The sequence below is a fragment of the Actinomyces glycerinitolerans genome (genome assembly GCF_900098745.1).
In the GTDB taxonomy this organism is placed as follows: domain Bacteria; phylum Actinomycetota; class Actinomycetes; order Actinomycetales; family Actinomycetaceae; genus Actinomyces; species Actinomyces glycerinitolerans.
In genome coordinates this window covers 172,266-229,403 of record NZ_FQTT01000014.1, presented here as the reverse complement: position 1 = coordinate 229,403, position 57,138 = coordinate 172,266, and the positions used below count along the sequence as shown (strand labels likewise).

Genomic DNA, 57,138 nt, shown 5'->3' with positions numbered 1-57,138 from the left:
ATCCTGTCCGCCGCATGTTTTCGGCTGGGCATGCTCGGCGCACAGATCACCCGGGATTTCTCCGAAAGGATCGCGCCGTCCGGGTTGTCCCACAAACAAGTGGGCCTGCTGGCCGTCATAGACGCCGGGCTGGCGACCTCGCAGCGTCAGATCGCGACCCAGCTGCACGTGGCACCGAGCCTGGTGGTCACGCTGGTGGACCAACTCGTGGACCTCGGAGCCGTGAGCAAGACCCGCAGCCGCAGCGATCGCCGGACTCACAAGATCGAAATCACCCCCGAGGGGCGGCGGCTGCTCGCCAGTGCTGCTGTGGCGGCCGAAGCGCTGGACTCCGGCATCCGCAGCTCCCTCTCCCCCGCCGGACGGACCGCCTTGAGAACGCTGTTGATGGAGCTCGATACACACCAGAACCGGGATCAGTAGCACGCCCCCAGATGATTGATTCCCAGGGCACCGCCGGGCTTCGCCTTGAAGTGCCCACCCACTTGGAACGCCTTGTACGCGCTCTCAGACGGCCCAAGTAGAAGAACGCGGTCCAACTGGACAAACGCGGTCAGCACGACGACCGGCTTGACTCACAAGTACGCAGGTCGGCCCGCAGCAGCCATGAGTTGCTGCGGGCCGACCTGCGTGTGTGCATGGCGGAACGAGCGATCAGCGCTCGACCTCACCCCGGATGAAGGCTTCGGTAGAGTCCATGGCCTCCTCGTCGGGACGCTGCTCCGGCGGAGACTTCATGAAGAAGGATGCCGGAGACAGCAGCGGACCGCCGATGCCGCGATCCAGGCCGATCTTGGCGGCCCGGATGGCGTCGATGACCACGCCGGCGGAGTTCGGGGAGTCCCAGACCTCGAGCTTGTACTCAAGGCTGACGGGGGCGCCGCCGAAGTTGCGCCCCTCCAGGCGCACGAAGGCGAACTTGCGGTCGTCCAGCCAGCCGACGTAATCGGAGGGGCCGACGTGAATGTCCTTCTCGGCGAATTGCGTGGAGACGTTGGAGGTGACCGCCTGGGTCTTGGAGATCTTCTTCGACATCAGCCGCTCGCGCTCCAACATGTTCTTGAAGTCCATGTTGCCGCCGACGTTGAGCTGGTAGGTGCGGTCGATGGTGATGCCGCGCTCCTCGAACAGACGCGCCAGCACCCGGTGGGTGATGGTGGCGCCGATCTGAGACTTGATGTCGTCGCCGATGATCGGCAGGCCGGCGTCGGTGAACTTCTGTGCCCAGGCCGGATCGGAGGCGATGAATACCGGCAGGCAGTTGACGAAGGCGCAGCCGGCGTCAATGGCGCACTGGGCGTAGTAGCGGTCGGCCTCCTCCGAGCCGACGGGCAGGTAAGAGACCACAACGTCGACCTGGGCGTCCTTGAGCGCCTGGACCACGTCGACCGGAGGCTCACTGGACTCCTGAACGGTCTCGCGGTAGTACTTGCCGAAGCCGTCGAGGGTGACGCCGCGCTGCACCCTTACGCCGGTGGGGGCGACGTCGGCGATCTTGATGGTGTTGTTCTCGGAGGCGTTGATGGCGTCGGCCAGGTCAAGTCCGACCTTGGCGGCGTCGATGTCGAAGGCGGCCACGAACTCGATGTCCGAGACGTGGTAGTCGCCGAGTTGGACGTGCATCAGGCCGCCGACCTTGTCGGTCGGCTCGGCGTCGGCGTAGTGGGCAACGCCCTGCACCAGCGACGACGCGCAGTTGCCCACGCCGACGATGGCGACACGAATCTTGCTCATCTGTTCTCCTAATCGGCCAACCCATGACCGTTCGAGGATCTGACGGCTGAGATAGTAATGATCCGCCTCGATTGGGGCATGTCACGCCCGTGAATAGCGGCAGTCGGTGGTGTGCGCCTACGCACCGGCGTCTAGCACCTCGGCGCCCCCAACTCATCGTTGGTGTTGGTATTGCACTCAAGCCGGACGCGGGCTACTCTTACTGAACACGCTCAACGAACCCGTTCAATGAACAGATTCACGGCAATCCGGAGGAGAGTTCGTGCCCACGCGCATTGAAGCCCGTGCCGCCACCAGAGCCAAGGTCCTAGCAAGTTCCCGAAGACTGTTCGAGGAGAGAGGCTTCCGTGCGACGACCATCAAAGACATCGCGGCAGACGCTGCTGTCAGCGTGGGCACCGTCATGCACGTCGGAGACAAGAGTGGCTTGCTGGTTGCATGCTTCGACGAACACATAGAAGCCCTGCACACCACCTCCCCGCGAACCAGTCACGCGCCAGTACAGTCCGAAGGTGTTAACGGCGGCTCGGAGGCGATCCTCGATATCCTCTTTCCCTTCATCGAGCTGTTCGCCAGTAGCCCAGACCTCGCGCGGTCCTACGGAGCGGTGCTCATCTCCGGCGCTCACAGTTCGAGAGTCTTCAGCGAACTGCGGGAGAAGTTGATCAACGAACTCCAAGACGTCTTTGCCGCGGCTACCGGCTGCTCGATGACGGCCGCCAAACAGCGTGCCACAACTGCGTATCTTGCCTACCTGGGCGCGCTTCTCGAATGGGCATCCCTGCCAGGAACCGGGATAGACGCACTCTGTAGCCGAGTGCGCGACGCGATCCGCCCGCTCCTGACAGCCTCCAACGAGGAGCACAACCAATGACGCTGCTCCCTCACTTTCCGTGGCTGGTGGTCCTCCTCGCAGTTGTACTGCTGGGTGACGCCACCTTGTCGCTGCGACCTCCTTCCTTCATCCGTAACTGCCTCACCGGAGTCGGATTTCCGCGGCAGTGGTGGTGGACTCTTATAGTCATCAAGGTCTTGGCGGCCGCAGGCCTCCTGGTCGGGCTGAGAGTGCCCGGAGTCGCGCTCGCCGCCTGCACGGGCGTGATCTGCTACTTCCTATGCGCCGTCGTCGCCCACATCAGGGCAGGGTTCATGGGCCGCGAACTGTGGATCAACTGCCTGGGCATGCTCGCCCTGGCTGCTGTAACCGCCATCGCGTCATTCGTCGGCTAGCCCCTCCCGGTCATCACCGCATCAGTCGCGGAGTCGCGTCTGCGCGCCCCATACTCATCTGCCCGTCGCCCTGACCGTCGCGCTGGCGGGCTACTGGAGGCGGCGCGCATAGTCCAGAGGCATACCGCTACCGGTACCACACCGCTTTCCTGTCACCAGATGCACCACTTTCCCGGTCGGCTCCACATAAGCATCAGGCTCCTCCTCCGACATCCAGGGGTACACGCGCCTGTCCTAACTACTCGACCATCAAAAGTGGTGCATCCAGTGACACCAACGGCTCTCGAATAGGCCGTCTCAGCGGGTGCGCGCCTCCACGCGCCTGGCCAGCACACCCAGCGCCCAGTTGATGAGTACGTAGATCACCGCGATGATCACGTAGGCGGGCAGATAAACGTCCAGGTGCGCGGTGACGCGTGCCGAAGAGGTGAGCAGGCGCCCGGCGTACATCAGCTCCGTGTACGCGACCACATAACCCAGTGATGAGTCCTTCAGAATCGTCACCAGCTGGGTGATCAACGTCGGCAGCATTAGCCGCAGTGCCTGCGGTGCCAGCACCAGCCGCATGGTCTGGCCTGCGTTGAGTCCCAGCGCCTGGGAGGCCTCACTCTGACCGTGTTCCAGTGCGAGCACCCCGGAGCGGAAGACCTCCGCCGTCGTCGCCGAGGAGCACATGACGATGGGCACGGTCAGCATCCAGAAGGGAGACAGGGTAAGCCCCCAGCGCGGCACCGCCAGCAGGAAGAAGTAGATCAACAGCAGCATGGGTATGGCGCGCATGGTGTCGATCCAGCCACCGACGACGGTACGTACCGCCGTCGAACGGCTCATGCGTGCCCAGCCCAACAAGATGCCCAGCGGGAAGGACAGGGCCGCACCCACGGCGGTGACCAGCAGGGTGTCGGCCAGGGCGCGCCCGAGGTAGCCGACCACTGACTGCCCCAGGAAGTAGCGCCACTTCGGATAGGCGAGCTGGCCCGCCTGGCCGAGCTGCACCAGCGCACCAGCAATAAGCGCCAAGACAATCAGGGTCACCAGCACCGATCCGATGAGGATGCGGCGTCGTCCCCTGGGGCCCGGGGCGTCGAAGAGCAGATCGGCGTCAGCGGCGCCGGATGTGCGGGCGGGGGTGGGCGTGGTCAGGGCACTCATGCGTGGGCCTCCCGTCCGGTAATACGGCGCTCGAGCAGGCCGCCGAGTTTGGTGGCCAGGAAGGCAATGGCCAGGTAGGTCAGTCCGGAGGTGAGGAAGGTGATCACCGCCTGCGCGTAGCGCAGGTTCAGCTGCTGGGTGACGTTGGTCAACTCGGGCACGCCGATCGCGGCGGCCAGGGAGGAGCCGATCAGGCAGGAGATGAAGATGTTGACCAGTGGCTGAATGGTGCGGGCCAGAGCCTGGGGCAGCACCACCGCGCCGATGATCAGCCCGAAGGGCATGCCCAGGGCCCGGGCCGCCTCGATCTGACCTTTGGACACGGAGTTGATGCCGGAGCGCACCGTCTCGCACACGAAGCCGGAGGCGGAGAACACGATGGCGGTGACGGCGGCGGCGAACAGGGACAGGGGCACGCCGGCCCGCGGCGCGGCGAAGGCGGCCAGGATCATCAGGCACAGGGTGGGGATGTTGCAGGCCACCGTCACCCAGGCGGCGCCGAGCGCGCGCAGCGGCGGGATCGGGCTGACCCGGAAGATCGCGATCACCGTGCCGACGACGAGCGCGCACGCGTAGCCGATGAAGGCGATTGTCAGGGTCGTGACCAACCCCTGGCCGAGCATGCCGAGGTTATCGGTGATGACGTTCATGGGCGCCTCCTCCGGAGCGTTGGGGCGGCCGCCTCGGAAGGCGGGCCGCCCCAGCCACAGTGCTTTGCGAGCGGATTGATGTTGGCCCGAGCCGTCCGACCGAGGTCAGTCGGTGGCCGCCGCGGTTGCGGCGTCCGTCTCGGAGCCGGGGACGGAGCCGATGGCGGGCGGCTCGGGTGCCTCGCCACCAATGATGGTGCCGATCGTGGCCTCCCAGATGGCGTTCCAGGTGCCGTCGTCGTAGATGGTCTGCAGGAAGGTGTTGACGAACTCCTGGGCGTCGGAGTCCTTGGGCAGGCCGATGCCGTAGGGGTCCTCGGTGAAGGGGTCGCCGACGATCTTGACGGCGTCGTTGGACTGCACCTCGCTGAGCTCAAGGGACTGGTCGACGACGTAGGCGTCCACCTGGCCGGCCTCGAGCGCGGCGACGCAGCTGGCGTGGTCGGTGAACTGCACCTGCTCGGCGTCGGGCGCGGCCTCGTCCAGGGCGGGCCCGGAGGAGGAGTTGGATTGGACTGCGACCTTCACACCGGCCAGGTCGTCGACGCCGTTGATGTCAGAGTCGTCGGCACGCACGAGGACGGACTGACCGGAGGAGTAGTAGGGGCCGGCGAAGGAGATCTTCTCGGCGCGCTCGGAGGTAATCGTGTAGGTGGCGAAGACGGCGTCGACCTGGCCGTTCTCGATCATGGTCTCGCGTGTGTCGGAGGTCACCTGGGTCACCTCCAGCAGGGAGCGTGCGTCATCCCCGCCGATGATGTAGCGCGCCAGGAGCTGCGCGAGGCCGGCGTCGAAGCCGGTGATCTCGCCGGTAGCGGGGTCCTCCAGGGAGAACACCTCGGAGGTCTTGGTGCCGCCGGTGACGAACTTACCGGCCTCGCGAACGGCCGACGCCCAGGTGGAGGCGGCAACGACGTCGTCGGAGGCGACGGGACCGGAGTTGATGACGGTGTCGTAGTCCACGCCGGACGAGGCGGAGGCGTCGACCGCCTGGCCGTCGGCGCCGGTATCGGCGCAGGCCGCCAGCGCGGCGGCGATCGAGGCGGCGCCGGCGGTGGTCAGCAGGGTACGGCGAGACAGGCCGGTAAGAACAGACATGGGGGGTTCCTTTCGACTGTGGCTGAAGGAGCAGCTATAGCGGTTGTTAATGCCCAGCTCAGTGGCTGAGTACCTTGGACAGGAAGTCACGGGCGCGCTCGGTGCGCGGGGCGGCGAAGAACTCGGCGGGTGCACCCAGTTCAACGATCTGACCGCCGTCCATGAAGGCGACGCGGTCGGCGACGGAGCGGGCGAAGCCCATCTCGTGGGTGACCACGAGCATGGTCATGCCCTCGGCGGCCAGGTCCTTGATGACGTCGAGGACCTCGTTGATCATCTCCGGGTCCAGGGCGGAGGTGGGCTCGTCGAAGAGCATGATCTTGGGGTCCATCGCCAGGGCGCGGGCGATCGCCACCCGCTGCTGCTGTCCCCCGGACAGCTGCGGCGGGCGCTTGCCGGCCTGGTCGGCAAGCCCCACACGCTCGAGCAGCTGGAGGGCGCGGTCCTCGGCGTCGGCCTTGGGCACCTTGCGCACGCGGGTGGGCGCGAGGGTGATGTTGTCCAGCACCGTGCGGTGCGGGAACAGGTTGAAGGACTGGAAGACCATGCCCACCTCGGCGCGCAGGCGGGCCAGTTCACGCCCCTCCTCGGGCAGGAGTTCGCCGTCGATCTCAATGGTGCCGGACTGGATCGTCTCGAGCCGGTTGATGGTGCGGCACAGAGTGGATTTGCCGGAGCCGGAGGCGCCGATGACGGCGACCACCTCACCGCGGTGAATGTCCAGCGAGACGTCGTCGAGCGCCTTGAAGTCGCCGTAGTACTTGCTGACGTGACTGATGCGCACGAGCGGGCGCTCAGGGATGGAAGGGTTGGCGGGAGCAGGCATAGGAGCCTCTTCTCGTATTAAAGGGTTAAAGGGCGAATGGGACTGGAGCTGCCTCAGCGACAGCTACAGCAACACATTCGCATGACCACTGTTTCCCTCCGGTTCGGATTCGCGGCGACCGACCGCAATCCGGGTGGACCGCACGGTGCTCGCCGGACGCACAGTAGCACTCGAGACCTGGGAACAGGTGCGCGGGTATTCAGCATTCGGACGTGCTGGGAGCAGCATCACAGCACCGTCTCGATGGTTGAGACGCGGCTCGACGCGCTTAACCGAGATGCTGCGCCCGGGCACTGGCGTACAGGCAGATGGCGGCGGCGGAGGCGACGTTCAGGGACTCGGCCCGACCGTAGATGGGGATCGAGACCACCGTATCCGCCGCGTCCAGGGCCGCGGGGGCAAGCCCGTGGGCCTCGTTGCCCAGCAGCCAGGCCGACGGCGCCGCCAACTCCGCCTCGGCGTCAAATAGACTCACGGTGCCGTGCCCGTCGGCGGCCAGCAGCCTCAGCCCCGCCGCCCGCAATGCCCGCACAGCGTCCGACAGTTCGACGCCGGCCAGCACCGGTAGGTGGAACAGGGAGCCGGCCGTGGCGCGCACGACCTTTGGGTTCGTCGGATCCACGCCGCCCTTGACGAGCACGACAGCGTCGGCGCCCGCGGCGTCGGCGGCGCGGATGATGGTGCCCGCATTGCCGGGATCCTGCGCCTCAGTGAGCACCGCCACCAGGCGCGCCCCGGACAGGGCCGCCGCCAGGGTGGAATCGGAGGAGAGCCCCGCCTCGCTCCCGACGGTGTCGGCCTCCGTGCCGGCAGAAGCCGCCCCGGTTCCTCCCCCGCCGGTCCCCGTCTCCGGTGGCGCCGCCACCGCCCCAGTATCGACGACGGCGAGTACGCCCTGGGCGTCCGCGCTCATGGCGCGCATGACCTCGGGGGTCACCAGGTGGGTGTACAGCCCGGCGGAAGCGGCGGCGTCGGCAATATCGGCGTGAGCCCGAGCCGCCTCCTCGGTGAAGTAGACGTCCAGCACGTGCCCGGCGGCGTAGTTGACGGCCTCGCGCACGCCCTGCGGACCCTCCACCACGAAGCGCCGGTACTTGCTGCGGGCGGCGCGGCGGACCAGTCCGGCCACGCGGGTAATGCGGGTGGCCGTGGGATTGTTCAGGATCGCGCTCGTGCTCATGAGCGGCAGGTTACCGGGAAAAACGAGGCGGCCCCTCCCCCGTGCCCCGCCGGTTGGTGGAGCCATGGGTGAGGAGCCGTCTCAAGTGTTGCGGCCGCGCGCGGCGGCCGGATGCGCCGACGGTGTCGGGCGCCGATGGCTCAGGCCTTGGGGGCGTTGACGTCCGCGGGCAGCGCCTTGCGGGCGGTCTCGACCAGCGCCTTGAAGGCGGCGGGCTCGTTGACGGCCAGTTCGGCGAGCATGCGGCGGTCGACCTCCACGCCGGCCAGGCCGAGGCCCTGGATGAACCGGTTGTAGGTCATGCCCTCGGCGCGAGCGGCGGCATTGATGCGCTGAATCCACAGGCGACGGAAGTCGCCCTTGCGCGCGCGGCGGTCGCGGAAGGCGTATACGCCGGAGTGGGTGACCTGCTCCTTGGCCTTGCGGTACAGGCGGGAGCGCTGACCGCGGTAGCCGGAGGCCCGGTCGAGGACGGTACGACGCTTCTTCTGGGCGTTAACAGCCCGCTTCACACGTGCCATGTGATGACTCCTTTAAGTGTTATGGGCCGGTCAGCGACCGAGCAGCCTCTTGACCTGGCGGGCGTCGGCCGGGGATACGGCCTGGTCCTTGGACAGCCTGCGCTTGCGGCGGGAGGACTTGACCTCCAGCAGGTGGCGCTTACCGGCCTGCTCGCGCATGAGCTTGCCGCTGCCGGTGACCCGGAAGCGCTTCTTGGCACCGGAGTGCGTCTTGTTCTTCGGCATGTTTATTTCCTCATTCTCGGTCCCCGGCGCCGCTTGGGTCGGGGGCTGCTGACCTCGTCGGGTGACGGGGCTGGGTCGTGACTTACCCGCCGGCGGCGGGCTGGTGCTGGGGCGCTGTTACTCGCCCCCGCTCGCCGCCTCGGCGGCCTTCGCCTCCGCCTTGGCCTCGCGGGCCGCCTTGGCGGCCTGCTTCTCGGCCCGGCGGCTGGCGCGTGCCGCCTCGCGGCGACGGCGCTGGTCGGACTTGACCTCCGCCTTCTTGCGGGTGGGAGCCAGGACCATGACCATGTTGCGGCCGTCCTGACGGGGGTGGGACTCGATGGTGCCCAGCTCGGAGACCTCCTCGGCTACGCGCTGGAGCAGCCGAATGCCCAGCTCCGGGCGGGACTGCTCGCGTCCGCGGAAGCGGACGATGCACTTGACCTTGTCCCCGCCCTTGAGGAAGCGCTCGACGTGCCCCATCTTGGTGGCGTAGTCGTGCTCGTCGATCTTGGGGCGGAACTGGATCTCCTTGAGCTGGGTGTTGGCCTGGTTGCGCCGGGCGTCGCGTGCCTTCATGGCCGACTCGTACTTGAACTTGCCGTAGTCCATGAGCCGGCACACCGGGGGGCGTGCGTCGGGAGCGACCTCTACGAGGTCGAGACCTGCCTCTTCGGCCAGGCGGAGAGCGTCCTCCACCCGGACAATGCCGACCTGCTCACCGCTGGGGCCGACAAGTCGCACCTCGGGGACGCGGATCCGTTCGTTGATACGGGGCTCGCTGATGACTGTTCCTCACTCTTGGAAGTGGTGACCGCCGCAACGAAGAAGGCCTTCGCCGCATACGCGCGCGAAGGCCGTTCATGTGCTCGTCGGAGCACGGCCGCAGAGCCCAAGAGGGCGGCGACCGCGAGGATCGCTCCTCGCATGACCCGGCTCCCTTCGGGAACCCAGGTGGGATTTCTCCGCTTGCGTGCCGGAGACGGAGCCTCCGGCCGGTCGGTGCCCGATATTAGCAGGCCCGGCCCGCTGTGGGCGCGCCGGGCGGCGGAGTGCGAACGTGAGTCTGCCCATACGCCCCGCACGCCGGGGCCCCGTCAAGCGGGGACGGGGCACAACTCCACGGTGTCGATGAGTTCACCCCAGGCCGGGTTGACCATCACGTACTGGCACTGCTCCAGGGTGGCGGCCACGGCGGGCGTGCCGGCGGAGGCGTCCACGCGGATGAACACGCGCAGTTCGGCGTCCTCGCCGGGAGCGAAGGCAACCCCGGTCACCCCATCGATGGCGCCCAACTGAGCGGCCACCTCGGCCTGCACCGGCTGGTTGCGCCACGACGGGATCCAGTCCTCTCCCCCGGCCAGGGCGACTACGGCGGGCCGGGGCAGGCGCAGGTCGCGCGTGCCCGGGTCCAGTACCCACAACTGGTCGGTTAGCAGGCAGGCGACCTCTGCGGCGCGACGCGGGGTCACGGGCACGGGACGCACATCTTCACGCCAGGCCGCGGCGGCCGCCGCGGACGTGAACACCGGTAGGGCGCGGTGCCCGTCGGGCAGCTGGACGGCCAGGTCCGCGGCGTCCTCGGCGGGGTCGGCGGTGTGGGGCTCGTGCACGGGGACGGCCGGCGCGTTTCGCCCCAGGTGGATGCGCGTGGGCCCGCCGACGGCGTGGGCGGCGACCGGCACGATCAGCCGACTGGCGGCCAGCGCGGCAAGCAGCCGGTCCAGGTACTCGTGGCGGGGCAGTCCCTGTGCTTCCAGGGCGGCGGTCACGGCGGGGTCGGCGGCGCCGTCGTCGGTGGCGAAGGGGGTCGGGGCGGCCAGCAGCTGCTCCAGCCGGTTGCGGGCGGCCAGGGCGGCCGCCAGTTGCAGGTCCGGATTCAGTTCCGAGCCGTTGCCTTCGGTGGGCACGTCGGGGATGTCGGGGGAATCGGGCATCAGTGCGCCTCCTGGTCCCCTTCGCCGCGGCAGACGGCCAGTGCGTCTTGGAGGGTGAAGTTGCCGTTGTAAAGCGCCTTGCCGACGATGGCACCCTCCAGGCCGTAGCTCTCCAGGCGGGCCAGCGCGCGCAGGTCGTCCAGGTGGGCGATGCCACCGGAGGCGACCACGGGGGCCGCGGTGCGCTCACAGACCTGGCGCAGCAGGTCGATGTTAGGCCCCATGAGGGTGCCGTCCTTGGTGACGTCGGTGACCACGTAGCGGGCGCAGCCGGCGGCGTCCAGACGGGCCAGGGTCTCCCACAGGTCCCCACCCTCCTGGGTCCAGCCGCGGGCGGCCAGGGTGGTGCCGCGCACGTCCAGGCCCACCGCGATCTTGTCCCCGTGCTCGGCGATGACCCGTTCGGTCCACTCGGGGTCCTCCAGGGCGGCCGTACCCAGGTTCACTCGTGCGGCCCCGGCGGCCAGGGCCCGGTCCAGCGACGCGTCGTCGCGGATGCCGCCGGACAGCTCGACCTTGACATCCACCTCGCCGACGATCCGGGCGAGCAGGGGGGCATTGGTGCCGCGTCCGAAGGCCGCGTCCAGGTCCACCAGGTGAATCCACTGCGCGCCGGCCGCCACCCAGTCACGGGCGGCGTCGACGGGGTTGCCGTAGTCGGTCTCGCTGCCGGCCTCGCCGCGCAGCAGCCGGACGGCCTTGCCGTAGGCGACGTCGACGGCCGGAAGAAGGGTGAGCATGGGTGGTCTCCTTGGGGGGCGGGGTTGGCGAGTGAGCGTTCAGAGGGTGGTCAGCCAGTTGCGCAGCAACTGCGCCCCGGCGTCCCCGGACTTCTCGGGGTGGAACTGCGTGGCACTGAGCGCCCCGTTCTCGACGGCGGCTACGAAGTCCTCGCCGTGGGTGGCCCAGGTGGCACGGGGCGGGGAGGTGTGACCGGGTCCGAGCAGCGTGGCCGGGTCCGTCTTGGCGGCGTAGGAGTGCACGAAGTAGAAGCGTTCAGACCCGGAGGCGTCGAACAACCCGTCGAACAGGACCGTGCCGGCGGGTGGGCGCACCTGGCTCCATCCCATGTGGGGGACGATGTCCGCCTGCAGGCGGGAAACGGTGCCGGGCCACTGCGCCAGTCCAGGGACTGCTTCGGAGCCCGCGGCGTGCTCGGTGGAGGCCTCGAACATGACCTGCATGCCCACGCAGATGCCCAGCACGGGTCGTCCGCCGGCCAGCCGCCGGTCAATCAGCCGGGGGGTATCGACGGCGCGCAACTGCTCCATGACGGCGGCGAAGGCGCCGACGCCGGGCACGACGAGCCCGTCGGCGTTGGCCACCGCGTCCGGATCCGCGGTCAGCTCGGTGGTGGCGCCCACGCGCTCCAGGGCGCGCACGGCCGAGCGCACGTTTCCGCTTCCGTAGGACAGGACGACGACGTGTGGTTGCCTCACGGGGCCCACACTACCTACACCCGTGGGGGCCGCGGCCTCCATGTCAGTTCCCGGACGGGTCACCCCGGCCCTGGTCGCCTCCGCGCGGACGCATCCCGCGGCCCAGCCAGCGCATCATGCGGCCGGGCTTGACCTCGCTGGTTTTGAGGGCGCCCGGTGCCTCCTCCGCGCGGAGGGCGCCGAGCAGAATGTCCTCAAGGGTCTGGTCGGCGGAGGCCAGCAGCAGCCCAGCACTGGTCTCCTCCCCCGCCTGGCCGTGCTGGTATCGGCGGGCCGTGATGGTGCCCGACAGTCCCGCCTCGGTACCGACGTCGGTGGCCAGGTCGGCGGTCATGAGCACCACGCCGACACGGCTCAGGCGTGACAGCGCGGCGGCAAGCTCGGCGGCTTCGGCGGGCTCGGTCTCGGCGCCGCCCAGCAGCTCGGTGATGTCCCACTCCGCGTGCGCAGAGACGAATTCCTTGACGGCGATGGCGCCTGAGGAGGAGGGCACCACCGTGCAGTCCAGGCCGCCGGCGGCGCACAGTGCGGCCAGGGCCTCCGCGCTGGCCAGGGGCGTGAGTACGACGGCGATCTTGACCGCGTTGGGGCGGTCCGCGTCGGCGGGACCGTAGGTGTTGTGCGGCACGTCGTGGGGCGAAACCGGGCCGGTGTCCTCCGGAGCGTCCGAGAGGTCGGCGGGCAGGTTCAGACCCTCCATCATGGCGGCGAACTCGGCGTCGATATCGGGTTCGTCGTCGCGGCGGCCGGCGGAGTCGTCGGAGTGGTCGTCACGCATCACAAAGCGCCTTTGGTCGAGGGGATGCCGTCCACGCGGGGGTCGGGTTCGACGGCGGTCCGCAGGGCGCGGGCCAGGGCCTTGAACTCGGCCTCGGCGATGTGGTGGGGGTCGCGCCCGGAGATGACGCGCACGTGCAGGCAGATGCCGGCGTGGTAGGCGATCGCCTCCAGGCAGTGGCGGACCATGGAGCCCGTGAAGTGCCCCCCGATCAGGTGGTGCACGAAGGCCTCGGACTCGCCGTCGTGCACCAGGTAGGGGCGGCCGGAGATGTCGACGACGGCCTGGGCCAGGGCCTCGTCCAGGGGCACGAGGGCGTCGCCGAAGCGGCGGATGCCGCGCTTGTCCCCCAGGGCGGTCTTCAGGGCCTCGCCGATACAGATGGCGGTGTCCTCCACGGTGTGGTGCACGTCGATGTCGGTGTCGCCGGAGGCGTGCACCGTCAAGTCGATCAGGGAGTGCTTGCCCAGGGCGGTGAGCATGTGGTCGTAGAAGGGAACGGTGGTGGAGATGTCGGTCCTGCCGGTGCCGTCCAGATTCAGCTCGACCACGACGGAGGACTCGCTGGTGCTGCGTTCAATGCGGGCGGTGCGGTTCATGCGGGATTCTCCTCCAGGTTCTGGCCGTTGCGGTCCGGTTGGTGCGGGCCGTCGCTGGTGACGGCAGTGAGGGCGGTACGGAAGTCGGCCATCTCTGCCGGCGTGCCGACGCAGACCCGAAGGTACCCCTCCGGGCCGACGACCCGGATCAGGACGCCGCGGTCGAGCAGCCCCTGCCACACCGCCCGCCGGTCGGTGAAGGGCCCGAACAGGACGAAGTTGGAATCGGAGTCGTAGGCGGTCCAGCCCTGTGCGCGCAGCCAGCTCACCAGGCGGTCGCGTTCGTCGCGCAGGGAGGCGACCTGACTCATGAGCTCGTCCCGGTGATCCAGAGCAGCGAGGGCGGCGGCCTGAGTGAGCGCGGACAGGTGGTAGGGCAGGCGCACGATGCGCAGCGCGTCCACCAGCTGCTGGCAGGCGGCCAGATATCCCAACCGCAGCCCGGCCATGCCGAAGGCCTTGCTCATGGTGCGAGTGACGGCCAGGTGCGGGTAGCGGGGGGCGCCATCGCCGTCGGTGCGCTCCAGCAGCTCCAGTGCGCTGGGCACACCGGGGCGGCGGAACTCCGCGTAGGCCTCGTCGATCACCACCACGCAGTCGGTGGCGCCGTCGTCGCCTGCCGCCGCGTCGACGGGGCCTTGGCCGCGGGCGGCCTCGAGGATGGCAACCACGTCGTCGAGCGGCAGGGCGGTGCCGGTGGGGTTGTTGGGGCTGGCTAGGATGACCACGGCCGGGTGCTCGCGCGCGATGGCCGCGGCGACGGCGTCGACGTCGACGGTGAAGTCCTCCCGCCGTGGCCCGGTGACGTAGCGGGTGAAGGTGTCGCGGGCGTACTCGGGGTACATGGAGTAGGTGGGGGTGAAGGACAGGCAGGTGCGTCCGGGCCCGCCGAAGGCCTGCAGCACATGTGTCATGACCTCATTGGAGCCGTTGGCGGCCCAGATCTGCTGCCAGTCCAGGCGCACGCCGGACTCGGCGGCCAGGTAGTCGGCCAGGGCGGCGCGCAAATCGGGGAAGTCGCGGTCCGGGTAGCGGTTGAGGCCGGCCGCCGCCCGCCCGGCGGCCGCGGCGATGTCTGCCACCACTGCCGGGCTGGGCGCGTAGGGGTTCTCGTTGACGTTGAGGCGCACCGGCACGTCCAGCTCGGGGGCGCCGTAGGGTTCGCAGCCGTGTAGATCTGGCCGCAGCGGGAGAACGGTCACGGGCCGAGTCTACGCGGAGTCCGCCCGGTCCCGGCACGCGTCTTATTCCGCGGTGGTCAGCAGGATCTCCTTGGCGTCCAAGCGTTCGAGCGCATACTCCAGGCTGCTGGAGGAGAACAGACCCTCATCGCGGGCATCGAGCAGGGCATGGCGCTGCACACGGATGGTCTCGATGGCGAGTTCGCGCGCCTCGGCGGGGGTGAGCGCGTCGGCATGTCGGCTGGTGGCGGCGTCGCCCAGTAACCGGAGCAACCGCTCGCGCTCGGCATCATCGGCGGTGCGAGAGGCCATGCGCGGGCGAACCAGCCGGATGACACCGCCGAGTGTGAGTCCCTGGATGACCAGTGACCCACTGGCGACCAGTAAGGCCACCAGCAGCAGGAACGGCCGGTTGGGTGTGGTTAGGGGAAGGGTCTGGGCGGCGGCCAGGGTTACGGCGCCGCGCATGCCCGCCCACACGATCACCGCCCCCTCACGTGGCCCGAGAGGATCGGCGGTGAAGTAGTCCAGGTCGGCTCCCCGGCGCCGCTGACGCCGTTGGCCGCGCTCCAGCCGGTCGCGCCAACCGGTGACCGCCTGGTGCCACTGCTCCGCGGACAGGCCGTGTTTGGCCAACAGCTCGTCGTCGATGTCACGTGCCTGCTCCAAGCGCGTCTCAAAGCGCTCCAGCCGCTGGCGCTCCTCCTCCAGATGCTGGCGGTGGCGGCGACGCACGCGACGCAGCCAGACCAGCAGCGGCGCCACGAAGGCCACCCGCACCAGGACGGCCAGGGCGCCGGTTCCGGCTGCCAGAAGCACGGCGGCGCGCAGGCCGAAGCCGCCGTCGACCACGTCCTGGACGATCCCGTATGCCTGCAGCCCCATGAACAGGAAGATGCCGCCTTCCAGAATCAGCTCAATGGTGCGCCAGTTCTGCTGGGCGGTCTGCCGGTGGGCGGGTGGCAGCAGTCGCGGCCTGCGGAAGGAGATGACCAGGCCGGCGACGACGGCGGCGACCAGCCCGGAACCGCCCAGATAGTCTGTGGGCAGGGACGCCAGGAAGGGGATGGTGAAGGACACGACCGTGTCCGCCGTCGGGTTGGTGATGCGGGAGCGGACCCGGATGCTGCCCTCCCCCACCGCCCAGCCGATGGCCAGGGCGAGGGCCAGCGAGGTGAGGAAGCCGGAGACGAGCGCGGCCGGCTGCAGGGCGTCGGCGCTGTGAGCAATGCCCGCGGCCGTGGCGGAGGACAGCAGGATCAGGGCGGTGGCGTCGTTGAACAGCCCCTCCCCCTCCAGGATGGTGATGATCCGCTGGGAGACGCCCGAGCCGCGGGCGACGGTGATGGCGACGGCGTCGGTGGGGCTCAGCACCGCCCCCAGGGCGATCGCCCAGGGCAGGGCGATCGTGGGCATTACGGCGTGCACCACCAAGCCGATGATGGTGGCGCTGACGGCGACCAGTCCGACCGCGAGCGCCGCGACGGCGCGCAGTTCGCGCCGGAAGTCCATCACGGGCATGGACACCGCGGTGGAGAACAGCAGCGGCGGCAGCACCACTTCGAGGACGATGTCGGGATCCAGCTCGATCGCCGAGACGAACGGCAGGAAACCGACACCCGCCCCCAGGGCTAGCAGCAGTAGCGGGGAGGCTACGCCGACCCTGGGGGCGAGTTGGTTGCCGGCGGCGATGACGAGCAGGCCCGCGACCGCGATGACGAGTATCTCCACGGCCGCACCCTAGAGCGCAGCGGCTGGGAGGGCGCTCACAGACGCGCGGAGGCCAGCCGGGCGCCCTCGGTCAGGGAGGCGAGCTTGGACCAGGCGATGTGAGCATGCACGCGTCCGCCCAGGCCGCAGTCGGTGGAGGCGACCACGCGCTCGGGTCCGACCAGCCGAGCGAAGCGCTCGATGCGGTCGGCCACCAATTCGGGGTGCTCCAGCACGTTGGTGGCGTGGGAGACGACGCCCGGGATCAGGTACTTGCCGTCGGGCAGGGAGGTGTCCTGCCAGATCTTCCACTCGTGCTCGTGGCGGACGTTCGCAGCCTCGAAGCTCAATCCGTTGGCGTTCACGGACAGCGCCAGGTCCACGATCTTGTCGAAGCCGAGGTCGGTGGAGTGCGGCCCGTGCCAGGAGCCCCAGCACACGTGGTAGCGCACCTGGGCGGGGTCGATGCCCTCCAGGGCGTGGTTGAGGGCCTCGATGCGCACGGCGGAGAAGCGGCGGTAGTCCTCCAGGGGCGGTTCGGTGATGAACTGGTCCCAGGACTCGGCCAGGTCGGGGGCGTCGATCTGGACCGTGAGTCCGGCGTCGGTGATCGCCCGGTACTCCTCGCGCAGGGCGTCCGCCCAGGCCCAGACGGCGGCCTCGTCGTCCTCGTAGTAGTAGTTGCCCACGCGAGCCGCCGACGCCGGGCTGATGGAGGCAACGAAGCCCTCGCTCAGCGGCTTGCCGGCCCTCTCAAGCCCGTGCTTGAGTGCGGCGATGTCGCGGGCGACGATGTCCTGACCGGTGTAGCGGATCTCGCCGGTGACCACCGGGAACACCCAGGGCCTGCGTGTGGCCAGGTGGATGCCGGAGGTGGGGTCGGCGTAGGCGTCGGCGTAGGCGACCCAGTCGCGGCGGTCGGTCATGGCGTCGAGTTCGAGTTTGCCGGCCGGCGTGGGCTTGCGCTCGGGCAGCTGGTCGAGTAGCTCCAGGCCGCTGAAGCGGGTGAAGGAGTATGACCACCAGGCGCCGTAGTCGACCTTCTCGGTCATGGCGTGCCCGTATTCGCCGTCGTTGACGATCGTCAGGCCGATCTCGGCCTGCCGGGCGACGACGGCGTCGGTCTGCTCGGCGACGACCGCCGCGAGTCCGGCGTCGTCGAGCGTGCCGGCCGCGTGCGCGGCATTCGCCTCCAGCAGTGCCTCGGTGCGGGGCAGGGAGCCGACATGGGTGGTGCGGATTTGCTTGGCCATTTCAGGTCCTTCCATCGGTCCTGGCGGGAGCACCGCACCGCCGGACGCATGCCGACGGCGTGGTTGCTGCGGCGTCGACGAGCCAGGTCTCTCAGCCGCTCTGGATGGTGTGTGCACACCCTATCAAGACTTCTCGCCCTGTCGGCTCCGTCGGCGTGTCAGTGCCGTCCACGGCCCTGCCGGTGCGAGCGCGCGCCGGTCTGCCCGCCGTGTGCTTCCCGCCCGTGTGTGCGCATGGAGCGCCGGAACCGGCGCTCTTCCGATTCGGTGAGTTCCTCGGCCGACGGGCGCGCTGGAGCGCCGTGATGCCCGCCATGGCCCCGGTGCCCGCCGCGCCGGCCGCGGCCCGGCTCTTCGAACGGGGCCGGCCCGAAGCCCGGGCCGAAGCCCTGCTCGCGCATGCGCATCATCTTCTCGAAGCGCTCTTCCCCCAGACGCTTGCGGGCGCCGCGCATCCAGTCCTCGGCGTCTTCATCGGCGTCGACCCCGAGCTTGGTCTCCAGCGCGGCGATGAGCTTGTCGAGTGTCGCGGTGAAGGCGACGGCCTCCTCATCATCCAGACTGGCGAGAATGTCCTCCTCGTCGCGGGAGCCGATCTCCGCGTCGCGGCCGGCGTCCGTGAGTCGAACCAGCATGATGCGGCGGTCCTCCTCGCTGGGTACGCGCTCGACGAGGCCGTCGACTTCCAGCTTCTTGAGCAGTTCATTGAGCGACTGCTGGCGCACGCCGAGCAGGAAGGCCAGGTCCTTGGTGGGGATCGGGCTGGACAGGCGCAGGGCCGCGAGGACCCGCCCCTGACCGCGGCTGGTGTCGGCGAAGCGGCCGTGCGCGGCGCGGCGGCTCGCGTGGTCACGCCGGCTCAGCCACTGGAAGCGGCGGAGCCGCTCATGCAGATTGGTGCGGATGTCATCCATGACAATTCCTCCTGTAGTATGGATACCCGATCTGACGGGTACCTGTTGGATTCTGACGAGGATCACGTTACAGGTACCTGTCGAACCCTGCAAGGGATATCCTACAGGAGCCTGTAGGATGTGCGTCACATGCCTCTCTCCGACACTGTCCCGCCTGCAGCAGACAACCTCCCGGCGGTGGCGAGCACGGCCCCGCCGGCGGGCGACGGGTTAGCGTGGGGACCATGATCCGGCCAGTCTCGACCAGAACGCCCGCCGCATCCCCGTCCGCACCCGTCTCCGGAACCACGCCGCTCCGCGAGCGCGCCGAGGCGGTGCTGCGCGACCTGGTCGGCCGGACAGACGCGCACCTGCGCACGGACCAGTGGCGCGCCATTGAGGCACTGGTGGTGCAGCGGCGGCGGGCGCTGGTGGTGCAACGGACCGGCTGGGGTAAGTCCGCCGTCTACTTCGTGGCCACCGTGCTGTTGCGTGAGGGCTGGGCCGACTGGCGCCCGGGCGCTCCCATCCCCTCCGCCGGCGCCCGCACGGGCGCCGGCGCCACGGTGATCGTGTCCCCGCTGCTGGCACTGATGCGCGACCAGGTGGCGGCCGCCCGACGCGCCGGCATCCGGGCCGTGACCATGAACTCGGTCAATGCCCCGCAGTGGCCCGAGATCGAGGCGCAGGTGCGGCGCGGGGAGGTGGACGTACTGCTGGTGTCCCCCGAGCGTCTCAACAACCCGACCTTCCGGGATGGAGTGCTGCCACAGCTGGCGGCCGACGCCGGGCTGGTCGTGATCGACGAGGCGCACTGCATCTCCGACTGGGGACACGACTTCCGCCCTGACTACCGACGTATTCGTACCCTGCTGGCGCAGCTGCCGCCGGGGACGCCGGTACTGGCCACCACCGCGACGGCGAATGCCCGAGTCAGCGCCGACGTCGCCGAGCAGCTCGGCGCACCGGCGGGGGTGGGGAATGCGACCGCCGGTGCGGCAGCCGAGAACGAGGTGCTGGTGCTGCGCGGGACACTCGCCCGCGACTCCCTGCACCTGGGGGTGAGACGCCTGCCGGATGCCGCCAGCCGCCTGGCCTGGTTGACCGACTACCTGCGGGACACACCCGGCTCAGGAATCGTGTACTGCCTGACGGTGTCGGCGGCCGGCGAGGTCGCCACGCAGTTGCAGGAGGCGGGATTGAAGGTCGCCGCCTACACGGGGCGCACGGATTCCGCGGAGCGGGAGCGCTTGGAGGAGGAGCTCAAGGACAACCGGATCAAGGCGCTGGTGGCCACCAGCGCGCTCGGCATGGGCTTCGACAAGCCGGACCTGGCCTTCGTGGTGCATATGGGGGCGCCGAGTTCACCGGTGGCCTACTACCAACAGGTGGGCCGGGCGGGGCGCGGGGTCGAGCGTGCCGAGGTGATCCTGCTGCCGGGGCCCGAGGACCGCGCGATCTGGAATTGGTTCGGCGCACAGGGCTTCCCGCCCGAGGATGCGGTGCGCGAGGTGCTGGCCGCGCTGGAGGAGGCGGGCGGGCCGCTGAGCACCAATGCCCTTGAGGCCGTGGTGCCGCTGCGGCGCGCGCGTCTGGAGTCGATGCTCAAGGTGCTCGACGTCGACGGCGCGGTACGGCGGGTGCGCGGCGGCTGGGAGACCACCGGTGTCGCCTGGCGCTACGACTCGGCGCGCTACGCGCGGGTGGAGGCGGCGCGGGACGCGGAGCAGGAGCTCATGGAGCGCTACGAGGCGCTGGCGGAGCCGGCATGTCGCATGGCCTTCCTGCGCGGTGTGCTCGACGATCCCGAACTCACCGAGGATTGGCGCTGCGGCGCCTGCGACCTGTGCGGCGGGCTGGATCTTCCGCGCGCCCCGGGCGAGCAGGAGGTGGCCGCCGCCCGCCGGGCGCTGGCCCGGGTGGGCGTTGTGCTCGAGCCGCGCAGGCGCTGGCCGAGCGGCATGGATCGGCTGGGCCTGCCCGCGCTCAAGGGCACCATCCCCGACGACGACCGGCCGACGCCGGGGCTCGCCGTCGGCCGCCTGGACGGGCTGGGGGTGTCCGCGTCCCTACGCGAGTTGTTCGAATCGCCCAGCGACGGCGAGGTGCCGCCTGCCCTGCGCACTCCCGCGCTGGAGGTCGCCGATCGGCTCGCCGCCGAGCTGGGACCCCGATCCGCGCAGGGCGACACGGACGCGCCCAGGGGTGAGTTGGCCGTGGTGATTGTCGATTCACGCACGCGCCCACACCTCGTGCGGCACCTGGGGCATGCCGTGGCCCGGCACCTGGGGGCCGTGCCGCTGGGGATCATCGGGGTGCGCGGAGAGCCGGGGCGGCACGACGTCGGGTCCGCCTTCCGGCTGGCCGAGGTCGCCGGGTCCCTGACGCTGGAGAACTGGTCCCCGCGCGCGCTGGCGCGCCTGAAGGGGACCCCCGTCGTGCTGGTGGACGACTGGACCGACTCCGGCTGGACGCTCACCGTCGCTGCCCGGCTGCTGCGCCGGGCGGGCGCCGCCTCGGTCCACCCGCTGGTTCTGGGACAGCGCTGAGTCGGGCCGTCGCCTCGGTGGCCCTATTGGGGGCTAGTGCCCGACCCGGCATCGGCATCCGGAGTCAGTCGGAGGCCTCGATGCGCGCCGCCTCAACCAGGTCCTGCGCCACCGCGCCGGAGCCGTCCTCGCCGTCTTCCTGCCCCGACAGGCCCGGCGCGTCCTGCGTGTCGGGGGCAATCACCCCCTCGTCCTGAAGGTAGTACCACCACAGCGGCGCAGCCCAAGCGCGAGGTTGTCCAAGCGCGGCGGCCGTGAGATGCCGGGCAACCGCTGCCCGGCCGGCCTCGACGTCGTCGGGCGAGCCGAACCACCACGGCCCGTCGTTCAGATCCTCCGCGCCGTATCCGAGCTCGGTCAGCGCCGTGCGCTTGTCGCCCACCACCCGTCCCAGAGCGTCCAGGACGCGCCGGGCGCCGGAACCCAGAGGGTGCCACTGCGGGTAGACGGACAGCCCCACGACGTCGGTCAGCTCCGTCAGTTCCTCCCCCAGGTTGGCCGCGGCCCAGGACATGACCGACTCCGTGGCCGTGCCCTGCCCCAGCTGGTAGTACAGGGTGAGCAGCCGGGGGGCGGAGGCCGTCGCCGGGTCGGCAGCCAGGGCGCGGGCCGCCTGCAGGGTCCGTTCAACGGCATCGGAGCCGGCCCACTCCCCTGCGAGCTCGTTGCCGATCTCCCAGGCGTCGGCGTCGGGGAACGCGGCGATGAGCGCAGCGATCCGCCGCGTCCAGGCGGCCTCGTCAAAGTCGACGAGTGCCTGGGAGTCGCAGATCTGCACCATGACCTGGGCGCCTGCCTCGTGCAGCTCGGTGACGCACCGCCGCCACCCGTCCATCTCATCGACCGCGTCGGTGTCCTCGACGACGATCCGCACCAGCACCGTCCGGCCCGCACCTTCCAGGCGGGACACGGCCTGTGCAGACCGTCCCGATGCAGGAGCAGCCGTAAAAGTCACGCCCAACATCGCGTCTTCGGGCCCCAGCCCGGAGGCGGCCTCGTCCTGAGCGAGTTGTGCCGCGGTTGCCGCCTCCAGGGCGGAGTTGGCACTGATGGCGCGCTCGGCGGGGGCCGCCGCGGCATCGCACTCCTGCAAGGCCCGGGCGGTCCGGGTGCGGAGCACGTCCACCTCCCGCGCCTCACTGCCGGTGGCCCGCATCCGCGTCTGGACATCCTCCTGCGCCTCGTGCAGGCCGCGGGCGGCGAGCTCGGCCAGGGCATAGTGCCCGGGGCCGGGCAGGTCCACCAACAGCGCCGAGTAGCCGTGACTAGTCGGCCAGGACAGATTCAGGCAAGCGGTGCGCCCTGCGGGCAGTTGGACAGCAGCGCTGGCCTCGGCGTGCCTTTGCAGGGGCGCCAGTTCGATGAGTTCAAGCGTTTCGGCGTCGAGCAGGGCGTCGTCGCGAGCGTCCTCGCCGCCCCCGTTGGTCTGCACCTCCAGCACACCGTCGAAGTCCAGCAGCTCGCCGTCGGCCCCGGCGATATCAAGCAACACCAGGCCGCCCGTGCCCCAGGTGGAGCCGGTCGGTGCGGTGGGGTCTCGGGGCGCCGCCAGTTGTCGCACGCGCGCCAGGACCGCCGCAACAATGGTGGCTGCGGCGGCTATGAACAGGCCGATGACGCGGCGCCGGCTCAGCGGTGGCCGCCGCGCCGGCTCCCGGGAACCGTCGGTGTCGCGGTTCCCGGGGCCGTCGCGGACGCCATCATCTCCGGCAGTCATCTGCGGTCCGTGTCATCTCAGTTCGGTGGCGGGTACGAAGGTATAGCCCTCCGCGCGGACGCCCTCGACGATCTCCTGCAAGAGCGAGACGTCGTAGTAGGGGTGGAAGAAGAAGCTGGCTGTGGCGTGGGTGTTCACCAGGTTCGCGTGCGCCGCGGCCACGATGTCCGCGGGCAGGCGCGGCGGGTGCTGGTTGTAGGACTCCAGTTCCACATTGCCCAGGTTCTCCGGCAGCACATGGCTGCCGTAGGGGTCATTGACGGCGTAGGGGAAGAACTGCCCGAAGTAGTCGAAGCTTCCGCCGGTTCCGCCGGTCAGTAGGCCGGCGTGCAGGAGCTCGCGCTCGTAGCGCACCTGATAGACCTGATTAATGCCGTTGTAGGCGGCGGCCGTGGCCGCGTAGTGGGGCGTTTCGAATACCGTCGGCTCGGGCAGACCGACCTGGGTGAAGACGGCTCTGCCCTCCAGCACCCGCTGGGTGGCCCAGGCGGTGCCGGTGCCGGGCAGGTCGCCGCCGATCTGTACCCAGGAGTCGTTGGCGCAGGCAACCGCCGGCGCGGTGTTGTCGTTTGAGTCGGTGCACCAGGAGCGGATGAACTCGAAGTCGTCCGTGCTCACCGCGTTGTACGGGTTGCTCAAGTCGGAGAACTGGTGGCAGGTGCCGTGCTGGATCAAAGTGCCGCCATTGGCGACGGCGTAGGCAAGCACTTCGACCAATTCCGGATTGTCCGCCAGGGTGATGGTTTCGGGGACCGAGTCGTTGTAGACCCCGCCCGGGTCGGTGTACACGGGCACGACGGCGATCTGGAACGGGACCCCCGCCCCGACCAGGTAGTCGACGATGGTGCGCAGCTCAGTGCCCGTCGTGGCGGGGCTGACATCCTCGATGCGTACAGCCGCCTGCCGGATGGTGGCCGCCCCGGGTTGGAGGATGTCGAGCACGATGTCTGCGGCGGCCAGGTAGCGGTCTCGCTCCGAGAGGTAGGACAGGGGGATCTCGCCGATGTAGGTGAGGTTTCCGGACTTCAGTGCCCACGGGAAGGAGCTGCCGGTCGACTGCGCAATGGACGCGCAGTCGGTCGCCGTGCCCGCCGCGTCGGAGCAGTTGGCGGCCCCCAGGACTGTGACCTGCTCCGGGTTGGTGATCCGGGGGGCGAGGATGCCGCCGGTGTTGAGGGCGTTGCGGGCTAGATTCTGCCCGTTGTAGGCGATGCTGGTGACAGTGTCGGTGGAGTCTATGTACGAACTGGCCGCGTCCCAGCCATACCGGGTGGTGAAGGTGGCGCGATCCTGGGTGTCGGCTGCCAGCTGCCAGATGTTGAAGCCGGACCACAGCACGGGCACGTCACCGGTGAGGACGTCCTCGATGAAGGCCCGGGGCAACGGCTCGTCATAAGTGGATCCGGAATAGATGACCGCCGTGAAAGAGCCGGCCAGGCCGGCGACATAGTCGGTCACCGGCATGGCCGTCACCGTGCCCGAGTGAGAGGCCAGCATGCCCATGCCTAAAGCGTAGTACTCGCCCAGGTGCGCGTACTCACCGGTCGAGTCGAACAGCACCAGAGTGCGGGCCGGGCCGGCCTGTTCGGTTGAGAATGTGCGTGCCGACGCCGGCAGGGCGACGTTGGCCGGCAGGTCGCGTATCTCGGCGTCCGCGTCGGCGGCCTTGACCGGCCGGGCTAGCTCCGCCTCGTCGACGACGCCTGCGGCCACCAGCGGCAGAGTCTGGTCGGCGGCCGCCACGGGCTCCGGCGGCGCCTCGACCGCCGCCTCCTGGGTGATGTCGACCGGGATTATGGCAGGTTCGGTCTCGGCCGCTACGGCGGTCACGGCGGGGCCAGTGGTGGCTGGTACCAGCAGGGCTGCCACCAGCATCAGGCCGAGGACGGTGCTGCGGCGCCGATTCAGGAATCTGGGAAGCACTCAGTTCTCCTTGGTGATGGGAATGTTTCTTTCAGGGGTGAAGTCCGACACACGCTCGCCCACACCGGCCAACGCTGCCATGGCGGCGATGACGCGGGCGCACGCCCGCCCATCGCCGTACGGGTTGGCGGCATTCGCCATGCGCGCGTGAGCATCGGCGTCGTCCAGCAGGGTGCCGACCGCTTCGACAATCGTCTCCTCGTCGGTGCCGACGAGTCGGGCCACCCCGAAGCTGACGGCCTCCGGGCGCTCGGTGTTCTCCCGCATGACTAGGACCGGCTTGGACAGGGCCGGCGCCTCCTCCTGCACACCACCGGAATCGGTGAGCACCAGGTGGGCACGGTTCATGAGAGTGCAGAACTGCCCATATTCAAGCGGCTCGGTGACGACCACATTGTCCAATCCCTCGATATGCGGCAGGATTGCCGCCCGCACCTTGGGGTTGCGGTGGGCGGGCAGCACGATGAGGTCGTCGGGGTGCGCGCGTGCCACGCGGGCGACCGCGCGACCTATTGCCTGCATCGGCGACCCCCATGACTCACGGCGGTGCGCGGTCACCAGCACCACTCGTCGACTGGTATCGGCCGTGGCATCAGCCAGGGCGGGATCAGTGAACGGCACCGGCCTGGCCACGGCGTCCAGTAATGCATCAATGACGGTGTTGCCGGTGACTACGACGTCTGCGGGATCGGTGTTCTCCCGCAGCAGGTTTTCGCGGGCAAGCGCGGTAGGGCACAGGTGCAGGGAGGCAACCCGTGTCAGCAGCCGCCGGTTGGCCTCCTCGGGGTATGGGGAGGCGATGGATCCGGTGCGCAGCCCGGCCTCCACATGCGCCACCGGCACCTGGTGGTAGAACCCCGCCAAGCCGGCGGCGAATGCGGAGGTGGTGTCTCCCTGGACCGCCAACAGATCGGGGCTGAGCTGCTCAATGGCGCGCTCCACCCCCTCCAGTGTCCCCACGGTTACCTGCGTCAGGCTCTGGCCGGGGCGGTGGATGTCGAGATCCACGTTCGGGATGATGCCGAAGAAGTCATTGACCTGATCGAGCATTTCGCGATGCTGGCCGGTGACGACGACTACCGGCTCGAAACGCTCGTCGTGCTGCAGGGCGCGCACCAGTGGGGCCATCTTGATGGCCTCGGGCCGGGTTCCGTACACCAGCATCACGCGTGGGCGGGCACCCGCCGCAGTGGTGGCCAAGGTGTTTTGCATGTGTCTCCTCAGGGGTTTCAAGGGTATGGATGAGACTGGCCTTGCGGATGGTAATAGCTGCTCAGGGCTTGGTTGGCGTGATCGTCACGTCGACGTCGGCGTCTTCGGTGTAGGCGGCCGCAGTACCGGACCGGTAGGGGTAGTCGGTGTCGGTCACGGAAACCAGATGCTCGCCGTCCACCGTGATGGCAGCGGTCATTTTGCCGCTTGCGGTGGTGTCAATGGTGATGTCCACGTGGTGCTCCCGACCGACGGCGAAGCGTGGAGTGTTGCCGGAGGCCAGGAACTGCTGTTTGCCGGGGTAGGCGGGATTCTGTTTGGACACCTCCCACCCGTTGGGTTTGAGCACGAGCGCATAGAAATGGTCATTGTCCTGATAGCTCCATATCAGCCAGGCGACCTCCCACGGATTTGGGGTGCTGCCCCGCCGGAGCTGCCTGCGGGTGAACATATTCGCCTCGAAGGTCGTGACCCGTCCCGGGGCCACGCTGACTTCGCGTGAGACGGCCAGTCCCGCGTGGGTCTCGTCCGCCGCGGAGGCGGAAGCAGGCCTAAGGCTCACCGTCTTGCCGCTGCACGACGCCGAGCCGTACCCGTCGAACACCAGGTCCCAGGCCGTGCAGTTCATTTCCTCACCCCTGACGAGCCCGGCAGCGGTAAGGGTCGCTGCCATAACAATCGCTAACACCGCTGCGGACAGCTTGCGCGGGCGGCGTCGCCGAGACCTTCCAGCGGTGTCGGTCATGGTTGGGCCTCCTGAGTGACTACTTCGGGTGCGGAAGCGTGCTCCGCCTCACGGGATGTCTTGGCCCAGCCGGACCTGCCCAAGAACTCACGCGCCAGCGCTCGCCAGCCGAAGACTCCTGCGAGCAGGCCGTAGAGCACGAAGACGTGGCACCATGCCACGCAGCGCACAGGCCCTGCGTCCTCTTCGCGCGCATACAGCCAGTACACCAGGGCATACAGGTATGACGGCCCGAAGGCCAGCAGATATGTACCGGGCACCCACGACCACTGCTGAGGCACACCACGAATCACATTGATAATGCACAGCGTCAGCATCAGCAGGAATGAGACAACCATCAGGGAGCCGACGAGCAGCAGGTAGGGACTCAGTACCTGCCACAGGGTATCCGCACGGGCGCGGCCCCGTAGGTGCCGGGCGATGAAGCCCAGCAGGTAACGGGCCTGCAGATTGCCCTGGAACCAGCGGGTGCGCTGGCGAATCAGCCGCCGCAGGGAGGTGACGCCCTCCTGATGCACTGCGGCGTCGCCCCTGAACTCGTTGATCCATCCGGTGCCGTTGAGCCGGATTCCCAGATCGAAGTCTTCCGTCAGGGACCGCGTCCAGGGACTCCTTCCCAGCGCGTTCAGCGCGGCCAGCCGCACGAACTGGGCGTTTCCCCCCATGCCGACGCTCCGCATGCGGCGGCGCCCCTGCTGAAAGATCGACGTGAAGGTGACAAACTCGATGTCCTGCATCCGGGCCAACAACGAACCGCCGCGGTTGGAGATGCGCACGCCGAGCTGGACGGCACCCACGGTCTGGTCGCGGAAGGCGCCGCGCACCACGTCCCAGGCGGTGGGGTCGAGGTGCCCGTCGGCGTCGACTACGCCGACTATGACGTGCTCGGGATCGATGTCCCGGTATCGCTCACGAACGATCTCCACAGCGTGGTTAAGTGCCTCGCCCTTTCCTTGCCGGGCGTTGGGCGGATCGCGTCGCAGCAACGCGACGCGCGGGTCGGCGATGGTGCTCACGATCTCGCTCGTCGCATCATCCGACCCGTCGTCAACCACCAGGACGTGCAGCGCCGGATTGGGGTCCTCCAGCAGACGCGCCACCGATGGCCCGATCACTGCGGCCTCGTTGAGGCAGGGCATCAGCACCACGATCTGCAGTGGTGTTCCAACCGGATGCGGTAACGGCGGTGACATGCGCTCCCGTTGCCCGGCGCGCCTGCGCCTCCCGGCCAGGGTATAGGCACCACACGCCAGCACCAGCATGTAGGTCAGCGCCGCCACCACCATGCAGACGGCGGCCCAGAATCCGACCGCGTCCAGAGCGGCCGCGAGGCCTTCGTTGGCGATGACCCGACTGAACTGATCCCGACTCATGCCGCAGCCGCTCCCGGCTCGCGGGGTTGGCCGATGCCTTCGGGGGTCTGCGTTGTCGGCGCCCCGGTCGCGTCGGCAACGCGGGCTCGGCGGTACGCGAGGGATCCGTAAAGATTGAGAGCAAGAAACAACAGGGCGATCACCAGGAAACCGAAGCCCGACAAATCGAGCGACACACGGGCGAGGACTTGCAATCCTCCAGGAAACCCGCCGGAATCCGAGCAGCCCACACCGGGCGCAAACAGTAGAAAGGGCATGCTAACTCATTCAGGGACAGGGACCAGGGAGCAGCACACAAGCGATGTCAGGTTGACCTCGTGTACTTACCTGAACAAGATAACACAGTTCAGCCGGGAATACCGTCGCGAACGCTCACCAATACCACAGATGTGCGGCATCTCCTATTTGCTAGTCACCCCGTTGAATGAGGCAACCTGGATTCATGCAAGCGAAACCTGAATTGGTGTCCGCCAATTTAGAACCCTCAATTCAACATCACTAATTCAGCACCGCCGGGCGCGGGCCGCCTCACTGTGTGCGGGCAGGTTCTCGGACTCGGCCAGCGCGGTCAGCGGCGCGGTCATCGCGGCCAGTGCATCGGCGTCGTAGTTGATGAGTTGAACCGGCTTGAGGTAGGCCATGACGTTCAGTCCGGCGGCGAAGCGGGCGGTGCCACCGGTGGGCAGGACGTGGTTGGAGCCGGCCAGGTAGTCGCCCAACGGGACCGGCGAGTAGGGGCCGACGAAGATGGCGCCCGCGTTGTGAATACGGCGGGCGACGGCGGCGGCGTCGACCGTCTGGATCTCCAGGTGCTCGGCCGCGTAGGCGTCCGCGACGGCAATTGCCTGCTCCAAATCCCGCACCACGACGATCGCCGACTGCCTGCCGGTCAAGGCGGTGTGGGCGCGCTCCCGGTGACGGGTGGCGTCCAGGCGACGGGCCAGCGCGGTGTCCACGGCGTCGGCCAGGGCGGGAGAATCGGTGATCAGCACCGAGCCGGCGTTAGGGTCGTGCTCGGCCTGCGAGAGCAGGTCGGCGGCGACGTATTCCGGGTTGGCGCCGGAGTCGGCGACGATGGCGATCTCGGTGGGGCCGGCCTCGGCGTCGATGCCGACGGCGCCGCGCACCGCCCGCTTGGCGGCGGCCACATACACGTTTCCGGGCCCGGCCACGACGTCGACCGGCTCGCACAGGATGCGCCCGTCGCCGCCGCCGGCCAGGGAGTCGGCGCGATCGACGTCGTCGGCCGCCTCGGCGCCGTAGGCGAACATGGCGATGGCCTGGGCACCGCCTACCGCATAGACCTCGGTGATGCCCAGCAGCGCACAGGCCGCGAGCACGGTGGGGTGGGGCAGGCCGTCGAAATCCGCCTGGGGCGGGGAGGCCAGGGCGATCTGCTCCACACCCGCCACCTGCGCGGCGACCGCGTTCATCACCACGGAGCTGGGGTAGACGGCCAGGCCGCCGGGTGCGTACAGGCCCACCCGGCGTACGGGGATCCAGCGCTGGATGACGTGCCCTCCCGGGATGATCTCGGTGTCGCGCTCGACTGGCAGCTGGGCGACGTGCCCGGCACGGTTGTGGGCGATGGCCAGTTCCAGGGCATCGCGCACCTGCGGGTCCAGCCCGTCCAGGGCCGCCTGCAGGGCCGACGCGGGCACCCGCAGGTGGGCCGGACGCACGTGGTCGAAGCGCTCCGCGGCGTCTCGCAGCGCGGCGGCGCCACGCTCACGCACGTCGGCGATGGTGGGAGCCACGGCCACCAGCGCGGCGGCGACATCCTGGTCGGCACGCGGCAGGGCCGCCGCCAGTTCCCCGGCGGTCAGGTTCGAGTCACGCAGGTCGATGCGGTTCAGCAGCATGGTGAGAGCCTACCGGTTCCGGTAGCGGCGGGTGCGCACGTCATCAATGACGCCGGACCAGTTCAGGCCGAACCCGAAGGCGTAGGCGTGCCCGGCGGCGTCGGTGTAGGCCGCGTAGTCGAAGGGCAGGTCCTCGCAGTGCGCCTCGACGGCCTCCATGGATGCCGGCAGCGTGATCGGCAGCAGCCCCCTGGGCTCGAAATCGCCGGCCAGCAGCTCCCACACGGCCCGCTGCTGCACGCCGAAGTCCACCACGATGGCGTCTGCGTAGGGCTCAAGCTCGGCCAGCACGGCCGGGTTGTGCATGCGCACCACCACGACGACGGGCCGGTCCCCCATCGACTCGCGGGCGGTGATGACCGCATCCAAGTCGGTGGCGTTGGCGGCCCGGTTGGTCTTGCCGCGGTAGGCGCGGTCCCCGGTTTCACGGAAGTCGCCGGCGGCCAGGGAGCGGGGGCGGGCCGTGGCGGCGGTGTAGGGGCGGTACTGGAGCGTGAGCGGCAGGTAGCCGTTGCCGCCGGCGTCACGGTCCGCCGTCGAGTACGGGTTGGAAAGGGGCGACTCGATGAAGACGACGGCGGCGTCGGCCTCCTGCGGGGTGTCGGCCCGCATGTAGGGCGAGGCGGCGGCGTCGAAGGGGTCGATGTCCCGGGCGGGCTCGCCGCCGCGCATGAAGCCGGGCTGGGCTTCCACATGACGCGTGGGCACCCACACGCGGCGCACGTCGGTGCCCAGCGGCAGCACGGGCGCGGCATCGTCTGCGGCGTCGTCGGAAACGGCTACGGCGCGACGGTTCTTGAGCAGCACCAGGCTGTCACGCTGGGCGGCGCGGGCGGCGGCGGTGAAGGGCTCGCAGCCGACGACGGCGGTGGATCCGGCCGGGTCGAGGTAGGGGTTCTCAAACAGTCCGGCGCGGAAGAAGACCCGCAGCAGGCGCGAGGCAGAGGCCTCGAAGCGGGCGCGGGCCGTGGCCTCGCCGTCGCGGGCGACGATACGGCGGTAGGCCTCGATGATCGGGGCGGCCTCACTGTTGCCGCCGAACTGGTCCACGCCGTTGTCGATGGCCAGCTGGTGGCGGCCCGCCACATCCAGGTCCTCCACGCCGTAGCAGCGCTGACCGAAGTGGTCGATCTCCGGGTCGGGATCGGCGGTGATGCCCCAGTCGGTGCACACCACGCCGTCGAAGCCGTGGCCCTCGCGCAGCAGGTCGTGGACGATGGCGCGGTTGTAGGCGTTGGCCCGCGGCGGCGTCGGAGCGCCTTCGCCGTTGAGCACCTTCCCGTCGGGGGTGCGGTAATGCCAGGAGATCGTGTAATAGGGCATGACGGCGCCTGCCGATCCGGTGGGGCCGTCCAGGTGGAAGGCGGCGTCGAAGGAGCGCAGGTGTTCGGACTCGTTGCCGCCGGGGTAGACGGCGAACTTGCCGAATCCGTAGTGGGCGTCGCGGCCGCCCTCACCGGTGCCGCCGCCGGGCCAGTGCTTGACCATGGTTGACACCGACGCGCCGCCCCAGCCGGGGTCGGCGTAGGAGACGGCCGTCGGCGGCAGGTCGGCGTGGCCCGGAGTCAGGCCGAAGGCGGCGCCGGTGCCGTCGGGAGTGGTCTGCATGCCGTCGCAGTAGGCGCGGGTGTAGTCGGCCACCAGGCCGGAGTGCGGCCCCCAGGTGTCCTGCAGCCGCATCCAGCGGGGGTCGGTGGCGATGTCGATCTGGGGGCCGAGCGCCGTGGTGATGCCCAGGGCCCGGTACTCGCGGGAGATGATGGCGGCGTACTCGGCCACCCGGTCGGGCTCGAACAGGGCGGCCATGCCCAATCCCTCCGGCCAGCGGGACACATCGGCGGCGGAGGTGGCGAACTCGGCGCCGGAGGCCTCCGCGGCACCGTTGCGCGGGTCGGTTGAGGTGTTCACCGGGATGCCCAGCGGTTCGGACTCCGCGAGCGCCTGCATGGCGTTGTTCCAGCGGGCGGCGGTATCCGCATCCTGGAGGGTGAAGACGAGCACGTGACGGACGTGGTCGGCGGTGAGCATGGCGCGCTGCTGGTCGGTCAGTGCCCAGGCGGGCACGCCGGCCTCCGGGTAGGGGCGGCCGCCGTAGGTGCCGGCGAAGGGGCCGACGCCGGGGTTGGGGACCGGCTGGTGGGGCGAGTAGAGCATGAGCCCGGCGATCGCCTCCAGGCTCATCCGGGAGGCGAGGTCGGCGGCGCGCGCGGCGGCGGGCAGCCGCCAGTCCTCGTAGGGCAGCAGCGTCCCGGTGCGGGCCAGGTCCTTGAACAGGCGGCCGTCGACCTCGATCACGGGGGCTGAGGTGGCCCCCAGGGTGGGGCCGTCGTCCTGCGGGTAGAGCGTGACGGCGGGCTCGGCGTCTACGGGGACGTCGGAGTGGGAGTCGGGATTTGAGCCGGTCGTTGGGGTGGTCACGGAAGCTCCTTCTTCGGGCGACGACGCGCGGGCGCTGGGGCAAGCATCGCACGAGCGCCCAGGATTGCGCCGTCTTTCCACAGGCCGGGCGACAGACACCTGAGCACGGGGTTATCCACAAGCGCCGGACAATCGTGTCGTATGCCGGCGTTACCGTGAGTGCGTCTCCGGAGACCGGACGGCAGGCGCCGCTGCGTATCCATTGCAGGGTCCTATGTCCGGTCCCGACCGTTCCGACCCTGAGGTGCCCAATGCGCAATTCCCTCCGTTCTCCGCGTTCTCCGCTCCCCTCGCGCCCGGTTTGGCGTGACCATGTCCACTGGATCGGCTACACGCTGGCTGCGATCGCAGTGTGGGTATTCATGTCCACAGCCCTGTTCCCGGCGTGGAGAGCCGAGACGGAAGACGGCGGCCAGCTCCTGCTCATACTGGCCGCCCCTCCGCTGTTCCTGTTCCTGGTGTGGCAGGCGATGAGCCGGTTTGGGCGTTGCACCTGGCGGCACTGGCGTGCCTACCGCTTCGCGCATGGACACCCCACGCGCCGCGAGGCGCGGATGCTGGCGATGGTGCATGACCATCAGATGGCGATTGAGCATGCACGGGCGGTGGCCACGGACCTGGCAACGACACAGTCTTTGGACCTCGGCCCGGCCTGGGACGTCAATCTCAATCACGGCGAGCGAATCCTGTTCAACGGCTCCGCGCACTACTCCCGGTTCTACGGCCAGGAGGTCACCTACTGGGAGTCGAGCGCCTTCTTCTCCGGCTCTCCCCTGTTCGTAGTCGCCGGCCTGGGTGCGACGGCGCTGGGAAACCGCGCACGTCGCAATGCTGCCCTGCGTCAGGCCGCCGCCCAATGGCGCGAGGGGCAGATGACCAGATGCTTGGTGACCGATCAGCGCATTCTCATTCATCATCTTGACGGCAGGTGGCTGTCCTTCTGGTTCAGCGGTGCCGTGGGCATCTATCCCGCTCTGAATGAGGACACCCTGATCCTGGAGTTTGACGATACCTCACCACTGCGGGTGCAGGGCCCAGCCAGCCTGATCGCCTCGGTGAGCGCGATTTGGACCGCGCACGGCGTCCAGGGGCTGTTGCGGCACCCGGCGCTGGAGCCGATCCGGTAGCGGGCCTCGGTGTTCGACTCCTCGTACAGCCAAACCATTCGCCCCCTACGCTGCCGTCATGAGACTCGCCAACCCGAACTCCGCTTCCGCGGGCGCCCTGACCGACTCCCAGCTGGACCGCGTTGAGGGCGTGCTGCTGGCGCAGGCGGTCGGCGATGTCATGGGGGTGCCCTACGAACCGGGCGAGGTGCCCCTGGAGGGTCCCGCGCAGTTGCTCGGCGGCGGCTTCGGCGACTATGCACCGGGCGAGTGGAGCGACGACACTCAGATGTCCCTGTACATCGCCGAGATTACGGCCACGGGCGCGGACCTGACCGAGGACGCGGCCCTAGATGAGATTGCGCGCGGCTGGTGCCGTTGGGTGACCGTTGACGGCGCCACCGATGTGGGAGCCCAGACCCGCGCGGTGATCGACGCCGTCGCCGACACCGCTGCTGCGCCGGGAATCGCCGCCCGGATGCGGGCGGCCGCCGCGGACCTGCATGCGCGCACCGGCCGGACGGCGGGCAATGGTGCTCTGATGCGCAACGGGGTCGTGGGCCTGACCCGCCTGGGCGACCGCAGTGCGACGGCCGCCGCCGCCCGAGCGGTCGCCGAGCTGACGCACGCCGATCCCCTGGCCGGGGACGCCTGCGTGATTCAGGCCGAGATGATCCGTGCCAACGTGATGGCACCGGCGTGGCAGGGGATGCCGTATTTCGGGGCCAACGCCTTGGCGACCCTGGACCTGATTCCCGCCGAGCGTCGCGAGTACTGGCATGACCTGTTCGACGGCGGGATTCTGGACGCGGACCACTACCAGACCCCGCCGGCCGGCGACGGCTTCGCGGTGCACGCACTCGGACACGCGACACTCGCCTTCATCTTCGCCAACCGCGCCGGCCACCGCTCCGCGGCGGCCATGAGCGGTGACCGCGGGGAGGTGGCGCGCGTCTGGATGAATCTGCTGTTGGACCGGGCGGTACAGGCCAGCCAGGACAAGGACACGGTCGGGGCCATAACCGGTGCGATCGCGGGCAGCTACCTGGGTGCTAGCGCGCTTGACCCGCAGTGGGTCGCGGCCGTGCACGGCCTGCCGCGTCGCAGTGACGGCACCGACCGCACGGCCGCCGACCTGCGCGCCCTGGCCCGGGCCACCGCCACGGCCGGGCTGAACCGTTAAGGCACTCCATTTGCATTCAGCCAGCTCGCTATCCGCTGCCACTCGACTCGCCCCGCAGCAACCTCCACCACGCGGTCATAGGCCTCGTCGTCATCGACGTCCAGTTCCACGCCGTTGAGTCCCAGGAAAACGACCGTGCAGAGCCACCCGAGCCGTTTATTCCCATCGACCAACGCGTGGTTACGAACAACCGATTCCAGGAGGACAGCCGCCTTCGCCACCAAAGTCGGGTATGCGTCGTGTCCGTAAAGAGTGGTCGTTGGCCGCTGCGCTGCGGCGGCCAACAAACCCAGATCCCGTACCTCCCGCACGCCGAGGTCGGCTGCGAGTGCAAGTAGGTCTTCCAAATCGAGGAAACGTACCCTCACTCACCGAGCCTCCGCAGGAGATCGGCGTAACGGGTCCGAGTCTGCTCGGAAAGCTCGGCCAGCCGTTCCTGATGCAGGTGGCGCTCAGCCGTCTCCACAATCGCGCGCGCAGCGGCCTCCTGCTTAGAGATGTTCTGCGCCGCGGCCAACTCTCTGAGAAGTCGATCCTGGCGCTCGTTCAGCCGCAGAGTCATAGCCACTCAAGAATGATACCAGTTTGGTGGCAGGATCCAGGTGCTGCCGAGAGGCCGGCCCTTATCATCCTCCGCCCCCAGCCGGCGCATCCCGCCGATCGACGATGTGCACGGGCCCCTGCAGGCCGCACTCCCGCAGGGCGGCGTCGAGTTCCTCCACCAGGGCCTCGATGCTGGTCAACCCCGCCGCCACCTCCGCATGGTCGATCCACAGCGCTGCCACTCCCCCGATCTCGGGCACCGGCTCAATGACGAAGCGCTCCGCGGCCGCCTCCTGGAACAGTTCCAGATCCTCGGAAGGGCCGTATACGACCGTCTGCGCAGATGGAGGCGCCTCGGGACCGTTGCCGAACAGCGGATCGTGCAACCTCACCTCCACGAACACGGTGCCGTCCGCCGCCTCCGGCCGTCGTGTGCCGAGGCGACGCGGCCGACCGCGCTCGCCCGCACGTGGCTCGGGCGGCCCGGTGCCCGCGTAGGCGAAGGCGCGCAATCCTGCGGCGTTGAGGGCGTCCGCGAGTGCCGCCAGGCGCGCGTCCGCCAGGCCGTCGACGTCGGCCAGGAGCAGCCAGTCGGCTTCGGGTGTAGCCCGATTCAGGCGAAACCCGGCCCGCCGCGCGGTTGCGGCCACCTGCGCCGTCGCGTCGAGGGGAAAGACGCGCACGAAGGCGGTGTGCGGACCGGCCCGGGTTACCAGCGCCGTCGGCAGGACCAGCCCGGTATCGAACAGGTAGGGCACGCCCGGCATGGAGCGGGACGTCATGCCGTCACCGGCGGACGGGTCGGCGCGTCCATCGGCGGACTGCGGATCGGCTGGGTGCGGATCGGAAGTGGGCTCGATCATATGCGGAAGATATCCAGGAGGTACGACACGAATTCGGCGGGCTTACCGGAGACTCGGCGAGTGCCGGGAGTCGCCGAGCTACGCGAGCGGGACACAATATTGCCGCCGAGCTGTCCACCGGTGTACGCCGGGAGACTTCCACCGCGCGAGCCGTCGCCCACAGTGAACGTTCACAATTCGTGGCCGGTCCCACTATCATGGCGCCCATGGGCCCGGCCGGGCGCGACGTCGCACCCGGCCGGAAGGCAGCAACACACCAATCAGCAACGGAGCTCCGCATGACCGCAGCAACCACCCCCGCAAACATCGATTCGGCCAGCACCGCCCTCGGCGTCGAGTTCGGCTCGACCCGCATCAAAGCGGTACTCATCGACTCCATCGGCACCGTGCTGGCCGACGGGGGCTTCACCTGGGAGAACGAGCTGGTCGACGGCGTGTGGACCTACTCGATGGACGCCGTCGTCGCCGGCCTGCAGGCCGCCTACGCCGACCTGGCCGACCGCTACCGGGAGCGCTACGGCGCACCGCTGTCCGAGGTGGGGGCAATTGGCATCTCCGGGATGATGCACGGCTACCTCCCCCTGGACGCCGACGGGGAACTGCTGGCGGCCTTCCGGACCTGGCGCAACACCTTCACCCAGGACTCCTCCCGCACCCTGTCGGAACTGTTCGGGCTGAACATCCCGCAACGCTGGTCAATCTCGCATCTGCACCATGCCATTACCCACGGCGAGGAGCACGTGACCCGCATCGCCCACCTGACCACGCTGGCCGGCTACGTCCACTACCGACTCACCGGCCGCCACATCCTGGGCGTGGGCGAGGCCTCCGGCATGTTCCCCATCGGCCCGGACGGACGCTCCTTCGACGTCGGCATGCTCGGCGCCTTCGACCAGCTGGTCGACATGCCGTGGCAGCTGGCCGACATCCTGCCGGAGATCGCGCTGGCAGGGCAGGACGCCGGTCGGCTTACCCCCGCAGGTGCCCGCCTGCTCGATCCCACCGGGACGCTCCAGCCCGGGGCGAGGCTGTGCCCGCCGGAGGGCGACGCCGGCACCGGCATGGTCGCGACCAACTCGGTGCGCCCACGCACCGGCAACGTCTCCGCGGGCACGAGCGCCTTCGCCATGATTGTGCTGGAGCAGCCGTTGCGCAGCCTGGTGGAGCAGATCGACCTGGTGGCCACCCCGTCCGGAGCGCCGGTGGCCATGGCACACGCCAATAACTGCACCTCCGACCTGAACGCCTGGGTGGAGATCTTCTCCCAGTTCGCCGACGCCATCGGCCACCCCATCCAGCGGGGCCCGCTGTTCGACATTCTCCTGGACGCCGCCGCCGAGGGCAATATGGATGACGCCGGGGTGCTGTCCTACAACTTCCTGTCCGGCGACGCCATCGTCTCTCTGCCGGAGGGGCGCCCGCTCACGCTGCGCCAGCCCGGCATCCGGTTCACCCTGGCCGGCCTGATGCGCTCACACCTGTTTGCCGCCTTCGCCTCCATGGCCTACGGGTTGAAGATCCTCAAGCAGAACGCCGACACGCCGATCGACTCCATGTTCGCCCATGGGGGCATCTTCAAGACGCCCGAGATCCCGCAGCGGGTCCTGGCGGCCGCCTTCGACACCCCCGTGTCGGTCGGTCAGGCAGCCGCGGAGGGAGGCGCCTGGGGCATGGCACTGTTGGCCGGCTTCCTGCTGTGGGGCGACGGAACGCAACTGGCCGACTACCTGGAGCAGCGCATCTTCGCTGATCTGGAAGTCACCACCATCGTCCCCACACCCGCGGAGGTCGCCGAGTACGACCGCTATCTCGAGCGCTTCGTCGCCGCCCTGCCGCTGGAGCGCACGGCCACCGAGGTGTTCTAGTCGACGTCTCCCGGACGGCGGGCGGGGCGGGCTGCGGCGCGCCCCGCCCGCCGCTGTTGCTCGCCGGACGAGCCGATGTAGGTTTAGCTGGGTTCGTCGAGGCAATGGCGTCCGCCTCGGCTCCACTTCGGCTTCCTTCTTCCAAAACAAGAACAGCGACTTGGAACATGGCAACGATGAGCGACATCGCCCGTGAAGCGGGCGTCTCCCTGAGCACGGTGAGCTATGCCCTGAGTGGCAAGCGACCCATTTCTCCCGCTACACGCGAGCGTATACAGGAAGCCATCGAAAAGCTGTCATACCACCCGACGGCGTCCGCGCGCGCCCTAGCACTCAATCGCGCTTCGATTCTCGCCGTCGCGGTTCCGCTGCGTCCCGGAGCGAACGGACACGTCATCATGCAGTTCGTCCGCTCAATGCTCGGCACCGCTTATGAACGAGACGTAGACATCCTCCTGGTCACCGGGGAGGATGCCGATCATACTCAACGGGTTATCGAAGAGGGCAAGGCCGACGCCCTCGTAGTAATGGACGTCAGCGATAGCGATCCACGCATGGGATTCCTCCGCAAGCTGAGCAAGCCGGTCGTCCTCATCGGCTACCCGAAGCGCACCTACGGCCTTGCATGCGTCGACTTCGACTTCCGCGAAGCCGCTGCGCTGTGCGTACGAGAGCTCCACAGCACCGGTGCGCGCAAGATCTACATGATCCGCCCGCCTCAGGAGGCGCGCGAGCCTGTGTTCACCTACCAGCGACGCTCGCTTGAGGGCTTCCGCGATGGCCTGGACGATTTCGACCTGACTGGCGACGTCGTTGAGCTCCCCGCCTCTTACCCTGCAATCCTTCAGTGGGCTGAACAAGCGTTGACCGGCCCCGAGGCGCCCGACGCCCTTTTCGTTCACCATGAAGCCCTGCTGGCCCCCCTCGGACGTGTACTTCGAGATCTCAGCATTCAGATCCCCGACGCGCTCCAAGTAACCGCGATCGCTCCGGAAGATGTGGCGTCAGACGGCCCCTGGCAAGTATCGGGCACCACACTGCCAATCGAGACAATCGGAGCCACAGCCGTGACCATGGCCCTCGATCTGGTGGACGACGCCGAACTCGCTCCCTCCGCGCAGCTCCTTGCGCCCCGCTTCACCCGTCGCGAGACCACGCGCTGATCGGGGCCACGCGCAGATGCACCCCTAACGGAGACCGTTAGCGCAACTGGAAATCGTCGAAGCGATTCGATAATATGCTTCGTACACCGACCGCACCACGCCGGTGCACGCCGACGCACGGAGGCACTCAATGACGAAACGCCGTACGCAGCACCCGCACGAATTCTCGGGAACCGCCGACACCAGGCGGCTCGAATGGGCCCGCAAGACAGTGGCCCAGCTCACTATTGACGAGCGCATCAGCTTCCTCCACCAGTATTCCCCGGGCGTCGAGCGGCTCGGAATCGGCCCCTTCGTAACCGGCACCGAGGCGCTTCACGGTGTGGCCTGGCGTGGACCAGCCACGAGCTTTCCCCAACCGGTTGGAATGGCGGCAACATGGGACCCCGACCTGCTCAGCAGAGCCGGCCAGGTCGTCGCGGCCGAAGTCCGCCAAATGAAGCAAGCGGATCCCAACATCAGCCTGACCGTATGGGCGCCGGTGGTGAACACCCTTCGGCACCCGCGTTGGGGTCGGACCGAAGAGGCCTACACGGAGGATCCCCTGCTCAACGCCGAGCTTGCCACCGGCTACGCGACGGGGCTCCGGGGCGAGGGCGAGCACTGGACGACCGTGCCCACACTCAAACATTTCCTCGCCTATTCCAATGAGACCGACCGCTCGGCCACATCCTCACAGCTAGACCCACAGCTCCTTGAGGAGTATGAGCTTCCCGGGTTTCTCACCCCCTTGCGGCGGGGCGCAGCGGGGTCCGTGATGCTCTCATACAACCTCGTCAACGGCCGCCCCGCCCATCTGAGCGAGCTGGTCAACACCAGGCTGCGCTCCGCCGTAGCCGAGCCGGACCTGCTCTTCGTCGTGACCGATGCGGGTGCCCCAAGCAACCTTTGGAGATCGGAGAAAGTGCTTCCCAACGCTCCCGCGGCGTACGCGGCGATGCTGCGGGCCGGGGTGGACTCCTTCACCGACCACGACTCCGACCCCGGCGAAACGATCGCCGCCGTTACGCAAGCACTGCAAGACGGACTGATCACGACCGCAGACATAGACCATGCCGTGGTCAGGCAGCTGGTGGCGCGCGCACGCACCGGAGAGTTCGATTCGCTCATGGGCCAGCCTCCGCGTGAAAGCACGCCAGCTATCGACCGCCCGCTGGCATGCGCCGTCGCTCGGGAGGTGGCGACACGCAGCATCGTACTTCTGACACATGGGTCGCGCGGGCGTGCTGCACTACCCATCGCCCCCCAAAGCGCCGTCGCTGTGATCGGCAATCGGGCCCACGAGGTGCTCCACGACTGGTACTCGGGAGACCTCATTGCCCCGGTGTCACTCGTGGATGAGCTGTCGACGCGGCAGCAGGTACCCGTAAAGGCCACCAAAGCCATCGAAGCGATTCACCTATCGGTGTCGTCCGAGTCGTACCGGCGTGGGCAGTCCGCGACGGGCACTGCCTCGGAGTATGTCTTCGTCGGCGACGACGGATCATTGCGCCTCAGCCGTCCGCAGGCAGATGGCCCGCAGGTTTCGGCTCAACCCGTCCTCCTCGAGATGATCGATTTCGGCGAGAACGTCATTGCTCTACGCGGCGAAAACGGTCGTTACCTCCGCCCCGACGACTATGGCCAGCTCGCCCTCGAGGCGGAGGCAATCGGCGGGTGGGTGAGCCAGGAACTATTTCGACGCGAGCAGTTCTCGGATGGCCACTGGTTCCTGATCCATCGCGCTAGCGGACGCTACGTCGGGGTTGAGCACCATTCCGGCGCCCTCACGCTTCGCGGCACCGGGGCTGACAGTGGCGTGCCCTTCCGGGCGCAGTCTATGCAGACTCCAGAAAAGGCGTTCGCCGACGCCGCCCGTGGGGCCGACGTCGTAATCGCCGTCGTCGGGAACAATCCCTACGTGCACGGCCGCGAAACCGAGGATCGGCCGCACACGCACCTTTCCGAGCCGGATAAGGCACTCGTACGACGACTGCGGGAACTCCCCGAGGACGTCGCAACCGTGCTCCTCATCATCTCCTCCTACCCCTACGACCTCGAGGGGGCAGATGACGGCATTGATGCGGTGATCTGGTCATCTCATCTGGGCCAAAGCGAAGGCGAGGCGCTCGCCGACGTCCTGACCGGCGCGCAAGACTTCTCTGGCAGGCTCGCCCAAACCTGGCCAATCGACTCGGCTCTACCCGATCTGCTCGACTACAACATAGTGCGGACCAGGTCGACCTACCTTTATGGCCAACCGCACCGGTTCGCCTTCGGGCACGGCCTGTCGCTTGACGCTGCGCATTGGGAGCGGGCTGATTTGGAGTTGGGTCCGCACGCGGTCAACGTGCACGTCGACATCGCCGCGCCACGGCAACGTTGTACGCGGGGCCCCCTCCGTGACGTGGTCCAGGTATACGCCGATCTGCCCACCAGTGCGTTCGGCCGCCGTCCGCTGCACACGCCGGATACCCGTCTGGTTGGCTTCGCCACCGCCACCATCATGCCCGGGCAGGACCACGCCTCGGTCGATCTCGTGATCCCATTCGATCGCCTCGAGGTCTTCGCACCTGATACCGCTGCCTGGGAACTCCCCGACGGCCCGTTCCGAGTTCGCATCGCCCGCTCCAGCGCCCAGGAAACAACCGTCTTCGAGCGTGTATTCGTCCTGCCCACTGACCTCACCCGGCGGCCTCAGACGGCCTCGGCCGCACCCGCCTTCATCGACACGAGTCGCGCCGAAGATCTATCCGGCCTCGCCCGCGCGGCCGCCTCCCCGGCGCATGGGGAAGAACTTAGGCCTGAGGCAGGCAGCGGTACCTGCGACTTCATCCTGCCCGCGGGAACGCGGGTCTCCGAGCTCCGGACGCGCCGGCTGGCGGATCCCTGCGCTATCACGTCTCCAGCGGCCGAAGTCGTTGACGCCATCACGGGTGAGCCGCTCCGGGTCCCACTTACCGTCAGTGCGGAAGATCCCTATGACGTGGGTCGAGTGCGCATTCGCCTCAGCGGCCCAATCGCCCTGTTGGGTATAGAAGCCGCAGCGAATTAAACACCCAGCACAAACCCCTGAATGATCCAAGGAAAGATATCTTCATGAAGTTTTCGAACGGCTACTGGCTTACCCGCGATAACGTCACACTTCTCCACCCCAGCGAAGTATATGACGTAAACATTGCCGAAGATGGTCACTCCCTGCGCGTATTCGCCCCCACACGCCATATTGCCTCACGAGGCGACACGCTCAACACCCCGGTATTCACAATCACCCTCGACGCACCGGCGACCGACGTAATCGGTGTACGTATCACCCATCACGGTGGCACCCCGACGCCGACTCCGGCCTTCCCCCTCATGCCAGGAAGCGAGGTCGACGCCGAGGTGAGGCGGGCGGACGATGGGTCTTCGGTCACCTTGCGCTCGGGACGGCTTGAGGCCCGCGTTCGCCTTTATGGGCCTTGGCTAGTCGAGTACTTCTGGGACGGGGCCTTCCTCACCGCGTCCACGGAGCGCTCCGTGGGCTATGCCCGCGTGCGCCCGACCTCAGGGCCGACCGGCGGAGACTATGACGACGGTGCACAACCACTTGACACCCATCTTGCGGCGGGTGGCCCCTACGTGTACGAACAGCTGAGTCTCGGCCCGGGAGAGCGCCTTTACGGCCTCGGGGAGCGGTTCGGCGCCTTCGTCAGGAACGGTCAGGCGGTCGACGTGTGGAATGCCGATGGAGGGACCAGCTCTGAGCAGGCATATAAGAACATCCCCTTCCTGCTTTCCTCACAGGGCTACGGACTCTTCGTGGACGACGCCGGCCCCGTCTCCTTCGAAATCGGTTCCGAGAACGTCTCCGCCACCCAGTTCTCCGTCCCGGGCGAGACGCTGCGGTACGAGATCTACGGCGGTGGGGAGCCGCTGGAAGTACTGGAGCGGTACACCGCCCGTTCCGGTCGCCCGGCGAAGCTCCCCGAGTGGTCCTTCGGCCTGTGGCTGTCGACCTCTTTCACCACAAACTACGACGAGGACACCGTCCTGTCATTCGTTGACGGGATGGCCGAGCGGGGCATCCCGCTCTCCGTGTTCCACTTCGACTGCTTCTGGATGCGCGGCTTCCACTGGTCGGACTTCGCGTGGGATCCCGCGACTTTCCCGGATCCTCGCGGTCTAATTGACAAGCTACACGCTCGAGGCCTGCGCGTATGTACCTGGATCAATCCCTATATTGCCGAGCAATCCCGGCTATTCGACGAGGCCGCAGACCGCGGCTATCTGCTGCGGCGTGCCGACGGCGCGATTTGGCAGACCGACCTGTGGCAAGCAGGCATGGGCCTGGTCGATTTCACCAACCCCGATGCCACCGCTTGGTTCACCGACAAGCTGGAGCAACTGCTCGACGACGGCGTCGATTGCTTCAAGACCGACTTCGGCGAGCGGGTTCCCGTGGACGGCGTGATGTGGGCGGGCGGATCGGACCCGCTGCGGGAGCACAACTTCTACACTCGCCGCTACAACGAAGCGGTGTTCCGTCTGCTTGAGCGGCGGCGCGGAACCGGCGAGGCGGTGCTATTCGCGCGCTCCGCGACCGCCGGCAGCCAGGCATTCCCGGTTCACTGGGGTGGGGACTGCGAGTCCAGCTACCCCGCCATGGCTCAGTGTCTGCGCGGTGGGCTGTCGCTGGCCGCATCGGGATTCGGCTACTGGAGCCATGACATCGGTGGCTTTGAGGGGACGCCGGACCCATTGCTGTTCAAACGCTGGGTCGCCTTCGGTCTGCTGAGCTCCCATTCTCGGCTGCACGGCTCGAATTCCTACCGGGTGCCCTGGCTCTTCGACGACGAGAGCGTCGATGTCATGCGCGAGTTCGCGCTGCTCAAGGACCGGCTGCGACCGTACCTGCTCAGCACCGCGGAGGGCGCCCGAGAGCACGGTCATCCCATGATGCGTCCCATGTTCATGCAGTTCCCGCGTGATCCCGCCGCACGGGACCTGGATCTGCAGTACATGCTCGGGCCCGACGTGCTGGTAGCACCCGTATTCCGTCCGGACGGTGCGGTCGACGTTTACCTGCCGCGGGGAGTTTGGCGACACCTCATAGACGGCGAAGTCGTTGACTGCGCAGACGGAGGCCGCTTCATCCGACGCGTCTACGACGTGCACTCCCTGGGGCTGTTCGCCCGCGAGGGCTCCGTGCCGATCGATTTGGTCGGAAGTGAAGGAGGCTCCCGGTGAGTACGTGCCATCAGCCGTTCGACCCTGGGCACCTCCTGTACGGAGGGGACTGGAACCCCGACCAGTGGCCGCGTGAGGTGTGGCGGGAAGACGTCGCCCTCATGCGAAAAGCCCACGTGAACACCGTAACCGTCTGCCCGTTCTCGTGGGCCTCCATGGAGCCCCGCGAGGGCCACTACGAATTCGGCTGGCTCGATGACGCGATCGAGCTACTCGCTGACGCGGGTATCGGATTCTTTCTGGCGACCCCGACTGCCTCTCCCCCACCTTGGTTCACCCTGGCGCATCCCGACGCCCTCGCCGTTACGCCCAGCGGCGTCCAGCTGCGCCACGGCTCACGTGACACCTATGCCATTGCGGCCCCTGCCTACCGCGAGGCATGCCGACGTATCTCCCGCTTGCTGGCCGAGCGCTATGGCAAGCATCCGGCACTGCGGGGGTGGCACGTGCACAATGAGTACGGAACCATCGATTACGGCCCGCATGCCGAGCGCGGGTTCCGTCACTGGCTCAAGGACAAGTACGGCGACCTCGATAATCTGAACGACGCCTGGGGCACCAGCTTCTGGTCGCAGCGCTACGGTTCCTGGGACGAGATCCTGCCGCCGGTCGCCACACAGTATCTGCCCAATCCCGGGCTGGTTCTGGACTTCCGCCGGTATTCGTCCGATGAGATGCGCAGCGCCTACCTGGAGCAGGCAGAACAGATACGCGCGGCCGGTTCCACGGTCCCTATCACCACCAACTTCATGCTCCCGGACTGGAACAACCTCGAGCAGTGGTCCTGGGCCGAGGATTTGGACGTTATCTCCCTCGACCATTACCTGGACTCCACCTCTCACGAGGCCGAGGCGCACGTCGCCTACGGTTCCGACCTGGCGCGCTCCTGGAGCGGCGGCCCTTGGATACTCATGGAGCAGAATGCCACGCAGATCAAGCTGCGCGGCAGGGCTCTACCGAAGCCCCCCGAACGCACCATCCGCGATAGCCTGGGCTACATCGCACGCGGCTCGCAGTCATGCATGTTTTTCCAGTGGCGAGCCTCGACAGCCGGTGCCGAGCAGTGGCACTCGGGAATGCTCCCCCACGCCGGGGTCGACAGTGAGGGCTTTCGCACCGTCGTGCAGCTGGGACAGATCCTGAAACGCCTAGACGAGGTCCATCTGCCGCCCGTAGACGGACCGATCGTCCACGCTGACGTTGCGATCGTGTGGCACGCCGACGGCTGGTGGTCGCTTCAGACTCCTGACCTGCCCAGTGCGGACATCATCTATGCGAAGGAATTGCGCGCGACCCATCGCGCCCTACGCCGGCTCGGAATCGCCACCGACTTCGTCGCCCCCGGCGCCTCACTGGACTCCTATCGCCTGCTGGTCGTCCCCTGCCTGTATCCCATGGACGAGCAAACCGCCGCCTGGATCAGCGCTTTCGCCCGCACCGGCGGAACGGTGGTGGTCACCTATCTCAGTGGTTTGGCCGACTCGAATATGCGGGTGCTACCCGGCGGCTATCCAGGCCGCCTGCGCGATCTGCTGGGGGCCTACTCCGAGGCGCTGTGCCCGCTCGAGCCGGGCGTGCGGCACAGGCTGCTCAGCGCCCGGGGAAAGCCGTTGGACGCCGTTGCCTGGACCGAACACGTGCACCTTACGCACGCACGTTCCGTGTACTCATATGCGGAAGGCCCGCTTGCCGGTCTGCCGGCGATAACCTGGGCCCGGGCAGGCGCCGGGTCCGCATGGTACGTATCCGCGCAGCTTACGCGGCCTTCGTTGCAGGACCTGTGGTGCCTCATTCTGCACGACGCCGACGTCAAGCCGACCGTCGTTGGCGCTGCTCCGCTAGGGATTGAAGCGGTTGTACGGCGTTCCCGCGACGCCGACTACCTCTTCCTGATGCACGATGGCGAGATCGACGTCGACGTCACCGCGCCTGGCGTCGACCTGATGAGCGGTATCGACCTCTCCGAAGGTGGCCTGCTTAGGGCCGGGAGTTGCGCAGTCATTCGGCTTCAGCCCAATGCAGCCCATGCGGTGTCAGTTGCCATTCACAAGCCCGCCGACTACTCCACCCACCTCGAATCTGATCTCAACAGGGAGTACCAATAATGACCACCGAGGCCGATCTCACGCCAGCCCCGTTGGCGGCAGCAGGAGCTGTACAGCACGAGCCCGCGCCCGAGTATGTCTGGCCGTCAGATCCGTTGGTCAGGCAGAGCCTTGGGCACTGGCAAGACCTCAAGGTAGGCGTCATCATCCACTGGGGGATCTATACCTCTATCGGACAGGGCGGGTCCTGGTCCCTACACCGCGAAGACCTCGGCTGGTTCACAGACCCGCCCGAGGATTGGCATGGGACCGACGCCGAGTACCACACCTGGTACTACGACCAAGCCCGCACGTTCACCGGCGAAGACTTCGATGCGCAAGAGTGGGCCAGTGCCTGCGCAGCGGCTGGGATGCGGTACTGCGTATTCACCACAAAGCATCACGACGGGTTCTGCATGTACGACTCCCAGTACACCAATCTAAAGTGCACGTCCGAAGAGTCCGGCCTCCGACGTGATGTGCTCCGGGAAGTCACCGAGGCCTTCCGCGACAACGGCCTGGAAATGGGAGCGTACTTCTCCAAGGCGGACTGGTCGCGCCCGGAGTACTGGAACCGATCTGTACCAATCAAAGATCGCTTCCACAACTACAGCATCCACACCCATCCGCGGGCATGGAACCGCTTCGTGGAGTTCACCCGTGACCAGATCGAGGAGATCCTGACCGGCTACGGCCCATTCTCGGTACTCTGGCTTGATGGAGGTTGGGTCTGCGCGCCCAAGGAGCCGATTGACATCGACGGCATCGCGCGTACCGCACGCAAAGCGCAGCCAGGCATTCTCGTGGTTGACCGAGAGGTTCCGGGGCCACACCAGAACTACCTGACCCCGGAGCAGCAGCTTCCGTCAACTCCGTTGCGGGTGCCCTGGGAGGCGTGTATCTCCCTCACCAAGGAGTGGTGCGCGATGCGACCGGATGATCCCGCCAAGTCAACTGCCGAGACGATCGGCAACCTGGTGAGGATCGTCGCCGGTGGCGGTAACTACCTGATCGGCATCGGGCCCGACGCACGCGGGCGGATGGTTCCTTCAGTCAGGCGGTTCCTGCGAGATCTGGGCGAGTGGATGCAGGTCTGCGGCGAGGGCATTTACTCCACCCGCCCGCCCGAGAACCCGCCATCCGTAACGTCCGACGACGATCTGAGCTGGCACCTCACGCAGCGTGATGGAGCTCTGTACGCGTTCGGCCTCTCCGGCGCAGACTCGATTCCGGCTACTACCCTGCACGTCGGCGCCAAACTGAGCGCAGTCAACATGCTCGGCAGCGGACCACTGCAATTCCACGCAGATGGCGATACGACCGTCGTTACTGTACCCCCGTCCGCGACACGGTGGGCAACCTGCCTGCGGATCACGTTGGCATGAGTATTCGAGCAGGGGAGGCACCAAGTGGAGCCTGTTGATAATCGCACCGTCCGGGGTCTTTCGAGCTTCTTCACACTGGTAGCACTCAATCTCATCTACGTCGTCACCTGCATACCGGTGCTAACCATCGGGGCCGCAACCAGCGCGCTTCTAGAAACCATGGATGCAGTGCGCACCGATCCCGACACCGACATGTTACGCACCTACATGGCTGCACTGAAGTCCGACAAGATACGCGGCACCGTCGTCTTCTGGACCCTTTGTCTTCCAGCTCTCCTGGCGCTGTTCGCCATCAGCTTTTGGTGGTCCGTAGGCGGAGCGGCAGGCACTATCGCAGCTCTCGCGGCCGGGTTGTTCACGCTGTATCTCGCGGCAAGCACAGCGCACGGCATGCTCCTGGTTGCAACCCGCACTGCGCCTGCACGAACCACCATCCACAATTCGCTACTGCTCCCGGCTGCCGCGCCCGGACGCTCCCTCCTACTTGTTCTGGTTCCGGTCACCGAGATAGCGGTGGCCATCGCTGTGCCCGTGTCCCTGATCTTGATTCTGACGGTCGGAGTCACCATCGGTGCACTCATACAAACAGCCGTCGCGGCTCCCCTCTACGCCAGCCTGTCTTGAGTTGCGGGTGCCGAATGCTAGACATCAACAGCGTCGAAGCGTATCGACACTCACGGTTGACCAGACCGCATAACGCGGGTACGCTGAGTCGACGTTGGGAGTCGGCAACCCCCTTGGAAACTAAGCGAGATCAGACGGTCCGCCATCATCTGCAAGGACGCAGCAACGCATCCGGTAACCATCGAACCGCTACGATCGATAAGGAGTGATCATGGCATTGCCACCAGCGCCGGCGTCGGTCGTTGCCGCCAACGAGAAAGCCGGGCGCTCACGTCGCCACGCGCAAACCGACCAGCCGCAGCACCGTCGTCCCAAGTCGTTCAAACTCTTCCTGTCGATCACACCGTTCCTGGTCCTGGTACTGCTGTTCAGCTACCTGCCACTGCTCGGATGGGTGTACTCGCTGTTCGACTTCAGGCCGGCCCGCGGCCTGGCCAATTCTGAGTTCGTGGGGCTCCAGTGGTTCCGGATGCTGGTCCAATCACCAACCCAGGTGCATCAGATCCTGCGGGTGCTCGCCAACACGCTGGGGATGAGCTTCCTTGGTATCGCGACGTCGGTACTCCCCCTGGGCTTCGCCGTGCTGCTCAACGAAATCCAGGCCAAGTGGTTCAAGAACCTCGTCCAGACGCTGACCACGCTCCCGAACTTCATCTCGTGGGTACTCGTCTACATGATCGCATTCGCACTATTCTCGTCAACCGGAATGGTGAACTCGACGATGCTGTCGCTCGGGCTCATCGACGTACCGGTCAAGTTCCTGGACTCCGGCTCACACGTCTGGCTCAAAATGACCGCATGGGGACTGTGGAAAGGACTCGGATGGGGCTCGATCATGTACCTGGCCGCCATTTCCGGAATAGACCAATCCCTATATGAGTCGGCGAAGGTTGACGGCGCCGGGCGGTTTAGGACCATGTGGTCCATCACCATCCCACAGCTACTCCCCACCTATTTCGTGCTGCTCATGCTCTCGATCGCAAGCATCTTGAACAACGGCATGGAACAGTACTACGTGTTCCAGAATGCCTTCAACAAGCAGCACATCGAGGTTTTGGATCTGTACGTCTACAACGTCGGCATGGGCGGCAATAACCTATCCCTCGCGACCGCGATCAGCATGCTCAAGTCGATCGTATCCGTCGTACTCCTTCTATCTGTAAACGGCCTGTCGAAGCGCCTGCGCGGAACTTCGCTCATCTGAGGGGTGTAGAACAATGCTCAAGTCCAAGCGGCCCACAGTTCCGCAGGCCCGCCGCATGAAGCGCACCCGCGGAGATGTTGCCTTTCACATCGCCAACTACACCGGTGCGGCCCTGCTCGCCTTCGTCTGCGGATATCCCTTCTACTACCTGATCATCAACTCGATCAGCGCCAACAACGTCGCCGCGTTGGGCGACGTGCGCTGGCTGCCAGAGGGAATCCATTTCAGCAACTACGCCAGCGTATTCCAACTCAGCGGACTCTCGCAGGCCGCGGCCGTGTCCGTGGCACGAACCGTGATTGGGACCGCATGTACCGTACTTGCGTCGGCATATCTGGGGTTCATGTTCACCCAGGAGCGCTTGTGGAAGCGTGCCTTATGGTATCGGCTCGTCGTCATCACCATGTACTTCAACGCAGGCATTATTCCCGTCTTCATCGTCATGTACGCGTTAGGACTTACCAACAACTTTCTCGTGTACATCCTGCCGGCTATCGTCCAGCCCTTCAATATCATTCTCGTGAAAACCTATGTCGAGTCGATGCCCCACGAGCTGCAGGAAGCCGCCGAGGTCGATGGCGCCAGCACCGTACAAGTATTCGCTCGCATAATGCTGCCGAACATGACCCCGATCCTGGCAACGGTCGCGATCTTCTCCGCGGTGGCGCAATGGAACAGCTTCCAGGATACCCTGATGTACATAACTGACAAGAGCCTATACACCTTGCAGTACCTGTTGTACACCTACATCAATCAGGCGGACAGCCTCGCTCAAATGGCTCAGCAGTCCGGGGGCAACCTCGGTTCCGTCGCCGCGGCGGCAACTGCCCAGACGGCGACCTCGATCAGAACCACCGTAGCGGTCGTTGTCGTATTGCCGATTCTCTTCGTATACCCGATGTTCCAGCGCTACTTCGTCAAGGGAATCATGCTCGGCGCCGTCAAAGGCTAGTCAGTACTTCTTCAGTCATCCAGCCATCCACTATTCCTCACCCCATCAAAGGAGATGCACATGGCCACCTCAATCTCACGCCGATCGCTATTGGTCGGAGCAAGCGCCGCGTTCGGCCTGCTGACACTGGGAGCATGCGGCAAGAACAACGCATCCGGTTCATCGTTCAGCAACGCGGATGCCACCGCATTCCCAACCACGTGGTCCGACACGGCTAAGTTCGAAGTGTTCGACGGCCTCGCCAACCAGGCGGGCGAGCAACCCGGTTGGTTCGGCAAGATGGTCTCGGACCGCTATGGCCTCACTCTCAACTTGGTGTCGCCCAACGTCGCCGGAGGTGGCGACACGCTGTACAACACGCGCGTCACGGCGGGCAACTTGGGTGACATTGTGGTGGTCAGTGTTGGTAAGCAAATGAATGAGCTGATCGACGGCGGCCTGCTCATGGACTTCACGCCGGTATACGGCGCCATGAAGAATGTGGCACGCTTCGACGCGGCAGTCCAGAAGCTGAACGAGGACAAGGACGGACTGTACGGACTGCCCACCCAGATCTCGACGCTCAAGCCTACTGAACCCAGCGAAGGCATTGACCCGACGTTCGGTCCCTTCGTGCGTTGGGACCTCTACAAACAGATCGGCTACCCGGAGATCCCGACTCTCGAAGACCTGCTTCCGGTACTGCAGCAGATGCAGGAGGCCCAGCCCACCGCGGACAATGGTAAGAAGACCTACGCCATCTCCCTGTTCAAGGATTGGGACGGGAACATGATGAACAACGCCAAGCAGCCGGTGTGCTACTACGGCTATGACGAGATCGGGTTCGTACTCGCCAAAGCTGATGGCTCCGACTTCCAGGGAATCCTCGACGATGATGGCCAGTACCGCCGTGTGCTCAAGTGGTTCTTCGACGCGAATCAGCTTGGTATCGTCGATCCGGACTCGACGACGCAGAACTATGACACGTTGTTCTCCAAGATGCAGGCCGGCCAGGTCCTCTTCTCATTCTGGCCCTGGCAGGGTCAGTCTGCCTACAACACCGAGGAGCACATGGCGGCCGGTAAGGGCTTCGAGATCGCCCCACTCGCGGACATGAAGGTCTTCTCCTACGGTGCCGAAGCGGTCGGTGGCCAGCAAATCATCGCTATTGGCTCACAGGTAAGCGACCCGGACCGCGCCGCAGCCTTCCTCGACTGGCTGTACAGCTCGGAGGGGGTATCTTGCAACTCCAGCCAGACGATGGGCGCTGCAGGGCCGCGGGGCCTCACCTGGGATATCAACGCCGACGGCAAGCCCGAGCTCACGGACTTCGGCCGCGAGGCGCTCCTGGGCGACGACGCGGACGTCCCCAGCGATTGGGGAACCGGCACCTACAAGGAAGGCGCCTCGTGGCTCAACGTAACGACCGTACTCGGTAACGACATCGACCCCGAAACCGGCTACCCCTTCAACTACAAGATGTGGGAGACATACCAGGAGACCACCGCTAACCCACTCTCCGAGGACTGGTCGGCCAAGATGGGCGGCGCAACGACAACAATGCAGTACCTCCAGGACAACGACATGTTGGCGGTCGCCCCGGGCGCTAGCTACGTGGCTCCCGACGATGACTCACAGACCGAGTCGCTGCGCAACCAGGTAAAGTCCGTCATCGTTGAAAGCTCCTGGAAGATGGCATTTGCCAGCGACGAGGCCGAGTTCGACTCCCTATGGGAAGACCTCAAGGCCACCGCCGATGGACTGGGCTACCAGGACGTCCTTGAGGTCGACATGTCCAACGCAAAGGATCAGCAGGCCGCGCGCGAGGAGATCGTGGCACAGTTCGGCTGAGTTCCCGTGACGTCCCCACCCCGGGTGTTGGTCGTGATGTATCACTCCGACGAGCACCCGGGGTGTTGGCTAAACCGGTTGCGGCGCCACGCCGTGGTCCTCGTTCATCCTTGGGCCCAGTATTCCCAGCAGGCACTGCGCTCGGGCGGCGCCCAGGCGTCGTCGGCTGTGCCGACCTCACCCTTGGCCTGGTTGATCACCAACGCCGGCAGGCTCGGCTCGCCGCGCTCGGCGCAGTCGTGTCCGAGCATGTGCAGCAGCGGGCCCATGTGGCGAGGCAGGATGGTGCCGCCGATCGCCTCGCTGAGCTCGCCGTAGGTGATGACCTCACGGTGCGCGGCGACGTCGATCAGCACCTCGCGAGCACGCATCACGGCTTCGGCCAGCCGCGGCGTCAGCGTGTACCTGCGCTCACCCACCGGGTAGCGCTCCCCCACGGTCAGCGCGAGTTCGCCTCCCGCAGGCAGCTCGGGCTCGGGCGATGTCCCAGACGCAGACGATGACACCCGTTCATCCTCCCAGATCCTGACGCAGGCGTGGGCGGAGGTCAGGGCTCGCGGCTGCGAATACCGTGCGGCCCTGTCAAAATGAGCGCATGTCTGCATCCGCCTTCCCCTCCGTTCCCGTCTCCGGCGAGATCAAGCTCGGGCAGTTCCTCAAGCTCGCAGGCCTAGTGGAGGACGGAGCCGACGCCCGCATCGCCATCCAGTCCGGCGACGTCACGGTAAACGGCGAAGTCGAGACCCGGCGCGGGCACCGCCTGGCCGACGGCGACGTCGTCGTCGTGGACCTGCCGATGGGTGCGGCCGGCGCCGTCGTGACCGCCGCGCCCTGAGCCGCCCACCCCCGTAACCCGCCTGTCCCCTGCGTGCGGCGTCTAGTACGAGCTTTTGCACCCTGGTGTATGGCAAATAGCCGCACACCAGGGTGCAAAAGCTCGCAGTAGAGCAGTAGCCCGCACCGGGGCAACACGGCCGTGTGATCTCACCGGCGTCCACAGGGAGCACTCACGACACCCCACGGGCGTTCCATCAACAGACCTCGGAACCCACTGCTCGCAACCGCCGCAGGCTTGAACCATGCAGTCCTACCCGACACCTCCACCGCTGCCCTCCGTCAAGTTCACCGCCGAGCGCACGCGCCGTTCCCTACCCGCCGGGGACAACCTGATAGCAGTGGATCGGGGCGCCTACGTGCCGCGTCCGGACTCGGCTGCACCACTGTGGTCGCAGCGGCAATACATAACGCTGGCACGGTGCGAGGCCGTGCTGCATGCCCATACTTCGGCGATCAGTCTCACGCATGAGGCCGCTGCGGTTGTCCAGGGCATCGCCAGCCCCAGTGCCGAACCCGACATCCGCGTCGCAGTACCGCACAACCATTCGCGCACGCGCAGGCCCCTACCCCAGCAGACATATGTTCATGCCAACGGCAGGCACTCCGGCCGGCGCGTCGCTGCCGTTCGCTCGACGACCGCCCCGGTTCTAGATGACGTCCGTGTGGTCGGCGGCCTGCGGGTGACAACACCGCTGCGCACCGCCATGGACTGTGCCTTTGACCTGCCCGCGCTTGACGCGATCGTGGTAGTTGACTCCGCTCTGCGCGCTGTTTGCCGACCCGACCGCTTCACCGGTCGTTGCTGCGGCGATCTCTCCGCGACTGCCGCGATTGACACGCTGAAAGCGATGATTGAGGAGCAGGGACTGCGCGCCGGCAAACGGCGAGCACGCGCCGTCGTCGACATCGCCGACCCGCGAGCGGAGTCTCCCGGCGAAAGCATGCTGCGCGGAGTGGTCCACGCCGTCGGCCTACCGGATCCACAGATACAGGAACGCTGGCTCGATGACGGCGAGATGGCCGAGTACTTCTTGGACCTCGCCTGGCCCGAATATCGCCTCGCCCTGGAGTTCGACGGCTATGGCAAGTACCGCGCCAGCAGCGACCTTCGCGATGAGAAGCACAGAGAGATGCGACTACGCAACGCCGGGGGCTGGCAGGTACACCGCGTCGAGTGGGGCGACCTGCGCGATCGCGAGTCCTTCGGGCGACGGCTGGTGGACTTGTTCCCACCATCCGCGGCGCGCCTGACACGACGCCGGAAGGACCTGTGGTTGTAGGCCGCCGAGCACACCGAGCCACGTACCACTGACACACGCAAAACCCGTCTGGTACGAGCTTTTGCACCCTGGTGTATGGCAAATAGCCGCACACCAGGGTGCAAAAGCTCGTAGTAGGGCACAAAGGGTCGCAGCAGGCCGGCGGTCAGCGCTTGAGACAGCCGGGGCCCAGCAGCGCCTTGATGTCGGAGTAGAAGGCCGCAGACGCCTCCACGCGCAGGGAGTTGTCCAACTGGGTGCGCACCTCACGGCCGGGGCTGGTCAGCGTCAGCCGCACGGTGGACATGCCCGGGTGCTTCTCCAGCACCGTCTTGAACTGCTCCACCAGCGGGCCGGTGCAGCGGTTGGTCGGCAGCGTGATCGTCACCGCCTCGTGCGTGGCGCTGGACACGTCCGGCACCGTCATCTCCTGCACGTACAGGGCGACCTGCCCGTCGCGCCGGTTCAGGCGCCCGCGCAGGGTCACCACCGTATCCGGGGCCAGCATCGTGGAGACCGTCTGGTAGGTGGAGGGGAAGAACAGGGCTTCGATGCTGCCGCCCAGGTCCTCGATCTGGGCGATGGCCCACAGGTTGCCCTGCTTGGTGGTCTTGCGGGTCAGCGAGGTGATCAGCCCGGCGATGGTGACCATGGCGCCGTCGGGCCGGTCGTCGTCCTCGATGAGGTCGGAGATCTCGGTGTCGGCCAGCTTGGACAGGGCGCTCTCCAGCCCGAGCAGCGGGTGGTCGGAGACGTACAGGCCGAGCATGTCACGCTCGTAGGCGAGCTTCTCCTTCTTGTCCCACTCGGGCAGGTCGGGCACCTCCGAGGAGAAGACCGGGCCGGAACCGAAGCCGGCATCGGCGGCCTCGCCGCCCCCCTCCCCCATGAGGGAGGCGAACAGGTCGAACTGGCCGGCGGCCTCGTTGCGCTTGACGCCGATGATCTCATCGACGAAGTCCTCGTGGCAGGCCTGCAGGGCGCGCCGGGACTTGCCCAGCGTGTCGAAGGCGCCGGCCTTGATCAGGGAGTCGATGGTGCGCTTGTTGCACACCACCGCCGGGACCTTGTCGAGGAAGTCCTCGAAGCTGGTGAAGTCGCCCTTCTGCTCGCGCGCCTGCACGATGGCGTCGACGACGTTGGCACCGACATTGCGGATGGCGCCCAGGCCGAAGCGAATGTCCTCGCCCACGGCGGAGAACTGGGCGCGCGAGGCGTTGACGTCCGGGGGAAGCACCTTGATACCCATGTGGCGGCACTCGCCCAGGTAGACGGCCAGCTTGTCCTTGTTGTCCTTCTGGGAGGTGAGAATGGCCGCCATGTACTCGGTCGCGTAGTGGCACTTGAGATAGGCGGTCCAGTAGGTCACCACGCCGTAGGCAGCCGAGTGAGCCTTGTTGAAGGCGTAGGAGGAGAAGGGGACGACGACGTCCCACAGGGTCTGGATGGCCTCCTCGGAGTAGCCGTTGTCCAACATGCCCTGCCGGAAGCCGACGAACTCCTTGGCCAGGATCTCCGGCTTCTTCTTGCCCATGGCCTTGCGGAGCTTGTCTGCCTTGCCCAGGGAGAAGCCCGCCAGCTCCTGGGCGATCCTCATGACCTGCTCCTGGTAGACGATCAGGCCGTAGGTGGTGCCCAGGATCGGATCCAGAACGTCCTTGAGCTCGGGGTGGATGGGGACGATCTCCTGCATGCCGTTCTTGCGCAGGGCGTAGTTGGTGTGCGAGTCGGCGCCCATGGGGCCGGGCCGGTAAAGGGCGCCGACGGCGGAGATGTCCTCGAAGTTGTCCGGCTTCATCAGCCGCAGCAGGGTGCGCATGCCGGAGCCGTCCAGCTGGAAGACGCCCAGGGTCTCCCCGCGGGCGAGCATCGCGTAGGTCTCGTGGTCGTCCAGGGAGATGTTGTCGATGTCCAGAGCCGGCTTGCCGTTGGCGACGATGTTGTCCAGGGCATCGGAGATGACCGTGAGGTTGCGCAGCCCCAGGAAGTCCATCTTGAGCAGCCCCAGGTGCTCGCAGGTGGGGTAGTCGAACTGGGTGATGTAGGCGCCGTCCTGAAGCCGCTGCATCATGGGGATGATGTCCGTCAGCGTCCGGCTGGACATGATGACCGCGCAGGCGTGTACGCCCCACTGGCGGGTCATCCCCTCCAGGCCGCCGGCCAGCTCGACGATCTTCTGCGCGTCGGGGTCCTCGGTGTGCAGGTCGCGGAACTGTTGGGCCTCCCCGTAGCGTGGGTCCTCGGGGTTGAACATGCCCTTGATGGTGATGTCCTTACCCATCACCGACGGCGGCATCGCCTTGGTCAGGCGGTCGCCGACCGCGTAGGGGTAACCCATGACACGGGAAGAGTCCTTCAGGGCCTGCTTGGCCTTGATCACGCCGTAGGTGACCACCTGGCTGATCTTGTCCGCGCCGTACTTGTGCTTGACGTACTCCAGCACCTCGTCGCGCCGGCGCTCGTCGAAGTCGACGTCGATATCCGGCATGGAGATGCGCTCGGGGTTGAGGAAGCGCTCGAAGATCAGCCCGTGGTTCAGGGGGTTGAGTTCGGTGATGCCCATCGCGTAGGCGACCATGGAGCCGGCACCGGAGCCGCGGCCCGGGCCCACGCGAATGCCCTGCCGCTTGGCCCAGTTGATGTAGTCGGCCACCACCAGGAAGTAGCCGGGGAAGCCCATCTGCACAATCACGCCGATCTCATATTCGGCCTGCTTGCGGCAGTCCTCGGGAATGTCGCCGTGGAAGCGGCGGTCCATGCCCTTCCAGCATTCCTTGATGAACCAGGACTCCATGGTCTCCCCCTCGGGCACGGGGAAGGCCGGCATGTAGGACACGCCATCGTCAAC

The 57,138-nt window shown here is 67.4% G+C and carries 49 protein-coding genes and 1 riboswitch (2 of these 50 running past the window's edge); of the genes, 18 read left to right on the top strand and 31 right to left on the bottom strand.

The genetic code is table 11. From position 1 onward, the window contains the following. A protein-coding gene (locus ACGLYG10_RS13775; protein ID WP_073333182.1) for a MarR family winged helix-turn-helix transcriptional regulator crosses the window boundary here: on the top strand, positions 1-423 show its 3' portion. 45 nt of this gene lie to the left of the window's left edge; the window shows 423 of its 468 coding nt (coding positions 46-468); the start codon falls outside the window, past its left edge; it ends in the stop codon at positions 421-423. Between the two features lie 231 nt (positions 424-654). Here the strand turns inward: ACGLYG10_RS13775 and ACGLYG10_RS13770 are convergent, their stop codons facing one another. Further along, complete coding sequence (locus ACGLYG10_RS13770; protein WP_073333179.1) at positions 655-1,734, bottom strand: inositol-3-phosphate synthase; 1,080 nt, start codon at positions 1,732-1,734, stop codon at positions 655-657. A 262-nt stretch (positions 1,735-1,996) separates the two neighbouring features. Here ACGLYG10_RS13770 and ACGLYG10_RS13765 point away from each other — a divergent pair, with 262 nt between their 5' ends. Both ACGLYG10_RS13765 and ACGLYG10_RS13760 read left to right on the top strand, forming a co-directional pair. Then, positions 1,997-2,608: a TetR/AcrR family transcriptional regulator gene (locus ACGLYG10_RS13765; RefSeq protein WP_073333177.1), complete on the top strand. Its 612-nt coding sequence runs from the start codon at positions 1,997-1,999 to the stop codon at positions 2,606-2,608. Then, entirely contained in the window at positions 2,605-2,964 is a 360-nt protein-coding gene (locus ACGLYG10_RS13760; RefSeq protein ID WP_073333174.1) for a DoxX family protein, read from the top strand. The genes ACGLYG10_RS13765 and ACGLYG10_RS13760 overlap by 4 nt, the downstream gene beginning before the upstream one ends. 297 nt (positions 2,965-3,261) lie before the next feature. Here ACGLYG10_RS13760 and ACGLYG10_RS13755 read toward each other — a convergent pair whose 3' ends face one another. The 17 genes from ACGLYG10_RS13755 to ACGLYG10_RS13675 form a co-directional block, all read right to left on the bottom strand. Beyond that, on the bottom strand, positions 3,262-4,116 hold the full coding sequence (locus ACGLYG10_RS13755) for an amino acid ABC transporter permease (protein WP_073333171.1): 855 nt from the start codon (positions 4,114-4,116) through the stop codon (positions 3,262-3,264). Further along, positions 4,113-4,766 (bottom strand): amino acid ABC transporter permease, encoded by a 654-nt coding sequence (locus ACGLYG10_RS13750; protein WP_073333169.1) that lies wholly within the window; start codon positions 4,764-4,766, stop codon positions 4,113-4,115. The genes ACGLYG10_RS13755 and ACGLYG10_RS13750 overlap by 4 nt, the downstream gene beginning before the upstream one ends. Positions 4,767-4,871: 105 nt before the next feature. Further along, a complete protein-coding gene (locus ACGLYG10_RS13745; protein ID WP_073333167.1) occupies positions 4,872-5,864 on the bottom strand; it encodes a glutamate ABC transporter substrate-binding protein in 993 nt (330 codons plus the stop codon). A 58-nt stretch (positions 5,865-5,922) separates the two neighbouring features. Continuing rightward, complete coding sequence (locus tag ACGLYG10_RS13740; protein WP_073333165.1) at positions 5,923-6,690, bottom strand: amino acid ABC transporter ATP-binding protein; 768 nt, start codon at positions 6,688-6,690, stop codon at positions 5,923-5,925. Positions 6,691-6,958: 268 nt separating this feature from the next. After that, positions 6,959-7,870, bottom strand: a complete 912-nt coding sequence (locus tag ACGLYG10_RS13735) for a TrmH family RNA methyltransferase (protein WP_244542688.1) — start codon at positions 7,868-7,870, stop codon at positions 6,959-6,961. A gap of 140 nt (positions 7,871-8,010) precedes the next feature. After that, positions 8,011-8,391 carry a 50S ribosomal protein L20 gene (gene rplT / locus ACGLYG10_RS13730; RefSeq protein ID WP_073333160.1) on the bottom strand — a complete coding sequence of 127 codons (381 nt, stop codon included), beginning with the start codon at positions 8,389-8,391 and terminating at the stop codon, positions 8,011-8,013. 30 nt (positions 8,392-8,421) lie between these two features. Then, on the bottom strand, positions 8,422-8,616 hold the full coding sequence (gene rpmI / locus ACGLYG10_RS13725; protein WP_073333157.1) for a 50S ribosomal protein L35: 195 nt from the start codon (positions 8,614-8,616) through the stop codon (positions 8,422-8,424). Between the two features lie 117 nt (positions 8,617-8,733). Continuing rightward, the gene (gene infC, locus ACGLYG10_RS13720) at positions 8,734-9,366 is read right to left on the bottom strand and encodes a translation initiation factor IF-3 (protein WP_258522127.1); all 633 of its coding nucleotides are present in this window, start codon (positions 9,364-9,366) and stop codon (positions 8,734-8,736) included. A 326-nt stretch (positions 9,367-9,692) separates the two neighbouring features. After that, positions 9,693-10,460, bottom strand: coding sequence for an SseB family protein (locus tag ACGLYG10_RS13715; protein WP_073333293.1), 768 nt, complete (start codon positions 10,458-10,460; stop codon positions 9,693-9,695). A gap of 71 nt (positions 10,461-10,531) precedes the next feature. Beyond that, a complete protein-coding gene (priA, locus tag ACGLYG10_RS13710) occupies positions 10,532-11,272 on the bottom strand; it encodes a bifunctional 1-(5-phosphoribosyl)-5-((5-phosphoribosylamino)methylideneamino)imidazole-4-carboxamide isomerase/phosphoribosylanthranilate isomerase PriA (protein WP_073333152.1) in 741 nt (246 codons plus the stop codon). A gap of 39 nt (positions 11,273-11,311) precedes the next feature. Next, complete coding sequence (gene hisH, locus ACGLYG10_RS13705; RefSeq protein ID WP_432416232.1) at positions 11,312-12,013, bottom strand: imidazole glycerol phosphate synthase subunit HisH; 702 nt, start codon at positions 12,011-12,013, stop codon at positions 11,312-11,314. Position 12,014: 1 nt separating this feature from the next. Continuing rightward, positions 12,015-12,749, bottom strand: a complete 735-nt coding sequence (locus ACGLYG10_RS13700; RefSeq protein WP_073333149.1) for a hypothetical protein — start codon at positions 12,747-12,749, stop codon at positions 12,015-12,017. Then, positions 12,749-13,348, bottom strand: coding sequence for an imidazoleglycerol-phosphate dehydratase HisB (gene hisB, locus ACGLYG10_RS13695; protein WP_073333146.1), 600 nt, complete (start codon positions 13,346-13,348; stop codon positions 12,749-12,751). The genes ACGLYG10_RS13700 and hisB overlap by 1 nt, the downstream gene beginning before the upstream one ends. Continuing rightward, positions 13,345-14,550 (bottom strand): histidinol-phosphate transaminase, encoded by a 1,206-nt coding sequence (locus tag ACGLYG10_RS13690; protein ID WP_073333144.1) that lies wholly within the window; start codon positions 14,548-14,550, stop codon positions 13,345-13,347. The genes hisB and ACGLYG10_RS13690 overlap by 4 nt, the downstream gene beginning before the upstream one ends. 42 nt (positions 14,551-14,592) lie before the next feature. After that, positions 14,593-16,260, bottom strand: coding sequence for a cation:proton antiporter (locus tag ACGLYG10_RS13685; RefSeq protein WP_073333141.1), 1,668 nt, complete (start codon positions 16,258-16,260; stop codon positions 14,593-14,595). Positions 16,261-16,295: 35 nt separating this feature from the next. Next, the gene (locus ACGLYG10_RS13680) at positions 16,296-17,492 is read right to left on the bottom strand and encodes a cobalamin-independent methionine synthase II family protein (protein WP_073333138.1); all 1,197 of its coding nucleotides are present in this window, start codon (positions 17,490-17,492) and stop codon (positions 16,296-16,298) included. Positions 17,493-17,500: 8 nt separating this feature from the next. After that, positions 17,501-17,603: riboswitch (SAM riboswitch) on the bottom strand. A 47-nt stretch (positions 17,604-17,650) separates the two neighbouring features. Next, positions 17,651-18,406, bottom strand: a complete 756-nt coding sequence (locus ACGLYG10_RS13675) for a MarR family winged helix-turn-helix transcriptional regulator (protein ID WP_073333136.1) — start codon at positions 18,404-18,406, stop codon at positions 17,651-17,653. Between the two features lie 224 nt (positions 18,407-18,630). Between ACGLYG10_RS13675 and ACGLYG10_RS13670 the strand changes: the two genes are divergently transcribed. Then, on the top strand, positions 18,631-20,934 hold the full coding sequence (locus ACGLYG10_RS13670) for a RecQ family ATP-dependent DNA helicase (RefSeq protein WP_073333133.1): 2,304 nt from the start codon (positions 18,631-18,633) through the stop codon (positions 20,932-20,934). Positions 20,935-20,998: 64 nt separating this feature from the next. Here the strand turns inward: ACGLYG10_RS13670 and ACGLYG10_RS13665 are convergent, their stop codons facing one another. The 8 genes from ACGLYG10_RS13665 to ACGLYG10_RS13635 form a co-directional block, all read right to left on the bottom strand. Continuing rightward, complete coding sequence (locus tag ACGLYG10_RS13665; RefSeq protein WP_073333131.1) at positions 20,999-22,651, bottom strand: hypothetical protein; 1,653 nt, start codon at positions 22,649-22,651, stop codon at positions 20,999-21,001. Positions 22,652-22,663: 12 nt separating this feature from the next. Beyond that, positions 22,664-24,574 carry a DUF2334 domain-containing protein gene (locus tag ACGLYG10_RS13660; protein ID WP_348520453.1) on the bottom strand — a complete coding sequence of 637 codons (1,911 nt, stop codon included), beginning with the start codon at positions 24,572-24,574 and terminating at the stop codon, positions 22,664-22,666. Then, entirely contained in the window at positions 24,575-25,786 is a 1,212-nt protein-coding gene (gene wecB / locus ACGLYG10_RS13655; protein ID WP_234415871.1) for a non-hydrolyzing UDP-N-acetylglucosamine 2-epimerase, read from the bottom strand. Positions 25,787-25,847: 61 nt separating this feature from the next. Then, positions 25,848-26,531, bottom strand: coding sequence for a hypothetical protein (locus tag ACGLYG10_RS13650; protein WP_073333129.1), 684 nt, complete (start codon positions 26,529-26,531; stop codon positions 25,848-25,850). After that, positions 26,528-27,904, bottom strand: a complete 1,377-nt coding sequence (locus tag ACGLYG10_RS13645; protein ID WP_073333126.1) for a glycosyltransferase — start codon at positions 27,902-27,904, stop codon at positions 26,528-26,530. The genes ACGLYG10_RS13650 and ACGLYG10_RS13645 overlap by 4 nt, the downstream gene beginning before the upstream one ends. Beyond that, entirely contained in the window at positions 27,901-28,161 is a 261-nt protein-coding gene (locus ACGLYG10_RS16060; protein ID WP_139240999.1) for a hypothetical protein, read from the bottom strand. The genes ACGLYG10_RS13645 and ACGLYG10_RS16060 overlap by 4 nt, the downstream gene beginning before the upstream one ends. Before the next feature lie 246 nt (positions 28,162-28,407). Next, positions 28,408-29,763 carry a histidinol dehydrogenase gene (hisD, locus tag ACGLYG10_RS13640; RefSeq protein ID WP_073333284.1) on the bottom strand — a complete coding sequence of 452 codons (1,356 nt, stop codon included), beginning with the start codon at positions 29,761-29,763 and terminating at the stop codon, positions 28,408-28,410. Between the two features lie 12 nt (positions 29,764-29,775). Continuing rightward, positions 29,776-32,184, bottom strand: coding sequence for a glycoside hydrolase family 3 N-terminal domain-containing protein (locus tag ACGLYG10_RS13635; RefSeq protein WP_083565925.1), 2,409 nt, complete (start codon positions 32,182-32,184; stop codon positions 29,776-29,778). 362 nt (positions 32,185-32,546) lie between these two features. Here ACGLYG10_RS13635 and ACGLYG10_RS13630 point away from each other — a divergent pair, with 362 nt between their 5' ends. Both ACGLYG10_RS13630 and ACGLYG10_RS13625 read left to right on the top strand, forming a co-directional pair. Then, entirely contained in the window at positions 32,547-33,311 is a 765-nt protein-coding gene (locus ACGLYG10_RS13630; protein WP_139240998.1) for a hypothetical protein, read from the top strand. Between the two features lie 58 nt (positions 33,312-33,369). Beyond that, positions 33,370-34,473, top strand: coding sequence for an ADP-ribosylglycohydrolase family protein (locus tag ACGLYG10_RS13625; protein WP_073333121.1), 1,104 nt, complete (start codon positions 33,370-33,372; stop codon positions 34,471-34,473). Here the strand turns inward: ACGLYG10_RS13625 and ACGLYG10_RS13620 are convergent. Genes ACGLYG10_RS13620 through ACGLYG10_RS13610 form a run of 3 tightly spaced genes read right to left on the bottom strand, consistent with a single transcriptional unit; the run spans position 34,470 to position 35,879 of the window. Then, the gene (locus ACGLYG10_RS13620; protein WP_073333119.1) at positions 34,470-34,841 is read right to left on the bottom strand and encodes a type II toxin-antitoxin system death-on-curing family toxin; all 372 of its coding nucleotides are present in this window, start codon (positions 34,839-34,841) and stop codon (positions 34,470-34,472) included. The genes ACGLYG10_RS13625 and ACGLYG10_RS13620 overlap by 4 nt on opposite strands. After that, positions 34,838-35,041, bottom strand: coding sequence for a CopG family transcriptional regulator (locus ACGLYG10_RS13615; protein WP_073333116.1), 204 nt, complete (start codon positions 35,039-35,041; stop codon positions 34,838-34,840). Before ACGLYG10_RS13615 ends, ACGLYG10_RS13620 begins: the two co-directional genes overlap by 4 nt. Before the next feature lie 58 nt (positions 35,042-35,099). After that, on the bottom strand, positions 35,100-35,879 hold the full coding sequence (locus tag ACGLYG10_RS13610) for a hypothetical protein (protein WP_073333114.1): 780 nt from the start codon (positions 35,877-35,879) through the stop codon (positions 35,100-35,102). Positions 35,880-36,157: 278 nt separating this feature from the next. On the opposite strand from ACGLYG10_RS13610, the gene ACGLYG10_RS13605 reads away from it, so the two are divergent. The 10 genes from ACGLYG10_RS13605 to ACGLYG10_RS13560 all read left to right on the top strand — a co-directional run bounded on the left by ACGLYG10_RS13605 (position 36,158) and on the right by ACGLYG10_RS13560 (position 52,194). Further along, positions 36,158-37,744 carry a xylulokinase gene (locus ACGLYG10_RS13605; RefSeq protein WP_073333112.1) on the top strand — a complete coding sequence of 529 codons (1,587 nt, stop codon included), beginning with the start codon at positions 36,158-36,160 and terminating at the stop codon, positions 37,742-37,744. Between the two features lie 176 nt (positions 37,745-37,920). Continuing rightward, positions 37,921-38,907, top strand: a complete 987-nt coding sequence (locus ACGLYG10_RS13600; protein WP_170866520.1) for a LacI family DNA-binding transcriptional regulator — start codon at positions 37,921-37,923, stop codon at positions 38,905-38,907. A 130-nt stretch (positions 38,908-39,037) separates the two neighbouring features. Next, positions 39,038-41,941 (top strand): glycoside hydrolase family 3 C-terminal domain-containing protein, encoded by a 2,904-nt coding sequence (locus tag ACGLYG10_RS13595; protein ID WP_073333107.1) that lies wholly within the window; start codon positions 39,038-39,040, stop codon positions 41,939-41,941. 44 nt (positions 41,942-41,985) lie between these two features. Then, on the top strand, positions 41,986-44,115 hold the full coding sequence (yicI, locus tag ACGLYG10_RS13590; RefSeq protein ID WP_073333104.1) for an alpha-xylosidase: 2,130 nt from the start codon (positions 41,986-41,988) through the stop codon (positions 44,113-44,115). Then, positions 44,112-46,220, top strand: a complete 2,109-nt coding sequence (locus ACGLYG10_RS13585) for a beta-galactosidase (protein ID WP_073333103.1) — start codon at positions 44,112-44,114, stop codon at positions 46,218-46,220. The genes yicI and ACGLYG10_RS13585 overlap by 4 nt, the downstream gene beginning before the upstream one ends. After that, positions 46,220-47,584 carry an alpha-L-fucosidase gene (locus ACGLYG10_RS13580; RefSeq protein WP_073333100.1) on the top strand — a complete coding sequence of 455 codons (1,365 nt, stop codon included), beginning with the start codon at positions 46,220-46,222 and terminating at the stop codon, positions 47,582-47,584. Before ACGLYG10_RS13585 ends, ACGLYG10_RS13580 begins: the two co-directional genes overlap by 1 nt. Before the next feature lie 24 nt (positions 47,585-47,608). Further along, positions 47,609-48,208, top strand: a complete 600-nt coding sequence (locus tag ACGLYG10_RS13575; protein ID WP_073333099.1) for a DUF624 domain-containing protein — start codon at positions 47,609-47,611, stop codon at positions 48,206-48,208. A 211-nt stretch (positions 48,209-48,419) separates the two neighbouring features. Next, entirely contained in the window at positions 48,420-49,412 is a 993-nt protein-coding gene (locus ACGLYG10_RS13570) for an ABC transporter permease (protein WP_083565923.1), read from the top strand. Between the two features lie 13 nt (positions 49,413-49,425). After that, positions 49,426-50,364, top strand: coding sequence for a carbohydrate ABC transporter permease (locus ACGLYG10_RS13565; protein WP_083565922.1), 939 nt, complete (start codon positions 49,426-49,428; stop codon positions 50,362-50,364). A gap of 60 nt (positions 50,365-50,424) precedes the next feature. Then, positions 50,425-52,194, top strand: a complete 1,770-nt coding sequence (locus ACGLYG10_RS13560) for a type 2 periplasmic-binding domain-containing protein (RefSeq protein WP_073333096.1) — start codon at positions 50,425-50,427, stop codon at positions 52,192-52,194. Between the two features lie 104 nt (positions 52,195-52,298). Here the strand turns inward: ACGLYG10_RS13560 and ACGLYG10_RS13555 are convergent, their stop codons facing one another. Continuing rightward, entirely contained in the window at positions 52,299-52,700 is a 402-nt protein-coding gene (locus ACGLYG10_RS13555; protein ID WP_073333094.1) for a hypothetical protein, read from the bottom strand. 89 nt (positions 52,701-52,789) lie between these two features. Here ACGLYG10_RS13555 and ACGLYG10_RS13550 point away from each other — a divergent pair, with 89 nt between their 5' ends. Beyond that, on the top strand, positions 52,790-53,029 hold the full coding sequence (locus ACGLYG10_RS13550; protein WP_073333091.1) for an RNA-binding S4 domain-containing protein: 240 nt from the start codon (positions 52,790-52,792) through the stop codon (positions 53,027-53,029). A gap of 244 nt (positions 53,030-53,273) precedes the next feature. Beyond that, on the top strand, positions 53,274-54,311 hold the full coding sequence (locus tag ACGLYG10_RS13545; RefSeq protein ID WP_073333088.1) for a hypothetical protein: 1,038 nt from the start codon (positions 53,274-53,276) through the stop codon (positions 54,309-54,311). Positions 54,312-54,456: 145 nt separating this feature from the next. Here ACGLYG10_RS13545 and dnaE read toward each other — a convergent pair whose 3' ends face one another. Next, positions 54,457-57,138, bottom strand: the 3' portion of a protein-coding gene (gene dnaE, locus ACGLYG10_RS13540) for a DNA polymerase III subunit alpha (RefSeq protein ID WP_073333086.1). The gene runs 936 nt beyond the window's last position; only the last 2,682 of its 3,618 coding nucleotides appear in the window; the start codon falls outside the window, past its right edge — the gene reads right to left on this strand; its stop codon occupies positions 54,457-54,459.

What these genes read in the sequence shown, in the direction of transcription:
- ACGLYG10_RS13770 (WP_073333179.1), bottom strand. Translation starts at nt 1,734, where the DNA reads ATGAGCAAGATTCGTGTCGCCATCGTCGGCGTGGGCAACTGCGCGTCG.
- ACGLYG10_RS13760 (WP_073333174.1), top strand. Translation starts at nt 2,605, where the DNA reads ATGACGCTGCTCCCTCACTTTCCGTGGCTGGTGGTCCTCCTCGCAGTT.
- ACGLYG10_RS13755 (WP_073333171.1), bottom strand. Translation starts at nt 4,116, where the DNA reads ATGAGTGCCCTGACCACGCCCACCCCCGCCCGCACATCCGGCGCCGCT.
- ACGLYG10_RS13750 (WP_073333169.1), bottom strand. Translation starts at nt 4,766, where the DNA reads ATGAACGTCATCACCGATAACCTCGGCATGCTCGGCCAGGGGTTGGTC.
- ACGLYG10_RS13745 (WP_073333167.1), bottom strand. Translation starts at nt 5,864, where the DNA reads ATGTCTGTTCTTACCGGCCTGTCTCGCCGTACCCTGCTGACCACCGCC.
- ACGLYG10_RS13740 (WP_073333165.1), bottom strand. Translation starts at nt 6,690, where the DNA reads ATGCCTGCTCCCGCCAACCCTTCCATCCCTGAGCGCCCGCTCGTGCGC.
- ACGLYG10_RS13735 (WP_244542688.1), bottom strand. Translation starts at nt 7,870, where the DNA reads ATGAGCACGAGCGCGATCCTGAACAATCCCACGGCCACCCGCATTACC.
- rplT (WP_073333160.1), bottom strand. Translation starts at nt 8,391, where the DNA reads ATGGCACGTGTGAAGCGGGCTGTTAACGCCCAGAAGAAGCGTCGTACC.
- rpmI (WP_073333157.1), bottom strand. Translation starts at nt 8,616, where the DNA reads ATGCCGAAGAACAAGACGCACTCCGGTGCCAAGAAGCGCTTCCGGGTC.
- priA (WP_073333152.1), bottom strand. Translation starts at nt 11,272, where the DNA reads ATGCTCACCCTTCTTCCGGCCGTCGACGTCGCCTACGGCAAGGCCGTC.
- hisH (WP_432416232.1), bottom strand. Translation starts at nt 12,013, where the DNA reads ATGGAGGCCGCGGCCCCCACGGGTGTAGGTAGTGTGGGCCCCGTGAGG.
- ACGLYG10_RS13700 (WP_073333149.1), bottom strand. Translation starts at nt 12,749, where the DNA reads ATGCGTGACGACCACTCCGACGACTCCGCCGGCCGCCGCGACGACGAA.
- hisB (WP_073333146.1), bottom strand. Translation starts at nt 13,348, where the DNA reads ATGAACCGCACCGCCCGCATTGAACGCAGCACCAGCGAGTCCTCCGTC.
- ACGLYG10_RS13680 (WP_073333138.1), bottom strand. Translation starts at nt 17,492, where the DNA reads ATGGCCAAGCAAATCCGCACCACCCATGTCGGCTCCCTGCCCCGCACC.
- ACGLYG10_RS13675 (WP_073333136.1), bottom strand. Translation starts at nt 18,406, where the DNA reads ATGGATGACATCCGCACCAATCTGCATGAGCGGCTCCGCCGCTTCCAG.
- ACGLYG10_RS13670 (WP_073333133.1), top strand. Translation starts at nt 18,631, where the DNA reads ATGATCCGGCCAGTCTCGACCAGAACGCCCGCCGCATCCCCGTCCGCA.
- ACGLYG10_RS13665 (WP_073333131.1), bottom strand. Translation starts at nt 22,651, where the DNA reads ATGACTGCCGGAGATGATGGCGTCCGCGACGGCCCCGGGAACCGCGAC.
- wecB (WP_234415871.1), bottom strand. Translation starts at nt 25,786, where the DNA reads ATGCAAAACACCTTGGCCACCACTGCGGCGGGTGCCCGCCCACGCGTG.
- ACGLYG10_RS13650 (WP_073333129.1), bottom strand. Translation starts at nt 26,531, where the DNA reads ATGACCGACACCGCTGGAAGGTCTCGGCGACGCCGCCCGCGCAAGCTG.
- ACGLYG10_RS13645 (WP_073333126.1), bottom strand. Translation starts at nt 27,904, where the DNA reads ATGAGTCGGGATCAGTTCAGTCGGGTCATCGCCAACGAAGGCCTCGCG.
- ACGLYG10_RS16060 (WP_139240999.1), bottom strand. Translation starts at nt 28,161, where the DNA reads ATGCCCTTTCTACTGTTTGCGCCCGGTGTGGGCTGCTCGGATTCCGGC.
- ACGLYG10_RS13630 (WP_139240998.1), top strand. Translation starts at nt 32,547, where the DNA reads ATGTCCACAGCCCTGTTCCCGGCGTGGAGAGCCGAGACGGAAGACGGC.
- ACGLYG10_RS13625 (WP_073333121.1), top strand. Translation starts at nt 33,370, where the DNA reads ATGAGACTCGCCAACCCGAACTCCGCTTCCGCGGGCGCCCTGACCGAC.
- ACGLYG10_RS13610 (WP_073333114.1), bottom strand. Translation starts at nt 35,879, where the DNA reads ATGATCGAGCCCACTTCCGATCCGCACCCAGCCGATCCGCAGTCCGCC.
- ACGLYG10_RS13605 (WP_073333112.1), top strand. Translation starts at nt 36,158, where the DNA reads ATGACCGCAGCAACCACCCCCGCAAACATCGATTCGGCCAGCACCGCC.
- ACGLYG10_RS13600 (WP_170866520.1), top strand. Translation starts at nt 37,921, where the DNA reads ATGAGCGACATCGCCCGTGAAGCGGGCGTCTCCCTGAGCACGGTGAGC.
- ACGLYG10_RS13595 (WP_073333107.1), top strand. Translation starts at nt 39,038, where the DNA reads ATGACGAAACGCCGTACGCAGCACCCGCACGAATTCTCGGGAACCGCC.
- yicI (WP_073333104.1), top strand. Translation starts at nt 41,986, where the DNA reads ATGAAGTTTTCGAACGGCTACTGGCTTACCCGCGATAACGTCACACTT.
- ACGLYG10_RS13580 (WP_073333100.1), top strand. Translation starts at nt 46,220, where the DNA reads ATGACCACCGAGGCCGATCTCACGCCAGCCCCGTTGGCGGCAGCAGGA.
- ACGLYG10_RS13570 (WP_083565923.1), top strand. Translation starts at nt 48,420, where the DNA reads ATGGCATTGCCACCAGCGCCGGCGTCGGTCGTTGCCGCCAACGAGAAA.
- ACGLYG10_RS13565 (WP_083565922.1), top strand. Translation starts at nt 49,426, where the DNA reads ATGCTCAAGTCCAAGCGGCCCACAGTTCCGCAGGCCCGCCGCATGAAG.
- ACGLYG10_RS13560 (WP_073333096.1), top strand. Translation starts at nt 50,425, where the DNA reads ATGGCCACCTCAATCTCACGCCGATCGCTATTGGTCGGAGCAAGCGCC.
- ACGLYG10_RS13550 (WP_073333091.1), top strand. Translation starts at nt 52,790, where the DNA reads ATGTCTGCATCCGCCTTCCCCTCCGTTCCCGTCTCCGGCGAGATCAAG.
- ACGLYG10_RS13545 (WP_073333088.1), top strand. Translation starts at nt 53,274, where the DNA reads ATGCAGTCCTACCCGACACCTCCACCGCTGCCCTCCGTCAAGTTCACC.